This window comes from Nitrospira sp. CMX1, from assembly GCF_054902215.1.
In genome coordinates, this window is record NZ_JBUBKD010000045.1 from 1 (window position 1) to 56762 (window position 56762).

General features: G+C 55.9%; 56 protein-coding genes and 3 pseudogenes (1 of these 59 running past the window's edge). 47 read left to right on the plus strand and 12 right to left on the minus strand.

The annotated features are described in order from the left end of the window. The 10 genes from ACYX34_RS11395 to ACYX34_RS11440 form a co-directional block, all read left to right on the plus strand. Positions 1 to 137: helix-turn-helix domain-containing protein (locus ACYX34_RS11395; protein ID WP_462076902.1), on the plus strand; the 137-nt coding region annotated here is incomplete at its 5' end. Positions 138 to 205: 68 nt separating this feature from the next. Continuing rightward, complete coding sequence (locus ACYX34_RS11400) at positions 206 to 2512, plus strand: PAS domain-containing sensor histidine kinase (RefSeq protein WP_462076685.1); 2307 nt, start codon at positions 206 to 208, stop codon at positions 2510 to 2512. Between the two features lie 276 nt (positions 2513 to 2788). Further along, positions 2789 to 3178: a response regulator gene (locus tag ACYX34_RS11405; protein ID WP_462076686.1), complete on the plus strand. Its 390-nt coding sequence runs from the start codon at positions 2789 to 2791 to the stop codon at positions 3176 to 3178. 137 nt (positions 3179 to 3315) lie between these two features. Continuing rightward, positions 3316 to 4695 carry a sigma-54 interaction domain-containing protein gene (locus tag ACYX34_RS11410; RefSeq protein ID WP_462076687.1) on the plus strand — a complete coding sequence of 460 codons (1380 nt, stop codon included), beginning with the start codon at positions 3316 to 3318 and terminating at the stop codon, positions 4693 to 4695. A 790-nt stretch (positions 4696 to 5485) separates the two neighbouring features. Then, positions 5486 to 6028 (plus strand): hypothetical protein, encoded by a 543-nt coding sequence (locus ACYX34_RS11415; RefSeq protein ID WP_462076688.1) that lies wholly within the window; start codon positions 5486 to 5488, stop codon positions 6026 to 6028. Between the two features lie 51 nt (positions 6029 to 6079). Then, positions 6080 to 6901: a HalD/BesD family halogenase gene (locus tag ACYX34_RS11420; RefSeq protein ID WP_462076689.1), complete on the plus strand. Its 822-nt coding sequence runs from the start codon at positions 6080 to 6082 to the stop codon at positions 6899 to 6901. Further along, positions 6901 to 7410 (plus strand): hypothetical protein, encoded by a 510-nt coding sequence (locus ACYX34_RS11425; RefSeq protein WP_462076690.1) that lies wholly within the window; start codon positions 6901 to 6903, stop codon positions 7408 to 7410. Before ACYX34_RS11420 ends, ACYX34_RS11425 begins: the two co-directional genes overlap by 1 nt. Positions 7411 to 7524: 114 nt before the next feature. Further along, a complete protein-coding gene (locus tag ACYX34_RS11430; RefSeq protein WP_462076691.1) occupies positions 7525 to 8217 on the plus strand; it encodes a hypothetical protein in 693 nt (230 codons plus the stop codon). Positions 8218 to 8382: 165 nt separating this feature from the next. After that, entirely contained in the window at positions 8383 to 9423 is a 1041-nt protein-coding gene (locus ACYX34_RS11435; protein WP_462076692.1) for a Rieske 2Fe-2S domain-containing protein, read from the plus strand. A gap of 389 nt (positions 9424 to 9812) precedes the next feature. Next, the gene (locus ACYX34_RS11440) at positions 9813 to 9956 is read left to right on the plus strand and encodes a hypothetical protein (RefSeq protein WP_462076693.1); all 144 of its coding nucleotides are present in this window, start codon (positions 9813 to 9815) and stop codon (positions 9954 to 9956) included. A 76-nt stretch (positions 9957 to 10032) separates the two neighbouring features. Here ACYX34_RS11440 and ACYX34_RS11445 read toward each other — a convergent pair whose 3' ends face one another. Further along, a complete protein-coding gene (locus ACYX34_RS11445; RefSeq protein ID WP_462076694.1) occupies positions 10033 to 10206 on the minus strand; it encodes a hypothetical protein in 174 nt (57 codons plus the stop codon). A gap of 558 nt (positions 10207 to 10764) precedes the next feature. On the opposite strand from ACYX34_RS11445, the gene ACYX34_RS11450 reads away from it, so the two are divergent. Together ACYX34_RS11450 and ACYX34_RS11455 are read left to right on the plus strand one after the other, a co-directional pair. After that, positions 10765 to 11541 (plus strand): hypothetical protein, encoded by a 777-nt coding sequence (locus ACYX34_RS11450; RefSeq protein ID WP_462076695.1) that lies wholly within the window; start codon positions 10765 to 10767, stop codon positions 11539 to 11541. 199 nt (positions 11542 to 11740) lie between these two features. Continuing rightward, entirely contained in the window at positions 11741 to 12217 is a 477-nt protein-coding gene (locus ACYX34_RS11455; protein WP_462076696.1) for a DUF4149 domain-containing protein, read from the plus strand. A gap of 130 nt (positions 12218 to 12347) precedes the next feature. Here ACYX34_RS11455 and ACYX34_RS11460 read toward each other — a convergent pair whose 3' ends face one another. Then, the gene (locus ACYX34_RS11460) at positions 12348 to 13616 is read right to left on the minus strand and encodes a formylglycine-generating enzyme family protein (protein WP_462076697.1); all 1269 of its coding nucleotides are present in this window, start codon (positions 13614 to 13616) and stop codon (positions 12348 to 12350) included. A gap of 648 nt (positions 13617 to 14264) precedes the next feature. On the opposite strand from ACYX34_RS11460, the gene ACYX34_RS11465 reads away from it, so the two are divergent. The 11 genes and pseudogenes from ACYX34_RS11465 to ACYX34_RS11515 all read left to right on the plus strand — a co-directional run bounded on the left by ACYX34_RS11465 (position 14265) and on the right by ACYX34_RS11515 (position 27744). Next, the gene (locus tag ACYX34_RS11465; protein WP_462076698.1) at positions 14265 to 14714 is read left to right on the plus strand and encodes a hypothetical protein; all 450 of its coding nucleotides are present in this window, start codon (positions 14265 to 14267) and stop codon (positions 14712 to 14714) included. Positions 14715 to 14782: 68 nt separating this feature from the next. Beyond that, a pseudogene (locus ACYX34_RS11470) lies at positions 14783 to 15064 on the plus strand (hypothetical protein); the annotation flags it as partial. 21 nt (positions 15065 to 15085) lie between these two features. Beyond that, positions 15086 to 15274 (plus strand): YgaP family membrane protein, encoded by a 189-nt coding sequence (locus ACYX34_RS11475; protein WP_462076699.1) that lies wholly within the window; start codon positions 15086 to 15088, stop codon positions 15272 to 15274. 95 nt (positions 15275 to 15369) lie between these two features. Then, entirely contained in the window at positions 15370 to 16536 is a 1167-nt protein-coding gene (locus tag ACYX34_RS11480; RefSeq protein ID WP_462076700.1) for an efflux RND transporter periplasmic adaptor subunit, read from the plus strand. Next, entirely contained in the window at positions 16533 to 19871 is a 3339-nt protein-coding gene (locus ACYX34_RS11485; RefSeq protein ID WP_462076701.1) for an efflux RND transporter permease subunit, read from the plus strand. The genes ACYX34_RS11480 and ACYX34_RS11485 overlap by 4 nt, the downstream gene beginning before the upstream one ends. A 191-nt stretch (positions 19872 to 20062) precedes the next feature. Beyond that, the gene (locus tag ACYX34_RS11490) at positions 20063 to 21451 is read left to right on the plus strand and encodes a TolC family protein (RefSeq protein WP_462076702.1); all 1389 of its coding nucleotides are present in this window, start codon (positions 20063 to 20065) and stop codon (positions 21449 to 21451) included. A gap of 13 nt (positions 21452 to 21464) precedes the next feature. Next, positions 21465 to 22571 carry an HlyD family secretion protein gene (locus tag ACYX34_RS11495; RefSeq protein ID WP_462076703.1) on the plus strand — a complete coding sequence of 369 codons (1107 nt, stop codon included), beginning with the start codon at positions 21465 to 21467 and terminating at the stop codon, positions 22569 to 22571. Positions 22572 to 22626: 55 nt separating this feature from the next. Next, on the plus strand, positions 22627 to 24621 hold the full coding sequence (locus ACYX34_RS11500; RefSeq protein WP_462076704.1) for an ATP-binding cassette domain-containing protein: 1995 nt from the start codon (positions 22627 to 22629) through the stop codon (positions 24619 to 24621). Continuing rightward, entirely contained in the window at positions 24618 to 25772 is a 1155-nt protein-coding gene (locus ACYX34_RS11505; RefSeq protein ID WP_462076705.1) for an ABC transporter permease, read from the plus strand. The genes ACYX34_RS11500 and ACYX34_RS11505 overlap by 4 nt, the downstream gene beginning before the upstream one ends. Then, positions 25769 to 26926: an ABC transporter permease gene (locus ACYX34_RS11510; RefSeq protein WP_462076706.1), complete on the plus strand. Its 1158-nt coding sequence runs from the start codon at positions 25769 to 25771 to the stop codon at positions 26924 to 26926. The genes ACYX34_RS11505 and ACYX34_RS11510 overlap by 4 nt, the downstream gene beginning before the upstream one ends. Positions 26927 to 27117: 191 nt before the next feature. After that, positions 27118 to 27744, plus strand: a complete 627-nt coding sequence (locus tag ACYX34_RS11515; RefSeq protein ID WP_462076903.1) for a GyrI-like domain-containing protein — start codon at positions 27118 to 27120, stop codon at positions 27742 to 27744. Positions 27745 to 28014: 270 nt separating this feature from the next. Here ACYX34_RS11515 and ACYX34_RS11520 read toward each other — a convergent pair. Beyond that, a pseudogene (locus ACYX34_RS11520) lies at positions 28015 to 28188 on the minus strand (ABC transporter substrate-binding protein); the annotation flags it as partial. Positions 28189 to 28618: 430 nt separating this feature from the next. Continuing rightward, entirely contained in the window at positions 28619 to 28819 is a 201-nt protein-coding gene (locus ACYX34_RS11525; protein ID WP_462076707.1) for a dodecin family protein, read from the minus strand. Positions 28820 to 29641: 822 nt separating this feature from the next. On the opposite strand from ACYX34_RS11525, the gene fbp reads away from it, so the two are divergent. The 14 genes from fbp (at position 29642) to ACYX34_RS11595 (ending at position 39241) form a co-directional block, all read left to right on the plus strand. Then, positions 29642 to 30745 carry a fructose-1,6-bisphosphate aldolase/phosphatase gene (gene fbp, locus ACYX34_RS11530; RefSeq protein WP_462076708.1) on the plus strand — a complete coding sequence of 368 codons (1104 nt, stop codon included), beginning with the start codon at positions 29642 to 29644 and terminating at the stop codon, positions 30743 to 30745. A gap of 259 nt (positions 30746 to 31004) precedes the next feature. After that, positions 31005 to 31655, plus strand: a complete 651-nt coding sequence (locus tag ACYX34_RS11535) for a DUF2238 domain-containing protein (RefSeq protein ID WP_462076709.1) — start codon at positions 31005 to 31007, stop codon at positions 31653 to 31655. Further along, the gene (locus ACYX34_RS11540; RefSeq protein WP_462076710.1) at positions 31656 to 32312 is read left to right on the plus strand and encodes a DUF2238 domain-containing protein; all 657 of its coding nucleotides are present in this window, start codon (positions 31656 to 31658) and stop codon (positions 32310 to 32312) included. A 238-nt stretch (positions 32313 to 32550) separates the two neighbouring features. Next, positions 32551 to 33699, plus strand: a complete 1149-nt coding sequence (locus ACYX34_RS11545) for a saccharopine dehydrogenase family protein (protein ID WP_462076711.1) — start codon at positions 32551 to 32553, stop codon at positions 33697 to 33699. A 317-nt stretch (positions 33700 to 34016) separates the two neighbouring features. Next, positions 34017 to 34199, plus strand: a complete 183-nt coding sequence (locus ACYX34_RS11550; RefSeq protein WP_462076712.1) for a hypothetical protein — start codon at positions 34017 to 34019, stop codon at positions 34197 to 34199. A gap of 585 nt (positions 34200 to 34784) precedes the next feature. After that, positions 34785 to 35078: a hypothetical protein gene (locus ACYX34_RS11555; RefSeq protein WP_462076713.1), complete on the plus strand. Its 294-nt coding sequence runs from the start codon at positions 34785 to 34787 to the stop codon at positions 35076 to 35078. Between the two features lie 174 nt (positions 35079 to 35252). Further along, positions 35253 to 35387: a hypothetical protein gene (locus tag ACYX34_RS11560; RefSeq protein WP_462076714.1), complete on the plus strand. Its 135-nt coding sequence runs from the start codon at positions 35253 to 35255 to the stop codon at positions 35385 to 35387. Positions 35388 to 35419: 32 nt separating this feature from the next. Then, a complete protein-coding gene (locus tag ACYX34_RS11565; protein WP_462076715.1) occupies positions 35420 to 35668 on the plus strand; it encodes a DUF2934 domain-containing protein in 249 nt (82 codons plus the stop codon). A 31-nt stretch (positions 35669 to 35699) separates the two neighbouring features. Beyond that, complete coding sequence (locus ACYX34_RS11570; protein ID WP_462076716.1) at positions 35700 to 36206, plus strand: hypothetical protein; 507 nt, start codon at positions 35700 to 35702, stop codon at positions 36204 to 36206. A gap of 531 nt (positions 36207 to 36737) precedes the next feature. Beyond that, the gene (locus tag ACYX34_RS11575; protein WP_462076717.1) at positions 36738 to 37328 is read left to right on the plus strand and encodes a hypothetical protein; all 591 of its coding nucleotides are present in this window, start codon (positions 36738 to 36740) and stop codon (positions 37326 to 37328) included. Then, positions 37325 to 37909 (plus strand): hypothetical protein, encoded by a 585-nt coding sequence (locus ACYX34_RS11580; RefSeq protein WP_462076718.1) that lies wholly within the window; start codon positions 37325 to 37327, stop codon positions 37907 to 37909. The genes ACYX34_RS11575 and ACYX34_RS11580 overlap by 4 nt, the downstream gene beginning before the upstream one ends. A gap of 179 nt (positions 37910 to 38088) precedes the next feature. Continuing rightward, positions 38089 to 38604: a hypothetical protein gene (locus ACYX34_RS11585; protein ID WP_462076719.1), complete on the plus strand. Its 516-nt coding sequence runs from the start codon at positions 38089 to 38091 to the stop codon at positions 38602 to 38604. Positions 38605 to 38656: 52 nt separating this feature from the next. After that, the gene (locus tag ACYX34_RS11590; protein WP_462076720.1) at positions 38657 to 38881 is read left to right on the plus strand and encodes a hypothetical protein; all 225 of its coding nucleotides are present in this window, start codon (positions 38657 to 38659) and stop codon (positions 38879 to 38881) included. 33 nt (positions 38882 to 38914) lie between these two features. After that, positions 38915 to 39241 (plus strand): Tll0287-like domain-containing protein, encoded by a 327-nt coding sequence (locus tag ACYX34_RS11595; protein WP_462076721.1) that lies wholly within the window; start codon positions 38915 to 38917, stop codon positions 39239 to 39241. 706 nt (positions 39242 to 39947) lie between these two features. Here the strand turns inward: ACYX34_RS11595 and ACYX34_RS11600 are convergent. The 8 genes and pseudogenes from ACYX34_RS11600 to ACYX34_RS11635 form a co-directional block, all read right to left on the minus strand. Then, a complete protein-coding gene (locus tag ACYX34_RS11600; RefSeq protein WP_462076722.1) occupies positions 39948 to 40130 on the minus strand; it encodes a hypothetical protein in 183 nt (60 codons plus the stop codon). Between the two features lie 31 nt (positions 40131 to 40161). Then, positions 40162 to 40758, minus strand: a complete 597-nt coding sequence (nuoI, locus tag ACYX34_RS11605; RefSeq protein ID WP_462076723.1) for an NADH-quinone oxidoreductase subunit NuoI — start codon at positions 40756 to 40758, stop codon at positions 40162 to 40164. 2 nt (positions 40759 to 40760) lie between these two features. Then, positions 40761 to 40997 (minus strand): rhodanese-like domain-containing protein, encoded by a 237-nt coding sequence (locus tag ACYX34_RS11610; RefSeq protein WP_462076724.1) that lies wholly within the window; start codon positions 40995 to 40997, stop codon positions 40761 to 40763. Positions 40998 to 41024: 27 nt separating this feature from the next. Beyond that, complete coding sequence (gene erpA / locus ACYX34_RS11615) at positions 41025 to 41345, minus strand: iron-sulfur cluster insertion protein ErpA (RefSeq protein ID WP_462076725.1); 321 nt, start codon at positions 41343 to 41345, stop codon at positions 41025 to 41027. 42 nt (positions 41346 to 41387) lie between these two features. Further along, the gene (locus ACYX34_RS11620) at positions 41388 to 41792 is read right to left on the minus strand and encodes a hypothetical protein (RefSeq protein WP_462076726.1); all 405 of its coding nucleotides are present in this window, start codon (positions 41790 to 41792) and stop codon (positions 41388 to 41390) included. 23 nt (positions 41793 to 41815) lie between these two features. Next, the gene (locus tag ACYX34_RS11625; protein WP_462076727.1) at positions 41816 to 42163 is read right to left on the minus strand and encodes a 4Fe-4S dicluster domain-containing protein; all 348 of its coding nucleotides are present in this window, start codon (positions 42161 to 42163) and stop codon (positions 41816 to 41818) included. A 295-nt stretch (positions 42164 to 42458) separates the two neighbouring features. Further along, positions 42459 to 42882 (minus strand): annotated as a pseudogene (iscU, locus tag ACYX34_RS11630) (Fe-S cluster assembly scaffold IscU). Positions 42883 to 43325: 443 nt separating this feature from the next. Beyond that, on the minus strand, positions 43326 to 44750 hold the full coding sequence (locus ACYX34_RS11635; RefSeq protein WP_462076728.1) for a sigma-54 interaction domain-containing protein: 1425 nt from the start codon (positions 44748 to 44750) through the stop codon (positions 43326 to 43328). Between the two features lie 699 nt (positions 44751 to 45449). Here ACYX34_RS11635 and ACYX34_RS11640 point away from each other — a divergent pair. From ACYX34_RS11640 to ACYX34_RS11685, 10 genes are all read left to right on the plus strand, one after another. Then, positions 45450 to 45689, plus strand: coding sequence for a hypothetical protein (locus ACYX34_RS11640; RefSeq protein ID WP_462076729.1), 240 nt, complete (start codon positions 45450 to 45452; stop codon positions 45687 to 45689). A gap of 54 nt (positions 45690 to 45743) precedes the next feature. Beyond that, on the plus strand, positions 45744 to 45995 hold the full coding sequence (locus ACYX34_RS11645; RefSeq protein ID WP_462076730.1) for a DUF2934 domain-containing protein: 252 nt from the start codon (positions 45744 to 45746) through the stop codon (positions 45993 to 45995). A gap of 957 nt (positions 45996 to 46952) precedes the next feature. Then, entirely contained in the window at positions 46953 to 49760 is a 2808-nt protein-coding gene (locus ACYX34_RS11650; protein ID WP_462076731.1) for a PAS domain S-box protein, read from the plus strand. Further along, positions 49757 to 50419, plus strand: a complete 663-nt coding sequence (locus ACYX34_RS11655; protein WP_462076732.1) for a response regulator — start codon at positions 49757 to 49759, stop codon at positions 50417 to 50419. Before ACYX34_RS11650 ends, ACYX34_RS11655 begins: the two co-directional genes overlap by 4 nt. Positions 50420 to 50648: 229 nt before the next feature. After that, on the plus strand, positions 50649 to 50855 hold the full coding sequence (locus tag ACYX34_RS11660) for a hypothetical protein (RefSeq protein ID WP_462076733.1): 207 nt from the start codon (positions 50649 to 50651) through the stop codon (positions 50853 to 50855). A gap of 15 nt (positions 50856 to 50870) precedes the next feature. Further along, positions 50871 to 51248, plus strand: coding sequence for a hypothetical protein (locus ACYX34_RS11665; protein ID WP_462076734.1), 378 nt, complete (start codon positions 50871 to 50873; stop codon positions 51246 to 51248). A gap of 847 nt (positions 51249 to 52095) precedes the next feature. Next, complete coding sequence (locus ACYX34_RS11670; RefSeq protein ID WP_462076735.1) at positions 52096 to 52788, plus strand: LuxR C-terminal-related transcriptional regulator; 693 nt, start codon at positions 52096 to 52098, stop codon at positions 52786 to 52788. A 431-nt stretch (positions 52789 to 53219) separates the two neighbouring features. Beyond that, complete coding sequence (locus ACYX34_RS11675) at positions 53220 to 54479, plus strand: glycosyltransferase (protein ID WP_462076736.1); 1260 nt, start codon at positions 53220 to 53222, stop codon at positions 54477 to 54479. After that, positions 54476 to 56209 carry an alpha-glucan family phosphorylase gene (gene glgP, locus ACYX34_RS11680; protein ID WP_462076737.1) on the plus strand — a complete coding sequence of 578 codons (1734 nt, stop codon included), beginning with the start codon at positions 54476 to 54478 and terminating at the stop codon, positions 56207 to 56209. The genes ACYX34_RS11675 and glgP overlap by 4 nt, the downstream gene beginning before the upstream one ends. Positions 56210 to 56247: 38 nt before the next feature. Continuing rightward, a protein-coding gene (locus ACYX34_RS11685) for an acetate/propionate family kinase (protein WP_462076738.1) crosses the window boundary here: on the plus strand, positions 56248 to 56762 show its start. Its footprint extends 703 nt past the window's final position; only the first 515 of its 1218 coding nucleotides appear in the window; its start codon is at positions 56248 to 56250; its stop codon lies beyond the right edge, outside the window.

A 56762-nucleotide genomic window follows, 5' to 3' on the forward strand; every position in this document is an offset into this window, starting at 1 on the left:
AGAAAGAGTACATCAAGAAGGTCCTCGAAAAGACCGGCGGCAACAAGTATCAGGCTGCCCACGCCCTTGGAATCGACCGAAAGACCTTGTATCGTAAACTCGCCGAAATCGAAGGCAGGCCTCACCCAGAGGAATAACGACCGCTGTCGGATCATCGCAGTGGGACTGCGACCGGACAGTCCCGCTTCAGGCCGGGATCGATCACATGAAGGATGTCGACCGTCTTGCCATGGGGGTTGTGCATTGGGCGATCCCACTCCTCACGATTGGCATCTTTGTGGTCGACCTGCTGACCCCAGTGGGAATTGCCGTATCGATTCTCTACGTCGTTCCCCTGCTGCTCACGGTGTTCAGGTCGAAGGAGCAAGAACCTTTCTACTTTTGTGGCCTTGCCACCGGCCTCCTCTGGCTCGGGTTGTTTCTTAAACCTCAGGGTAGCGCTATTTTGTATGGCGTGCTCAATCGTATGTTGGGAACCTCTGTTCTGTGGATCTTAGCCCTGGGATTGATTCGCTTCAGGCGGCTGCAACATGAATCAGCACAGGTGGAACAAGAGCTGATGTCGGAACGTGCCGAGCGAGCCCATGCCGAGGGATTGATGATGGAGGCGCAAGAGGCACGCTCCTACGCAGATCGGGAGGCCGTACGTGCCGTCGTCGGTCGCAAAGAAGCGGAAGAGCAACTCCTGGTCAGTCAACTGAGGCTGGAAGGCATCATCGAGTCCGCGATGGATGCGATCGTCACCGTGGATGAAGATCAGAACGTCGTGCTGTTCAACCGAGCCGCCGAGCAGATGTTCGGCTGCTCTACTCAAGCGGCGATCGGGCAGCCGCTCGCTCGATTCTTGCCCGCCCGGTATCGCGAGGATCACCGCCACCATATGCGTGAGTTCGGCCAATCCGGCACGACGAGCCGCAAGATGGGAAAACTGGGGACCGTGATGGGGGTTCGCTCAAATGGAGATGAGTTTCCGATCGAAGCGGCCATCTCGTATATCGCCGTAGAGCATCAGAAATACTATACCGTCATTCTCCGAGACATCACCGACCGGAAGCGGAGCGAAGAAGCTCACCAGGAAAGCCAGCGTCAACTCTCCACTCTGATCGGCAATCTTCCAGGCTTTGTCTATCGTTGCCGAAATGACCGAGACTGGACATACGATTACCTCAGCGAAGGGGTCACAGACTTAACCGGGTACACCGCCCAGGAATATCTTGTCCGACGATCCATCTCGTATGGAGACAATACCCATCCGGGAGATCGTGAGCGAGTGTGGCAAGAGATTCAGGCAGCGGTGGCGCAACATCGCCCGTATGAAACGACGTACCGTATCGTCACCAGACTAGGGGAAGTCAGGTCGGTCTGGGAACGGGGTGAGGGGATCTATGCCACGGACGGTACCCTGAGCTACCTGGAAGGGTTCGTCACTGACATTACGGAACGGAAGCGAGCGGAGCATTTGTTGCGGCAAAGTGAAGAACGCTACCGGCGTCTCATCGCCATTTCGCCCTATGCCATTGTGGTGATTCGAGGCGAGCGCATCCTCTTCGCCAATGACCAGGCGATCAAACTGTTCGGTGCCGTGAAGGCCGATGAGATCTTGGGAAAATCGGTTATGGACCTGTTCCATCCTGATTATCATCCCGCGATTCGAGAACGGATCCATGAATTGGTGGAAGGTCGCGCACAAGTGCCCATGCTTGAGGAGAAAATCGTCACGCTGAGTGGAAAATCCGTGGATGCAGAAGTCAGCACGGCGCGATTCGTGGATGAGGAAGGTCCGGCGATCCTGGTCATGCTGCGGGATATCAGCGAGCGGAAGCGACTGCAAGATCAGTTACGAAAAACCGAGCGCATCGCCGAACTCGGCACGGTGGCCTCGGGCATGGCCCACGAAATCGGGACCCCGATGAACGTCATTCTTGGGCGAGCCGAATATCTGATGGATCGCGTCACGGACGAGCCGATCAAGAAAGGCCTCCAGACCATCATTACCCAGGTCGAGCGGATTACGAGGGTGATGAACCAGCTGCTCTCCTTCGCACGGCGCAAAACTCCGGAACGCGTTGCGCTCGACCTGAAGCAAGTGGTTGAAGACAGTCTCGAGATGTTTCACGAACGTCTTGCACGAAGTCGAATCCGGGTGGAGTTGCGGTTGGCCGATCCTTGTCCCATGGTCTTGGCCGATGCGGACCAGATGAGCCAAGTCTTGATCAACCTCGTCATGAATGCCGTGCATGCGATGCCGGATGGCGGGACTCTCCGTGTCGGCCTTGCTCCTGAACCACAGCTGGTGAAACTCACCATTGCCGATACGGGCCATGGGATTCCTCGAGAGGCGATCAAGAGGATCTTCGATCCCTTTTTCACGACGAAGGAATTCGGCAAAGGGACGGGGTTAGGGCTGACGGTCGTCAAGGGAATTATCGAAGAGCACCAGGGCTCTATCGCTGTTGAAAGTCAGGAAGGAACAGGAACGACGTTTACGATCCTCCTGCCGAAGAGTGAATAGCCAACCCCTAGAAGTGCTGGGTTCTGAGTGCGAAGTCTTGGGTTTTTGAAAGGCAGCACCCAGCGCGTTCACGCTCAGTACGACCGAGGGCTGTAGCATCCCGCAACAGTTGCCCGACTCTTGTTTGTGGTTTTTCTCACCAATCGAATCTCTCCATCCCATGCGCATGCCTGGATTTCTGGGAATTCAGGCTACTTCTTTTCCCATCCAGCGGCATGCGCTTTGCCCTTCATCCAACCAGACACCCTGTACAACAGCGAATGAGGGCCGGAGAGGATGGTGACCGTGACAAAGGGAACGGGTACTGTTCTGTTGATTGTCGAAGACGACCGGGAGATGCGTAGTTTGTTGTGTGATGAGTTTTGCGGAATGGGGTATCACCTTCGCGAAGCACGGGACGGCGATGAAGCGTTTCTGGCGGTCTTGCAATCCGTGCCGGATGCGATTCTCACCGACCTGCGGATGCCGGCGGGGGGGGATGATTACATTGGCCGACTGCGGACGGTGGCGCCGAGGTGCCCGATCATCGTGATGACCGCCTTCGGTGATGCGAGATTGAAGGCGCAGGTGCTTCAGGCGGGTGCGAACGCCTACTTTGACAAGCCGGTCCATATTGCGGACCTGAAGAGCTGTGTGCAACAATTACTCGACCACGAAGGGAGGTAAAAAGTCCCCTCGTGATGCGTGTCGGCGAACGGTTTCGAGTTTCAGGTTTCCCGTGTTTGGTTGCTGAGCAAAGGTGAAACCTTGAACGTGAAACTTGGAACCCAGATACGAATGAGTGGCCTAAGGACGCGATCGCCTTGTCTGACCCAGAAAGTCCCAACAAACCGGTATCGCTAGATCCCATCATTACCGCGCGAGTCGAAGCAATCAAGCAGCTGGCACGGGGTCTATCTGACCGTGTGGCGGTCATGGATCAGTCCTTCAACGTCGTGTATGCGAACGAAGCAGCGTGGTCGGTCCAGCAGAGCACGCACACTCCCAGGCCCCACGCCAAATGCTATGAAGCCTTTGCCCAGCGGACCGATCCCTGCGGGGCCTGCCCGGCGACCAAAGTGTTCGAGACGCCCGAGGTGCAGTGTGTGTCTTGTTCGGGGGGAGGTGACGGCACGGCCTGTGGGATGCAACAGGCCTTTCCATTAACGGATGCGAAGGGATCCGTCGTCTCAATGCTGGTGCTCTTCCAGCCAGCATCGAAGTCTGTTCCTGCCGCGACCGCTGGGGACAACGGTGCCGCACCGCTTGCAGACGGCCTCGGTGACTTGATCGGGCGAAGTCCGATCATGCAGCAGCTCTTCGACATGACGCGTCTTGTCGCGGAGAGCTCGGCGACCGTCCTCGTTCAAGGTGAGAGTGGCACGGGGAAAGAACTCCTGGCAAAAACGATCCACGCGCTCAGTCCCAGGAGGGATCGACCATTCGTCGTCGTTGACTGCGGCTCATTGCCCGAGACGCTGCTCGAAAGTGAGTTGTTCGGACATGTGAAGGGAGCCTTCACCGGGGCAGTGGCGAACAAGCGCGGCCTGTTCGACGAGGCCGACGGCGGCACGATCTTCCTTGATGAGATTGCCGACACGACGCCGACCTTTCAAGCTAAGTTACTCCGTGTTCTGCAAGAGGGCGAGATCAAGCCGGTGGGTGGGACGCGAACCGTGAAGATCCATGCGCGTGTCATCTCAGCCTCGAATAAAGATCTGACCGAACTCGTGAAAGCCAAGACATTTCGTCAGGATCTCTACTATCGATTAGCCGTTCTCCCTCTGTATTTGCCGGCGCTTCGGGAACGGCGAGAAGACATTCCGCTCTTAGTCCGGCATTTCGTTGCTGCGTCTTGTGCACGGCATCATCAGCCGGTGCGACAGGTGGATGAACGGACCTTGCGGCTCTTACGTGATGCCCCTTGGCCGGGAAATGTCCGACAGTTGCAGCACTATATCGAACGGGCTGTGGTGACGACGGTCGGCCCATCCCTGGTGTGTCAGGATCTTCTCGACCAGTCCCTTGGGGCGGAAGACGAGAGTTTACGATCCGCGTCGCGCGGGGCGGTGGCTCAAACGGAGCGCACTCGAATCGTGGATGCCCTGCAAAAGACGGCAGGAAACCGATTGAAAGCAGCCAAATTGCTTCGAATCAGTCGAGCGAGTCTCTATAACAAACTTCGCGCGTATAGCATCGAATAGGTGCCAGCTGTTCCCTTGCTCCCTTCCTTTCTTGGGTCGCATTTTCCACAGAGTGAGATCATCCCATCACAGACCAAGAACTGCCGTGTTCGATCGTTTCGCCATAGGCCTGATAAGGTCCGCTATTTGAGTATCGGGGGACCAAGCCCTCTGATCTTCTGAATCTTTGCATCGATCGTATACATTTCACCCACCATATTCTTCACCGACGTCATCGAAGCGATTGTACGCATCGTTCCGATCTATTCGAGCACCATGAATGTGGCGCACGACTCAGGCGACGGAAGAAATACGCCTGCCTTCAACCTGTGGTGTCCTCATCTTGCGAGCGGCAACATGCCGTGATGATTCGGATGCCCCTTTTCTCCCCTTCATTCCGGGAACGAACGTCCATTGGTGTGGACGGCATAAGCGAATGATATGTGAACGAATGAGGAGATTTAGGCCATCACTGTCCAAGAGCGTGGAGTCCTCTGTGCGGCAGGAGCAGGCATCACGGTCGATGAAAAACCTCCTTCTTCGCTTCTGACGTGTGAATCATTCATTGCGGAGTGACAACCAAGGGTGGCACGACAGTTGCTGAATAGTGAAAGCAACGCAGAAAGATCTAGCTCTTTCTGCGGGCTGGATGGTGAGTTGCCCTCTCGCTGTCCAGCAGAGTCCACCCCATTGTGAGCGGCAGTCCCGGCCGCCACGTGTCAGCGATGAGGGGGTCACAGGTGAGAGTGGCCCCCTCATTTTCTATCAGGGAGATTAGTGCCCGACGAACACGTAATGGGAGTGAAGCAACGTGCAACTCAGTGGCGATGAGGCGGTTGTGGACATCAAGATACATTTTCCTGTGTCTGAGGAGGTTTTCTTTCCATATGTCTGGGGCGTGGCTCGATTGGCGCCGCATTTCAGGGTCGATGACACAAGCAGCCGGGAAGCACTGGCGGTTGCGCACTTTCCGGACTGTTCCGACAGTGCGGACCATGTGGATCTGGCGTTGCATTTGATGGAGGAATCGACGCGCGTTCCAAGGGCTTGGGTCAGCATCAATGGGCGGAGCCTCTCAAGTCTTCGTGGAGTTCGAGAGAGACTACGATGTTACCGTGCGAGCCTGGGAGTGCCGAACCGTGAATTGTACTGTGACCTAAAGATGAAAGAGCAGGCAGCTCTGGTGGGGTGCCACGATTATGGATGCGCGAGATCCTGCCAATTTGTTTGCGACTCATGTGTCCGAACCGTGCCGGTGGTCGGGCGGCCATTGAAAGAGCCGGCGTTCGGGTTGCGAGCCGCAATGGCTGAAATCGATTGGTGTCCAGGTCTCAAGGCTATGGTGCGCCGATGATCCGGATCACCGGCCCGTTTTCATTCTGAGGATCCGATAGAGGCCCATAAAATGAGTAGTCTGGCGGTCGGTCTAGAAGAGGAGCTTGCAGAGACGGTCACACGATCGGATCAACGGAATATCCGGCATGCCTATTGGAGCCAGAATGAGTTCATCCACCTTGAGCACTTTCTTCCTCCAACCGTATGCGAACCGTTGCTCACGGAGGTTGAGCTGCTGGAGCCGGACATTCATCGCAACTATGTCCCAGGTCACAAACAGGGAGGCAGCGTCAGCTTCTACAGCATTCGAGAGCAGGCACCCGCGATCCTGGCTCTCTATCGGTCTTCAGCGCTCCTGACATTCCTCGACCGGCTCACTGACGCCGAGTTGAAGCTCTGTCCGGAAGATGACCCTCATGCCTGTGCCCTCTACTACTACACAAGGCCAGGCGATCACATCGGCTATCACTATGACACCTCGTACTACAAGGGTGCCCGCTACACGGTCCTCATCGGGCTCGTGGAGCGTTCGGAACACTGCCGATTAGTCGCACGTGTCGGGAAGGGTAACGTCGTCGAGAATCTCCCTGAAATCCGTATTCGGATGGATGCGGGCACGATGGTGGTCTTCAACGGAGACAAACTCTGGCATGCCGTCACCCCGTTGGGTGAAGGGGAACGGCGTGTGATCCTGACGTTGCAATATGTCACGGATCAACGAATGGGACCGGTGAAGAAATTATTCTCAAATATGAAGGACGCCTTCGCCTATTTCGGCCCTGCCGCGCTGATGCGCAGACCGAAGGCCAAGCAGGCGACCCACGCGCATGCAACCTCGCCGTCAGGCGCGATGATTGATCAGATCACAATGCTCTTCCCTAATAGGAGTTGATGGTGCATCTCTCAATCGCAATTCCTGAGGCACAGGTTGTTGACGCTCCGACGCTGTTACGGCTGATCCGGATGGCACCTGCCTGCGACGCGGAGGCGGATGAGCAGGGGGCCGAGTACGTGGCGTTCTTTGACGACTTTCCGACGTCGGTGGGAATCGTCGCGCGAATGATTGAGGAGGCCTGGGATCTGCACGATGTCCACATCACACTCGAAGGTAGACCCGTCGTGAGCCGGATCAACTTTTATGCCGCTCTCTGCTGCTATCAGGAGAGTCTGAGTGCTCCGGACGCGAAGGCCTATTGTCTTCAGCAGGCGGAAAAAGTCGGCGCTGACAGGGGATGTCTTGAGCGATCGTGCCTGATTCACTGCCGGTTTATTTGTTCACGGTGTGTGGGACTATCGCGCGATCAAGGCGCGCCTCCGATGTCGAGTCAGCTCTTGGAAGTGGCGCGCCGGGCGGAAGTGGACTGGTGTCCGAACCTGTGCATCACAGAGGTGGAAGTGTGAGTGGTCGGTCGAGAGTTGAGCAAGCCGGATGAGGTGCGTGTGATCGGATATTGTCAGTTGATTGCTCGAAGGAGGGCCGTGCTCCTCGATGCGTAACCAGGGAAGGAGAGTGTCATGCAGGTTTTGAGAAGTAAGGGGAACATCGGAGTGTGGGCTGTCACGGTATCGCTTGTGGCGGCGTCCGCCTTTTTTAGCGGTGGGCTAGTCTCCGCTGAAGACACCACGGCGACCGGGAACCGCGTGTTCTTTCGCGGCGGCTATGGCCAGCTGCTCAGCGATCGCGGTGGTGAGTTGATCACCGACGGCCATGGGGTGGCCGGGAAGAACGATGGGACCAGCGGCTATTACATCGGTGGGGGAACGGACCTCATGGTCACCAAGGATCTATGGGGTATGATGAACGGCGTGGCGCTCGTCGGCGAGATCGGATTGGAATTCAAGAGATGGGCCTCCGCCAACGTCGGGAACGGCGATACCACGGCTGTGACGGGAGTGAGTAACGGCGGTCTGAGCAAGGTGCAGATGACGATGTTGACGGTGAGTGTGGCACCTAAGCTGAAGTTCCGACAGGGAACCGACTTTCAACCCTGGATCATTCCCGCCGGGTTGGACTTCCACGTTATCAGTCCGACGTCGAGTCAGATCAATTATTTGGACATCGGGGTTCAGTTCGGGGGAGGCGCCGAGTTTCGCGTGTGGAAAGAGTTGTGGCTGGGTCTCGACAGCCGCTTCCACCTGGCCTCCAACCAAACCAATACGGTAAACAATTACTGGACCGCCGGTATTTATGGAGCAATCGGGTTCTAGAGGACCAATATCGTTCCGGTAAGGCGGAGCATGGTATCCGCTGACAACGGTGCAGGGAGCCATTTCATGGCTCCCTGCACTCGTCTTCATCCCACTCTTCACCTGCATCCGTCGAAGGCCCAAGGAAACGCTCGATACACTTTGCGGCTCATCCTACGGAACTGAATGCTCGAAGGATTCTGGTATATCGCCACAGAAAGCACGCACGTCCGCATCGGCCGGCCATGCGCCGCAGTCCTCTGCAACCAACCTCTTGTCCTTTTTCGGGATCGGCGTGGTCTGGTGCATGCGTTACAGGACCGCTGTCCCCATAAAGGCGTCCCACTCTCCTCAGGTCGGCAGGAGGGGGATTCCTTGCGTTGTCCGTTTCATGGATGGCGCTTCATCTCCACGGGTGAGTGCGTGGAGGTTCCGGCGACCGGCAACGCGCCGCATCCATCGTCGGCCTCAGCCTGCGTGCGGACATTCCCCGCAGAGGAACGGGACGGGTGGGTGTGGGTCTATATGGGACAGGACGGGTGCAAGGAGCCTTCGAGTCCTCCCCCTTCTTTGCCGACTCCTGCAGACGGCAGCCCGATGACCTCCGTGCGCGCGTCCGCCCAGGCAACAGTCCGGTGGGATTTCGCAGTGGATAGTCTCATGGATCCCGCTCATGTTCCGTTCGTGCACAACAACTATTTCCGTCGGCGTGAGGCCGCCAGGGAGAAAGAAAAAGTCTTCACGCGGCTGCCGCTTGGATTTCGAACGATCTCGCAGAATGTCCTGCTGCCGGATACCTTTATCTTTCGGGCGTTGTCTCCAAGGCTGGGATCGGCGACGACCACGGTTGATTTCGTCCTGCCCGGCATTCATTCCGAACGATGGGAAATCGGCAAACGGTTTGCATCCGTCATGTTGGTGGCCACCCCGCTCACGGATGAGCGAAGCCGATTCGACATCTGCGTTGGATGGAACTTTCTGCGCGGCGTTCCTGCTGGGTGGCTGGTCCGTCGGACTCTCAGGACGATTCTGAGTCAGGACCGGGAAGTGTTGGAATTGCAGGAACAGGGGTTTGGCTTAAAGGGAAGCATGCTCTTGACCTTAGAATCGGACACACTGGCCGTGTGGTACCGGCAGTTGAAGAAATATCATGGTGATATACTGGCCGGTGTGCAGGATCCTCAGCATCCGGTTCCTGAAAAGAGCCTGCTCAGATGGGTGACTTAAAGCGGAGCGACGTGCAAGTGGAGTGGCGCCAGCGCCTGCATATTCTGAGATTGAGCGATGAATCATGAGGACAAGGTACTTGCACTGAAGGGCGGTGACCGGCGCTCCGGCTGGCGTTCCAACCAGGTGATCGTGCTGGTACGGCGAACACCGACAGGGTTTCCCGCCCTCATAGACTGGATGGATTACGAGGATGAACTGTTGATACGCTGAGCAGGCTGCGGAAAAACTTGGGGCGAGTTGGCCAGACCCCCTATCTGCGGAGACACGCGCCGACGCCGTTCTATGCGGACGGAGCACGTTTCTCCGAGAGATGGGCGCTCAGTACAACGGATGTTAGTGCCAACAGCCTGACCATTTCGTTTGGTACTATTTTAGGGGAGGCGCTAATGAGTCTAGAGAAGTTTCTGGAATGGTACGATGGGGCGGTAAGTTGGATGTTGGTCGCCTGGGTCTTTTTTGCAGTGGCGTGGATGGTCGTGACTTCTATCATTTCTGTGCTTGGTTTGATACAGGCGGTGTTTTGGGCATGAGAGATACGGTCATGTCCAGGTGGGGGTAGAGGCAGCGGTAGGTGGGTTCAGATCCGAGGACCTCATGACACAACCGTTACAAGGCTTCGCATCCATACCAGGTTGTAGACTGTAGCAGCAAAGGTACACAGCCAGACGACTCGCGACGGAGCTTGACCTTGTAGCGAAAGCCGGCCGTCTTCAACCAACGGAAGACCTCTTCGACCCATTGGCGGTTCTGTTGGTTGATCGCGTTACTCGGGTGTCTCATGATTCGGCCATCAATCGAACCGGACCGCTTCGTTATACATTGGGCCGCATGTGGCGTAGCTTGCCGCCCCCGCAGATTCTGGGTGAACTAATGGGTGTCATCGTCCTTGTTACCCCCCAGAGTGATACGTCGGAAGGAGCCCGGACCTCGACCACGGCCAGCTCTGCAGGACATGTGCATGTAGAAGTGTCGGTCTGACCTGTGCAAGTGATGATCCCGGTGGGGGAGGTGAGATGTGTCCCTGATGAATGAGAGATGTAGGAGACAGATCGGTTGGGTTTCCCCGTCCTGTGTCCTCATCAACACGGTCTTGCGTCCGTCCGGGCCATACGGTACAACAACTCCATAACCCTCGGCGGTCTTTGCGTCCAGCGCTCAGCATGGATGTCGGGTGGCATCACCTGATGCCTCAGGGCGAACTGCCAAAACGGGTGCGATGCATAATTGTGCGGACAATCAGGCCATCGGTAGTGAAGTTGCCCTGCGACGGAGGCCGAGACAATCCCTGTGAGATTGCACGAACTGTATGGGACGGGCAGGATACGAAGGAAGGGTAGTGTGAAACGAGGTTTCAGAAACCGAGACCGTCTGGTTGGGTGGGTACTCATGACCTTGGTGATTTGTCTAGGGACTGAGGTCTGGGCGTATGAGTCGGAACCAGTGGTGGAGGGGGCCACAGTACGCGGTACCGTGACCTTCATTGGTACGGTTCCGGCGCCGAAAGAATTCGAGTTGCGTCGCTATCTCGACCATGAATACTGCAGTCAGCTGTCCGACGGCCACGGGTATCGACTCATGAGAGAACTCACGGTTAGGTCGGACGGCGGCCTCAAAGATGTGCTGGTGATGGTGGAGGGTGTGGAGCGTGGAAAGCCCTTTCCCTTCACTGATGCCCGAGTGGAAGCGAGCCTCTGTCAGTTTGTGCCGCTTGTCACCGTGGTCGGCGATAAGCGACTGATTACGATATTTAATCGGGATCCAGTTCCACACGACATCCAAGGGTATGCGTTCGATCAAACCGGAGGCGATATGGTTTTTTATCGCCCGTCTTTGGAGGCGGGTGGAACGACCGATGCCGTGCAGCTGGTCAAAGGACGAAAAGTGTTCAGCATGCAGTGCAGCATGCATCCGTACATGCAGAGTTGGGGCTATGCGATCGATCATCCGTATTTTTCGGTCACGGATGCAGCCGGCTCCTTTTCCATCCCGGATATCCCGCCGGGGAAATATCGCCTCAAGGTCTGGCATCCGATTCTCGGCCTGAGAGAACAGGCGCTGACCGTCGCAGCGAATGAAAGGGTTTCATTGGAGCTGTGGTTTGAGGCCAAGGACTGACCGGTAACGGCTCAGTATTGTGAGCCGCTGGTGAAGATTCCACTCTTGTTCGAAGTAAGTCTGGGAGATGTCTACGCGAAGCTGATGGTTGAGCAGAACACGCCGTGACCGACACGATCGTTGCGTCGCCCGAGGCTCTGAGCAGACCCGCAATCATCCGGAACGATATATCTCCTCAAATTGATTATGAGAGCCCAGTATGTATGCCACTCTGGTCATTTTGCACATCCTTGCCGCGGTAAGTTGGGTCGGCGGCATGATCTTTCTGTCGTTGGTCTTGGCACCCTTGGTGCGAAGCCGGAAAGCAGTACCGGAATTCATGGCGCTGTTTCGGTCTGCCGCGCTCCGCTTTCGGCCCATCGTCTGGGTGGCCATGGTGATACTCTTGCTGACTGGTCCGATATTGCTGTCTCTTCGCGGCGTCGCTGTCGTGAGCCCTTCCGCTTGGCCAGGAATCGTGATGGCGAAGCTGGCGCTGGTCGCCCTGTTGCTGTTCCTCACCTTGCTGCATGACCTCGTGCTTGGTCCTCGGGTCAGCCGGGTCAGTGCGATTCCAGAATCCCAGCGGACGGCAGGCGAGCAGGTTGTGTTCAAAACCGCGCGCTGGCTCCCTCGATTGTCCCTACTCATCGCCATGGCAGTCGTGATTGTGGCGGCGATGCTGGCACGGTCGTAGCGAGATTTGATGAGCCACTTGGTTGAACTGCACGGCGACATCGTCCGGCTTACCGCATCGAGTAAGGATGAAACCTTCCTGGCAACAAAGTGAGGACGGGGTCTTATCACTCAGATCAGGCTACTCAGGGTTACGGAGTCTTTGCGCAACGAAACCCATAGCCGAGGTGCCGGCGAGACGGCTCGGCATTGTAACGGAAGGACGATCCCAGAAACTCCTGAACATAGAGCCAGTTTCCGCCCCGCACGACTTTTGACTTACCCGTTGTCGGTCCTTGAGGATTCTTCGTTGGGCTCTTCTTGTAATAGTCATGGTCATACCAGTCGTTGACCCATTCCCAGGCATTGCCGGCCATGTCATAGATACCGTAGGGGCTCTTGCCCATTTCGAACATCCCCACCGGAACCAATGCCATATGGTTCGCCCATTCCTTCTTGCCGAAATTCGCGTGGAGCCTGGTGGGAGCCTCGTTGCCCCAGGGATAGAGGCGGCCATCCGTCCCCCGAGCCGCCTTTTCCCACTCCGCCTCGGTCGGCAGACGTTTCCCGGCCCATTTGCAGTACGTGGCTGCATCCGACCAGCTGACGTTGACGATTGGACGCTTCTGGTGGCGGAATTGGTTCATGATCTCCCACTCCGGCGGCGCCTCCGTGCCAGTTGCTTCCAGATACTTGGCATACTGCCCCACCGTCACGTGGTACTTGTCCATGAAGAACGCGTCGAGGTACACGCGATGCACGGGCTTTTCGTCGGCTTTCAGAGCACTTCCCATCGTGAATTCCCCGGCCGGCACCAGCGCCATTGGTATGTCGCGGAGATCGGTGGGAAACGCCTCTCCTGCTGACCCCTCTGGATTCAGACTATCCGGCGAGGTGGGCGAACGTCGCCCAGGGAATTTCGCTTGTAACTGTTGATAGACGGCCTGTTGCTCACTATTGAGGCCCAGCTCATTCGCGCCATCCAGGGCCTCTTCTGCTTGCTTCATCTTGTCGGACGGAGTTTGTCCGCCGGCAAGCAGACCCTTTGCTTCCTCCAACAACCGCCACGCGGTCACTTCCTCCAGTAACTGCCAGACCTTCATTTTGCTTAACCGTGGCTCCCTCGTCCCCGTGATTCTGGATTTTGCATCCAGATGTAACGCGGTCTCATAATGTTCTTCCGCGCAGTCCCAGGCTGCTAATCCTCGACAGGCTTCGGCCAGGTTGAAATGAGCCTGCACATTAGAAGAATTCTTCATGAGCCCTGCCTCCAACACTGCACGTGCTTCGGCATATTGGGTGTGCTTTAAAAGACTCTCTCCTTTGGCGAAGTCTTCGCCAGCGTCGGCTGCCAGTGCCATGGAGTTTGCGGTCATGTTCAAACATATGACAAAACTCAGTACCCCGAGCGTCTGTCTCATAAGCGCGTCCCTCCCACTTGTGACTGCTCAATGGCAGTGGGTCTCGCCTTCCAGTAAGAGCACCGGCCGCTGTCGTGAACGCAGCCTTCATGGCTGGAACCATAACATAACGTAGCTTAAGCATAAAGAAGCCTGAGCGAGCGGCCACATTTTGTGCGGTTGATGAATGGAGGTTTGCTACAGGTCTCCGGCAAAGAGCTTCTACCGGTTGGTCGGCAACTATACTTCTGTTCCTCATATCTGGTCGTCTCCCTACAAATTGGCTGAAGAAACAAACCTCTTTGCCGACTGAACGCTATGGAACGCTGTCGGGGCGATCAAACTAGGGAGGTTGCTATGTATCCATGAAAATAAAGTTAGCGGGGCGTTAAACTTAACGTAGACTGTCGCCTTTTGCGACAAAGGTTCGGTGTCTCCTGTAGCGAAGGGCGACTCTTGTCGATTGTTGGTCTTCTCGGTTCGCGGAACCAGTGAATTTCAAGGGCTGAATGTTAGGTTCTCTTGACCTGCCCTGCGGTTCCATCCTTGCAACCTTCGCGGACCGATTGGTCAAGAGATGATCCATGTCTGTTTTCTGTATCAAGATGAGGGTGTTGTTTCGACAATGAATCGAGAGGCATAGCAACAAAAATGAAATCACCATGGTGCATGGCAGGTATTGTCCTGTGGGTTCTTACGATCACGGTTCTGGGATGGTCCTTCATCAATGGATGGACCGCGAAAGGAAGCGACGGGCGCACAGACATCCTGGTGGATCCGGCTGAGCGTGATCAGATACTGGCGGAAATGCGGCAACTGCTGAAAGCAGTGGATGGTGTCATCAGAGAGTTGGGAGAGTCAGAACCTGATCGGAAACGAATGGAATCGGCAGCCAGAGGTGGCGGGATGCACATGGCCGAGGACGTGGAGCCGGCACTCATGGTCAAGCTGCCGCTGCCGTTTAAACAGATGGGCATGTCGATTCACAAGGACATGGATGCGCTAGCCGATGCGATCAAACAAAACGAGACTCCTCAACAGATCTTGAAACAGTTATCGAGCATGACAGCACGATGCACGGCTTGTCATGACATGTACAGATTCAAAGCGGGCGAGTAGCCGGCAGCGATTCGCGTCCAGCTATCGAAGTGCAGAAGAACCTCGGACCGTCTGCGAATCCTTTTCCGTGGAATGCGATCTGTCTCGCCGATATGGGGGATACGGGGGTGGCCTTTGCGGCACTGCCCCAGATGCCTCCGTGCAACGTCACCTGGGCGAAGAAGGGCAAGTGGGTTCATCCGGCCAAGATCGCCCTTGAGAAGTATGTTTTGATGAAAATGAAACGGGGCGTCAGCGAGCCCTTCTTTGAGAAGGCAATCCTTGATTGCCACGGAGATCGGCAAGCGCGAAGTCGTCGGATAACGGCCCTTTCTCGCCCGAATCTTTTTCTCGGCCCGTGCCTCACATAGGCAAGAGGAAAGGAGGGCCGCATGAAACTCAACGAACAGCTCCGATTCATCGCAGGTGTGTTTGTGCTGATCGCAGTGATCTTGGGTGCGACCGTCCATCCTTATTGGAACTACTTCGCTGCCTTTGTGGCGATCAACCTGATTCAATCGGCTTTTACCGGCTGGTGTCCCATGATGGCACTCTTGCGCAAGCTCGGGGTTCAAGAATAACCGGGTGCTTGTGAAAGGTGTTTGAGTGTCGGCATTTGGTGTGAGGACTATGCTCGAGCTGTAGTGGGCGAACCCTGAGTCCTGAGGAACACATCATGCCGATGAGATTCAAACCAATGAAACATATGCTCCTAGCGCTGCTGATCGTGACCGGGTGCGGGTCTAAGGAAGAACCGGCCGCGCCGGAGGTATCCGCCGTTCCACAGAAGACGATTCAGGCTGTAGTCGTAGAAGCCAAGTCGACACCGGTGCCGATTCGGGTTGAAGTGACCGGACAGGTTGCTCCAATTTACCAAGCCACGCTCTCCAGTCGTATCCAGGGAACCATCGACAAATTACTGGTTCGAGAAGGCACGAAGGTCTCCAAAAGACAGCTCTTGATCCAGCTAGATAGCCGAGACCTTCGGGCGGAGTTGGCGCGTGTGAACGCCGAGAGCGAGAATGCGAAAGCACATTTCGACCGGATGAGCCAACTGTATGCCCAAGATGCTGTCTCGAAACAGGAGATGGAGAATGCGACCAGGGCGTATCGCGTGGCGGAAGCAAGTCGCAACGCGGTGGAGGCTCAGCTCAGCTATACGAAGGTGAAAGCACCGTTCGATGGCATCATCACCGAGAAGAAGGTGGAAGCGGGAGAATTGGCTTCGCCAGGTCAGCCACTACTCAAAATGGAAGATTCCCTCCAACTTCGTCTGGAAGCCACGGTTGCAGAAGGAGATCTCAGGTCGGTTTCTCGAGGCGATAAAATCCCAGTCGTCATTGAGGCCTTAGGAGGACGAGAATTGATCGGCATAGTGAGCCAGATTCTGCCTGCCGGAGATCCTCACACCCATACCTTCATGGTCAAGGTCGATCTGCCAAGGATCGAAGGGCTGAGGACTGGAATGTTCGGCCGATTTCCTCTCCAGAAAGGTGTCACGCAAACCATTCTGGTTCCTGTGACCGCCCTGGTTGAGCGAGGCGAGCTCAGCAGCGTCTACGTGGTCGGATCGGATCAGGTCGCTCGCCTCCGATGGGTCAAAGTCGGGCGGAGGTTCGACAAGCAGGTTGAGATCCTGTCCGGCATTAGCGAGAGCGAACGGGTCTTGACGGACGGAAGTCGTGGGGTCGATGGAGCAGCCGTCCAAGTAAGAGTTGCGTGTTTCGAGTCTCGTGACGGAGGCGTTTCGAACTCCAAACTCGAAACAAGCAACGCTCAATCTAAGACCGGTCCGGTTTACGGAAGGGCGAGATACGAACGACGAAAGACGGTTGAGGCATGACGAACTATCGTCCAGGCTTGAGCGGTCGCATCGCCGCCCTCTTTATCGACAGCAAACTCACACCGCTCATCATGCTGGGCGTGCTGCTGCTGGGCCTGTTTGCGGTGGTCGGTACACCGCGGGAGGAAGAGCCACAGATCGTCGTACCGATGGCTGATGTCTGGCTGCCGTTTCCCGGCGCATCAGCCAAGGTCGTCGAAGAGCAACTCACCAAACCATTTGAACGGAAGCTCTCGGAGATCAAGGGGATCGAGTATGTCTATTCGATCTCACGACCAGGTGGTGCGCTGATCATCGTTCGCTTCTATGTCGGCCAACCAATGGAACAGAGTTTGGTTGATCTCTACGACAAGTTGATGGCGAACCAAGATCTCCTGCCGCCAGGCGCCGAACCGTTTCTGGTCAAACCGAAAGATGTCAACGATGTTCCCATCGTCACGCTGACGTTGTCGAGCGAACGCTATGGGGAGTTTGAGCTCCATCGGTTGGCCGAACAGGTCTTGGAAGAGGTCAAGAAAGTAGCCGGCACATCGGCTGGATTCATCGTGGGAGGGCGGCCGCGCGAGTTACGTATCCAGATCGATCCCACGAGATTGAAGGCCTACGGGCTGGCGCCGCTACAGGTCATGAACGTGGTGCGTGGCGAGAATCGCGCCTTGCCGACCGGTCGCTTCGACAGTCGCAATCAGAACTTTCTGGTCGAGACCGGCCGCTTCATCCGGTCACGTGAAGATCTAGAAGGGCTGGTTGTCGGCGTCAACGAGCAGCGACCGGTGTACTTGCGCCAGGTAGCGGAAGTGACGGACGGGCCGGCAGAGGCGACGAGTTATGTCTGGTTCGGCTTAGGCGCTGGAAGTGCCGGTGAAACGGTACAGGTGAAACGTGAAATGAAGGAGCCCATTTTTCATCTTTTCCCTTTCACTTCTCACGAGTCATCGGCCGTGACCGTTGCAGTTGCCAAACAAGCCGGTATGAATGCCGTGACCGTTGCCGCTGAAGTGATTCGAAAAGTCGATGAGATGAAAGGCATGGCTATTCCGTCGGACGTCCGTGTGACGGTGACGCGTGACTACGGAGAAACGGCCCAAGAGAAAGCCAACGAACTGCTCTGGCATCTCCTGATCGCCGTCGTTGCAGTGGTCGTCTTTCTCGGTGTGGCATTGGGGCCGAGGCCTGCCCTTGTCGTCTCGATTGCGATCCCTCTGACCCTTGCGCTCACACTCTTCACGTCGATGATGATCGGTTACACGATCAACCGGGTGACACTGTTTGCCCTCATTTTTTCCATCGGGATTCTCGTGGATGATGCCATCGTGATCGTTGAAAACACCTATCGTCATCTGACGATGCGACTCACGGCTCACCACGAAGCTTCCATCCGGGCGGTTGATGAGGTCGGGAATCCCACGATCTTGGCGACCTTCACGGTCATTGCCGCCCTTCTGCCGATGGCCTTCGTCTCCGGACTCATGGGTCCCTATATGAGGCCGATTCCCGTCAACGCTTCCATCGCGATGTTTTTCTCACTGCTGGTAGCGTTCATCGTGATCCCCTGGTTTTGCCAGACTTGTTATCGTCCCGGGGCCACCGTTTCGGGCGTCGACCATGAGGGCGATGAGCAAGGTCTGACGGCTCGGATCTACCGGCAGGTTCTTTCTCCGCTGCTGGCTCATCCGCTCCTTGCCTATGCGTTTCTGGCCGGAGTCGGGCTCTTGCTCATTGGATCAACCTTGTTGCTCTACACCCGCCATGTCGTGGTGAAAATGCTCCCCTTCGACAATAAGAGTGAGCTCCAGCTTGTCATTGACATGCCGGAAGGGACGACGCTCGAAGAGACTGCCCGAGTCACGCAGGCATTGGGACGCTATGTGAAGACAGTGCCCGAAGTGCGGGATTATCAGGCCTATGTCGGAACGGCCTCCCCCTTCAACTTTAGTGGACTCGTGCGTCACTACTATCTGCGGGAACAACCTCACGAGGCGGACATTCAGGTGAATCTCGTTGCGAAGCATGAGCGAACCGCTCAGAGCCATGAAATCGCCCAGCGGATTCGTCCACCGGTTCAAGAGATCGCTCGTGAATACGGAGCCAATGTAAAGATCGTCGAAGTGCCGCCGGGGCCGCCTGTGCAATCGGTGCTGGTGGCGGAAGTCTATGGGCCTGACTATAACAGGCAACTTGCCGTAGCACGGGAGATTCGAGGGTTCTTCAAATCCACCTCGGGAGTGGTCGATGTGGATGACTATATCGAGACGGATCAGGTGAAATATGTCTTCACCGTTGATCGTGCCAAGGCAGCCCTTGCCGGCATTTCTTCCGGCGAAATCGTCGACACGCTTCGCATGGCGCTCCAAGGAACAAAGGTCGGCCTCGTCCATATCCCGCGAGAGAAAAGTCCGGTCCAAATCGTGCTTCGCCTCCCGCTCGCTGAGCGGACGGGCCTTGAGCATCTCGGTGAGATCGGGTTGCGCACGAGTGCCGGAGGGATCGTGCAGCTGTCCGAACTGCTCACGGTCGAGCGAACGGTCCAAGACAAGGCGATCTATCACAAGAATCAAAAGCCGGTGGTGTACGTGGTTGCGGATGTCGGTGGTTCCGGGGCGGAGAAAGCCGAGAGTCCCGTATACGGAGTGCTGGGAGTCGGGAAAAAGCTGGAAGAGTTTCGCGTGGTAGAGGGGTATCAGATCGAGCAATACTATGCCTCGCAACCCTGGTCGGAAGAGAAGATCGCGATGAAGTGGGACGGTGAATGGCACATCACGTATGAAACATTTCGTGACATGGGGATCGCGTTTGCTGTGGCCATGTTGCTCATCTATCTCCTCATCGTCGGACAGTTCCAATCGTTCATCACGCCGGTGATCATCATGGCTCCTATTCCGCTCACGCTCATCGGTATTCTGCCAGGCCATTGGCTGACTGGGTCGTATTTCACGGCGACCTCAATGATCGGCTTTATCGCGCTCGCCGGCATCATTGTGAGGAATTCCATCCTCCTCGTCGATTTTATTCAGCTGCAAGAACGTGCGGGAGTGCCCTTATCGGAAGCCGTCGTCAAGGCAGGTGCCATTCGCACACGCCCCATTCTTCTCACTGCCGCTGCATTGATGGTCGGAGCCTTCGTCATCATTCTGGATCCCATCTTCCAGGGGTTAGCCGTCTCCTTGCTCTTTGGTGTCGGTGCCTCGACGCTGCTGACACTGGTCGTGATTCCTCTGCTCTACTACCATGTGACCAGAAAGTCGATTGCACCGCGCCTTCCCTCTGTTGGATCGATAGGCAAGGATCCTGCGCGGAGTTCCGAAGAAAGAAGTTCTCAACCGGTTCTTACCTAAGGCGGAAGCTGTCGCATTCTGCGCCAGTGGAAGATTTCCTTCTGTTGCAAGTCTCCCCTCTTTCAAGAACCTGCTCGGAGTTCTTGTCGTTCAACTCGCTAAGTTTTCTGTCAAAAGTCGGCAGAACGGAATTGAGTATCTCACCGGCTTCTTCCTTGCAATCCTAGCCAATCAGAAACAGGAATACAGTCATGCGGCTTTCCCATCGCATACGAGGAGGCTCCGTTGCCACAAGGCTGCTTGTGGTGCTCGTCTTTTTCCAGATTCTCTGCGGGATGTCTATTATATGGCCTGTCGAGGCAGAGGAGTTGAAGAGCAATTCTCATGAGCTGAAACTGAGTCTGCGCGAAGCGATTCAAGCGGCCGTCGACAACAACGTCAACGTACGATTGCTGAAAGAACGTATCGCGGCGGCGCAGGCTCAGGCCAACACGAGCTTGGGCGCCCTCTTGCCGAACGTGTCCGGTCACGTCAGCGGCCGGAATCAAACCGTGAATCTCGGTGCCTTCGGGCTTCCACCCGACCGCCTGTCAGGGCTGGGACTGAGGCGCAGCGTGACCGATCCCTTCGAAGTGTATGACGCGCGGGCAACCCTCGTGCAGAACATCTTCAGCCTCAGTCTGATCCAACGCTGGCGCGCGGCGAAGAGTGGCATCGACGTGGCGAATCTGGAGACGGAGGTTACCAAGCGCGACGTGATGGCGACCGTCGGCTTGTTGTACATCGAAGCGTTACGGGCCGACGAGGCAGTCAAGGCACGACAAGCGGACATCGAATTGGCTCAGCAACTCGTTAAACTGGCTAAAGACCGAAGGGCTGCCGGTGTTGCCACGGGGCTCGACGTGACGAGGGAAGAGGTTCAGCTGGAGAACGATCGGCAGCGTGTGCTCGTTGCTCAGAACGAACAAGAAAGTGCGAGGCTTAATCTGATCCGCACCCTCGGGATAGACTTCGATGTGCGATTGGTACTGACCGACGAACTACGATTCATCCCGCCTGAGCCGTTGCGTACAGAAGAGGCGCTGACGGTCGCGCGCCAACAGCGGTTGGAGTTACGGGCGCAAGAACAGCGGCAGCGATTGGCGGCTCTCAGCTTGAGCTCCGTCACCAGCGAACGGATTCCGTCCCTGTCGCTTGCCGGGGACTATGGGTGGATCGGCTTGAAACCGGAAGATGCGTTGGCCACTCGGTCGATCGGGCTGAACTTCTCCATCCCGATCTTTGACGGAGGTCAGCGGGAGAGCCGGATCTCAGAATCACGCAGCCGGGTTCGCCAGGAATCGATCCGCATGAAGGATGTCTCGGACCAAGTCACACTTGAAGTTCGGAACGCTCTGCTCACACTGGAGTCATCTACACAGCAGGTCGCCGTCGCGGAGAAAGGCTTGGAGCTGGCACTGAAGGAATTGACCTTTGCACGTGACCGGTTTACGGCCGGCCTGACGACCAACATCGAAGTGACGAATGCTCAAACGTCGGTCGCGCGGGCACGTGACAACCAGATCGAAGCCTTATTCCGCTTCAATGCTTCACGGATCAACCTGGCTCGGGCCAAGGGCGAAATCGAAAAGCTGTTCTAAGTGAGCATGATAGATGACGACCCCACGAAAACCGATCACCCTCGCTGCCCTGGCCGTCGTCCTCGCCGGAAGCGGCTACGTCGCGCTCGATCGGTGGGTCTTGAACCAAGGACTCCCTGACGGCCTGATTCAGGCGAATGGCCGTATCGAGGGTGATCATGTGACGGTGGCGAGTAAGTTCCCTGGTCGAATCACAGAACTGCTTGTGCGCGAGGGAGCGACGGTGACAGCGGGCCAGGTAGTGATCAGACTCGATGACGTTCAGACAAGAGCCAAAGTCGACCAAGCAAAGCACGCAGCCGAAGCGTTGGAAGCGCAGGTGCAGGGGGCCCATACGACCTTGGCCATCCTCAATCTGGATGTGCCGCTCGCGATTGAACGAGCTGATGCGCAGGTGGCTAAAGCGAAGGATGCAGTGGACAAGGCCCTTTCCGTGGAACGGGAGGCGCGCAGCGACGCCCAACGCTTCCGGGATCTCGCGGAGAAAGATGAGGCTTCAATCCAGCAACGGGATCAAGCCGCCCTACGATGGGAGGTCGCGCAGAAAGACATTGCCTCCTCGCGGTCTGCGCTCACGAAGGAGATGAAGGAACTTGCCCAGGCCGAATTAGGATGGAAGCGGATCCGCGCCAAAGAAGCCGAGGTCTCTGCGTTGGAGAGTCAACGCGACCAAGCCTATGCAGTCCTTGATGAAGTGGAAAGCGTGTTGAAGGATTTGACGATTACAGCCCCTACCAGTGGCACGGTCACCACTAGGATGGTTGATATGGGCGAAGTGGTTGCAGCAGGAGCACCGCTCCTCGAGTTGGTTGATCTCGACCACCTCTATCTCAAAGTTTATGTGCCGGAGGTGCAGATCGGGAAATTACGGCTGGATCTGTCGGCCCGTATCTTCACCGATGCCTTTCCCGAACAGCCCTTCGAGGCGATGGTGCGTTACATCGCATCAAAAGCCGAGTTCACGCCGAAGGAAGTTCAGACGCCGGATGAGCGAGTGAAACTGATCTATGCCGTGAAGCTTTACCTGAGAGAGAATCCAGACCATCGACTCACACCCGGCCTCCCGGCCGATGCGATCATTCGGTGGAAAGAGGATGTGGTTTGGGCGAAACCACGTTGACAGGACTGAGCAACGTGGACTGATGACTGAGATGCAACAGCATTACGGGCCTTCTATGCATTCATCTTCAACTCAGTCCTCAGTTCTCAGTCCCCAGCCTTCGGACACCATCGTCAAGGTGTCCGGATTTGTGAAGTACTACAAGAAACATGTGGCGGTTGGCGGGGTCGATCTTGAGATCAGGAAGGGTGAAATGTACGGTCTGATCGGGCCGGACGGCGCGGGCAAGAGCAGCCTCATGAAGGCGATTGCCGGCGTGTTGACCTATGATGAAGGCACGGTCGAAGTCTTCGGGACGAAGGTCGACTCGGAACGTGCTGCGGAGCGCGTGAAACAACGAATCGGATTTCTGCCGCAAGGGTTGGGGCTGAATTTATACCCTGACCTCTCCGTCGAGGAGAACATCGACTTTTTTGCGCGGCTCAGACTGGTGCCGGAGCCCGATCTTAGTAAGCGAAAGATCAGGTTGCTTGCCATGACCCGCCTCGACAAGTTCCGCGATCGAGCGATGAAGAATTTGTCTGGAGGCATGAAGCAAAAGCTGGGACTGATCTGCACCCTCATCCACGAGCCGGAGCTGGCGATTGTGGATGAACCGACGACCGGTGTCGATCCAGTCTCGCGTCGAGATTTCTGGGCCATCTTGGCGGAGTTGCTGCAAGAGAAAGGGATGACTGCACTGGTCTCCACAGCCTACATGGACGAAGCCGCTCGGTTTCACCGACTCTCGTTTCTCTCGAATGGAAAGGTACTGGTCTCCGGGACTCCCACGGAAGTGCAAGCGCTGGTTCCGGGGTCGCTGGTGACCTTTGAAGCGACTCCGCAGCTGCATGCGCTCGCTCGTCTCAAGCAAACGTACCAACAGGTCGAGGCGCTAGGTCCCAGACTCCATGTGCTTACGAAAGACCTCGATCACACTCAGGCCGTGAAGCACATCGAGGCAAGCCTTGGTGATATCAAGCCCAATCAGGTGCAGGTGGACGATCCTGAATTGGAAGATGTCTTCGTCTCTCTTCTCCTGAGACAGGCTGAGAACCAGCAAATAGCTGAAATTCCCCCTGCAGCTAAGCGGATGGAAAATCACGGGCTCGCGATCGAGGCTCGCAAGCTTGTGCGTGACTTCGGTGCGTTCCGGGCCGTGGATCATGTGAACTTTCAGGTTAAGCAAGGTGAGATCTTCGGATTGTTGGGTGCCAACGGGGCAGGCAAGACAACCGTGATCAAAATGTTGAACGGCATCCTGCCGCCGACCGGAGGAGAAGGTTGGGTGGCAGGGGCGGATATGAAGACTGCGGGCAGTGCCATCAAGGAACGAATCGGCTATATGTCGCAAGCCTTCTCCCTCTATCTCGATCTGACCGTCGTGGAAAACATTCGTCTGTTTGCCGGGATCTATGGACTGGACGGCAAGGCGACAGACCAGCGGCTTGAATGGATTGAGTCGATGGCCGGCTTGAAAGGATATGAGTCGAGCTTGACCGGCCGATTGCCGATGGGAGTCCGGCAGCGATTGGCGCTCGGATGCGCACTGGTGCATCAACCCCTCGTGTTGTTCCTCGATGAACCGACATCCGGCGTCGATCCGGTCGGCCGTCGGCACTTCTGGGACATCCTGTCGAAGCTGGCGCGGGAAGATGGAGTCGCGATCCTCGTGACCACCCATTATATGAGCGAAGCGGAACATTGCGACCACCTCGCGCTGATGTATGCGGGCCGGATCGTGGCGGAAGGCTCTCCGGCGGACATGAAGGGGCAAGTTGAGAAGGAGGCGGGACAGATTCTCGAGGTCTCGACGGATCAACCGGGGACGGCCTTGCGGCGAGTGACGCGAGAAGGGTTTTCCGGGGCTGCGCTCTTTGGAAACAAGATCCATCTGCTCTCGCCTGACCCTCCCCGGGATGCAGCGCGGATTCGTGCGGCGTTGTCATCAGACGGCGTTCATGTCGAGCGCGTTGCGTCGCGTCCCCTTAGTCTTGAAGACGTGTTCGTGCATCGTGTCATGGAGTTGGAGCGCCGGGAGGGAGCGGAGGTGAAAGGAGAGACGGCGTGAATCTCCGGCGCATGCTGGCCGTGTCGTCCAAAGAGTGGCGTGAAGTGACCCGCGATCGGATGTTTCTGCTCCTGGCTTTTTGCATGCCGGCCGTGTGGATGTTTGTGTTCGGCTATGGCCTTGTCCTGGACGTGGAAGACATCTCCTTCGTGGTAGTGGATCATGATCACAGTTCACTGAGCCGGGACTACCTGTACCGCTTTTACCAATCGCGGTATTTCAGCTTTCAAGGAGAACTCGCGGGTGAAGGGGAAGCCGATGCCTGGTTGCAAAGCGGAAAAGCACGGGCTGTGGTTATTTTGCCGGAGAAGTTCCAAGAGCGCCTCCTGTCGGGACGGTCGGCCGACGTCCAGACCCTCATCGACGGCACGTTCCCTCTTCGTGCGGATATTACCAAGGGCTACGTCATCGCGATCAACAATGCGTTCAATATGGAGCTGCTGGCGGATCATCTGGGGCGAACCGAAGGTCTGTCGCGCGACGAGGCGATTCGGCGCACGCGGCCGCTTGGGCTCGAAGTGCGGTATCTCTACAATGAAGAGGTCCGCAGCACGTGGTCGACCGTGCCCGCGCTCATCATGTTTTCACTCATGGTCTCGTCTCCTCTGTTAACCGCGCTCGGTTTGGTTCGGGAGAAAGAAACCGGCTCGATCTACAACATCTACAGCGCCACGGTCAGCCGGATGGAGTTTCTGGTCGGCAAACTGGTCCCATACGTCATGATCTCCGCCGTCAATGTCGTGCTCCTGTGGCTGATGGCCGTTTTCCTGTTTGCCGTGCCGTTTAAGGGCAGCCTCTTGTTATTCATGACGACGTCCGTTCTGTTCGTACTGACGAGTACCGGAATCGGCCTTGTCGTGTCTTTACTGGTGAGCACGCAGCAGGCTGCACTGATCATCACGGTGGTGGTGAGTACGGTCCCCACGATCCTCTATTCCGGGCTGATCGTGCCGGTGTCGTCGCTCGGCTCTGCTTCGCAAGTACAGGCCCATCTGTTTCCCGGCATGTATTACACCAACATCGTCAGAGGAACGTTCCTGAAGAATGTCGGTCCCGCGGTCTTATGGACGGATGTCCTCGCCCTCGCCGTCTACGCGGCGGTGCTTGGAACCATCGGTTATCGGTTGTTCACCAAGAGGCCGAACGTATGAGAGCGTCCGATCGCCTCATTGTCTGGTGTCGACGGCTCGCCGTGATGACTCACAAAGAGCTGCTACAGTTGTTCCGCGACATCCCGCTCATGGGATTTCTCGTCTATTCGTTCACGCTCTCCGTGTACGTCACCGGAAACGGCATTCAGACGCAACTGAAGAATGCCGGGCTGCTGGTATCCGATGCCGATCAAAGCGCTTCATCGCGTGAGTTGATCTCTCGGTTTCACCCCCCGTATTTCCGTTTCGACGGCGAGCTATCCCATCCGAACGACGGACTGTTACGACTGGACCGTGGACGGTCCATGATGGTGTTGGATATTCCCGTCCGCTTCCATGAGGCGTTGATCGCAGGGGAGCCGACCGCAGTGCAATTGCTCGTCGACACGACAAACTCGCCGCAAGGGCTTTCGGCCGCCGGCTACGCTGCTCGTATCGTGGGGCAGTTCAGTCAAGAACTGATCATGACGCGAAATGGCCGGACGAGCTCGTCATCGGCAACTGTGCCGATGATCCTGAGCGACCATCGCGTCTGGTTCAATCAAGACCAGAACGAAACATGGTTTGAGTCCATCTCGCACCTCTTGCGGATGATCACGATTTTTGCGGTGTTGTTGCCGGCAGCGGCGTTGGTGCGGGAGAAAGAGCGGGGCACGGTGGAGCAACTTCTGGTGTCGCCGCTGACCCCGGTGCAAATTATGTTACCCAAAGTCGTGGCAATGACGTTGGTCATTCTGGGCGCGACGGCGGTGGCCTTGTTCGGAGTCATGCTCCCGATATTCGGCGTGCCGGTCAGAGGAAGCATGGCATTGCTGTTCTTCTTGACGGCTCTCTTCATCGTGGCCACAGCGGGGATAGGGGTGTTTGCATCGACCGTCACGAAAAATCAGGCGCAGGTGGGGATGATGACGTTACTCGTGGTTGCGCCGATGCTCTTGCTGTCCGGGATCTTCACGCCGCTGGAAACGATGCCTGTCTGGGTGCGCTATCTGATGGCACTGTCTCCGCTCCGATATTTCATAGAAATCGCGACCGGCATCCTGTTGAAAGGCGTCGGGCTCGAGATGCTCTGGAGTCAGACCTTGGCGATGGTGGCGCTAGGAAGCTCGCTGTTCGGCTTCGGCCTGTGGCGGTTCCGGAAACAGTTTCAGTGAGTAGAGTGAATAGTCGTGGGGATAAGGTGGAAAGACGGGGTGATGTTTTCCATACGGCTGGCCGGAGCCGGGGCGTTGGCCTTTGTTATCCGTGATTGCTTTACCCATGCTGGTCGTCCCGGGTTCGGGTTAGCCATTAGTATGTCGCGTGCTTGAATCGCTCAACTCAGGAACGTGCAATGGAGGTGATGATGGATAAGATCAACCATAAGCAGAAACTGAAGCACCTCTACCAACCCTCGGCTAAAGAAGTCGCTGAGGTCGACGTGCCATCAATGAATTTCCTCATGATCGACGGTCAGGGTGATCCCAATACCTCCAAGGCCTATGCGGATGCGGTGGAAGCGCTGTTCGCCGTTGCGTATGCCGTGAAGTTCATGATCAAGAAAGGTCCTTCGGCCATAGACTATGGTGTCATGCCGCTGGAGGGGCTGTGGTGGACCGACGACATGGCCAAGTTCTCCACGGCAGACAAGGCGAAATGGAAATGGACAGCAATGATCATGCAACCGCCACCCGTCACCAAAGGGTTCATAGAAAAAGCCATCGTCGATGTGGGCAAGAAGAAGAAACTCAGCGCGCTGCCGGATCTACGATTCGAAGAATTGGCAGAAGGCAAGTGCGCGCAGATTCTCCATGTCGGCCCGTTTTCCGAAGAAGGCCCGACGATCGAGCGCGTCCATCAGTTCATTCAATCACGGGGAGGCAAGCTAATTGGAAAGCACCACGAAATCTATCTGAGTGATATTCGAAAGGCCGACGCGAAGAAGTGGAAAACTGTGGTTCGACAACCCTTCGCGCTTGCGAAGTCGATATAGCGTTTAGGAATATGGTGGTCTTGGAAGCGGTTTATAGAGGCGAGCGAATTGCTGTATGAATGCGGATCGATTGAGCATTCACCTGTATCTCGTCAATGCGGCCTATTGGCGGCATCCAGGTGCTTGTTGTATTAACTTCTTGCTACGCTCTGAAAGAACTGCGGCCACTGGAACCCGCTCGTTGTGAGGGCATGACGATGTTGAAGCAGATCGGCTATGGGATCGTCTTGTAGGTCATCATTCCCTTGTGTGACATAGACGAGGCATCGGTCAAACATTGGTGGCCGAAGAAGGGCAATGGAGAACTCTGGGATTTGACGAAGGATCGATCAAGCTCACACCATCCACGATGATATCGTAGGCATGCCACCGGCCTTCCTTGATGAGGAGGCGATAGTCCATGGGAATGATCGTCTTGTCCGGACGGAGCTCCGTTCGGACAGGTACACTACTTGCTGTCCGCTCTAACCTTCAATCTTTTCGGCGTATCGGTCGGAGAGGAACCGTTTGAAGAGCTCGACAAACTTTACACACCGGACCTTGATGAGCGGAACACACTCAGTGGCCAGGCCCGTTTCGACATCTCAGCATAATCACATCTGCCAGCGATCACCTCTTCCAACATGCGGCGGCGAGGTATGAACTTGGCCGGATCTTTCAGTGCCGGATCTTCGAGAATACTGATAATCCGAGTGACTGTTCCGCAGACTGCTTCGGTCAGGGACTCTGAGCCTTATGGTACGGCGTCGAGGGAGACGAGCCAGATCAGCACGACACCTACGGTATCGTAAAGAACCGGTCGTCGATCCACGACGGCCAGCATACTCACCCTCCCAACCCTCCTGTCACGGCTGCCGCTTCTTCGCTCGAGTCATCAATACAGCACAAACGTCACTTTCAGATCCACGCGATACGAAGTGACCTGGTTGTTTTCCACTACGACATGTTGCTCTGCCACCCAAGCCGACTTGATCCCGTGGACGGTCTTGGATGCTTTGGCGATTCCTTGAACGATGGCATCCTCGAAACTCGTGGGCGATTCGGAGCTGATCTCGATGATCTTGGCAACGGACATAAAAATCCCCCCTTCCCCTCATACGCATGTGTGCGGTTGACCACCATTCATCTCTGATACGAATCCATGATCATGCATTCAGCAAGGACGGCGCCACAACCTGCCGCTTCGGCAACAGTGCATTTGAGCAATATCTCAGAGAGTTAGACGGGATGAGGAAAATGCGCGCTGCGCGGATTGGGGAACTCTGCTACAAGGGAAACCGATCACCTGTGGCGATAGCGGCACATAATGCCTCGCTCGCTTCCCACATCACGTACCCGCGACGATGCGGATGGGGCTTCTTCAGACTTGCCCCGGACTTGTTTGTGAGATAGGGCCGGCTATGTGTCAGCGGTGTGTGACGGGTCGAAGTGACGGGGCCAGAGGAGCATGGTTCCCTTGGTCCCGCCATTCGAGACACCGTGCCCCCTGCATCTGATGTCCTGAACGAACAGTCGGCAGAAGACCTGGCCACATTACGGCAAGGCGTTTCATGATTTTTTTGAACTCACCGGCGAAGAGGGTAGTTGTTGCGCAGGTGATCAGCGACCGGAGCCCTGGCGAAGTTCATGGTGGCGCAGCACCCCATTGGGAGAGCTGGGCTATGGAGAATTGCTGCGGCATCTCACCTTGTTCGCTGTCGCATCTTGCCTCATGAAGTCCCACGTTCCTGTAGATGTGTACCCCACGGGATGGTCCGGTCCGATGTTCCAGCTTGTCCTCTCCTAACCATGCCTGAGAATTCGTGAACAATCTGTCTATGGACAGTGTGGCACCGAGATTGCTCATGTTAAATAAGGCAGGAACTGTTCGCATTGTTTTCGAAAGAGGAGTATTGCCATGAAAGTCACCCTCAGCATCATCAAAGCCGATATCGGTTCGATCGGGGGCCATATCTGTCCCTCCCGGCAACTGTTGGAAACTGTTCAGCGCTATGTGGCCCAGCATAGCTCGATGTTGATTGACCACTATGTCAGCAGTACGGGTGACGATATCGCGATCTTAATGAGTCATCGACATGGGGTGGGGTACGAGCCCGTTCATAAGCTGGCGTGGGACGCGTTCCTTGCGGGAACCGAAGTGGCCAAGCAGCAGGGGCTGTACGGGGCCGGTCAGGATTTGTTGAAAGACGCTTTTTCCGGCAATGTGCACGGAATGGGACCGGCCGTGGCGGAGATGGAATTCAACGAGCGCCCGAATGAGCCTTTTCTATTCTTCGCCGCCGACAAGACCGATCCCGGTGCCTTTAATCTCCCGTTGTACCTGGCCTTTGCCGACCCCATGAACACCCCGGGGTTGATGTTGGCGCCCAACATGGCGCAAGGCTTCCGGTTCGTCATCATGGATGTGAATCATACTGAAGGAGATCGGATCATCGAGCTCAGTGCTCCGAAAGAATTGTACGAGATCGCCGCACTGCTGCGGGACACCGAACGGTACGTCGTCGAATCGGTGTGGTCCGCCTCCAGCGGCGAGCAAGCCGTGGTGGCCTCCACTTCACGGTTGCATAACATTGCCGGGAAGTACACCGGCAAGGACGATCCCGTGATGCTGGTCCGGGTACAGAAGGATTTTCCAGCGACGGGCGAAGTCCTCGCGCCCTATGCGATCGGTTCCTATGTGGCCGGCGGCATGCGGGGCTCCCATCAGATGCCCTTGATGCCGGTCCCGCTGCAGTCGGGCATCAGCTACTTCGATGGTCCTCCGGTGATCACCTGTGCCGCGTTCGCCATGCACGACGGACAGTTCACGGAACCGGTGGATGCTTTCGCTCATCCCTTCTGGAACCGAGTACGTGACACAGTCTCCGACAAAGCCATCGCGATGCGACGCCAAGGTTTTTTTGGTGCGGCCATGCTGCCCATGGCGGAACTAGAGTATACGGGCATCATGGAAAATTTGAAGGCGCTGGAGCCGCGTTTCCACGTGCGGACCGATATGTGATCAACACGAGGGATGCCCTGTGCCAGGTTTGACCTTATAGTAGGTGAGATGAAGAACGGGTTGGGGTGGTGTTCTATTTGCGAGCAGCCGTCTCTTGCAACGTGACTCCGGGAGACGGTATCTGCTCACACACACGAACCTAAAGGCATGAGGTGCACCTCATGCGATCAGCTTGCAGGGTCACCATCCGTTCGGTAGAGTAATAAGAGCATACGCTTCTAGCTTGACTCTCCATTGATCCACTTCAGAAGGAGACCCGATGTGGGCGCGTGACAAGGCTCTGTTGATCGGTTTGTTGCTTTGGTATCTGGCCCTCTCAGTCTGGGCGGCTCAGTCGCCGACCGATCTCCAGTTTTGGCTGATCTCGAGTCTGTTGCCGGCGGCGTTCGTTGTGGGGTTGATCGCGACGCATCGCCGGTTTCCGTTGTCCCATGCATCCTACACTCTCATCACTCTCTTTCTGACTCTCCATGCGATTGGAGCTCATTACACCTATGCCCAAGTCCCGGTCGGTCAGTGGGTGGATCAGGTGTTCCATCTTGGTCGGAATCATTTCGACCGAATCGTCCACTTCAGCTTCGGCTTTTTACTCGCCTACCCGATGGAAGAACTGTTCCGTTTGAGTGCAGAGGTGCGAGGCTGGCTGTTGTATTATTTACCGGTCATGACGGTTTTAGGATTGAGCGGACTCTGGGAAATCATCGAATCATGGGTGGCAAGTACCCTCCATCCGGAGCTGGGGATCACCTATCTGGGATCACAAGGAGATATCTGGGATGCTCAGAAGGACATTGCCGCCGCGCTCTACGGATCGTTGCTGTGTGTGACAATCCTTGCAGCCGTCCGCGTGATTCGAGGCACACGTCTGCCATCCCAGCCTCAGCCGGCTATCCTTGACTCATCCACGTAAATGAAGGGTGGTCTCCCAAGCCCCGGTCGGGCAGAGTCGAGAAGCATTTCTCTGCGCTCGGGACTTCTTCTCTGGTACGGACTGCTCTGGACCTGGTTGGCCATCGCCCCCGTCAATCGGAGAGATTGGCTCCTTGAGAATCTGCTCACGTTCGCTTTAGTGACACTGCTGACCCTGACTTACCGGCGGTTTCAGTTTTCAACTGTATCTTATTGTCTGATCACCGTCTTCATGACGCTCCACGCAGTGGCTGCACACTATACGTATGCCGAGGTGCCCTTGGGGTTTTGGCTCCAAGATCTGTTGTCGTTGAGCCGAAACCCCTTCGATCGAATCGTCCACTTCGCCTATGGCGCGCTCTTGGCCTATCCGGTGCGGGAGATCCTCATGCGTTCGGCCGGAGTGCGGGGCCTCTGGTCTTACTCTCTATCGGTCAGCGTGATTCTCGCCCAAAGCGGCCTGTTCGAAATCATCGAATCCGTCGTGGCAACTCTTGTAAGCCCCGAACTTGGTAATGCCTATCTCGGCACTCAAGGCGATGAGTGGGATGCGCAGAAGGACATGGCAGCTGCCGTTGGCGGTGGCGCGCTGGCCATGGGCTTGACCTTTGCCACATCGAAAGGCAGTGGGAAGTCGGCAATTCCCTCCACTCCGTAGTCATCCGCGTTTCAGAGCTGCTTCGTAATCCAGCGGCCATCCTCACCCCTGATCTGAGCAGGTTGTCCCTTCATGCCGCAGTGGTTGTCCTACTCTGCAGCAATCTCCACCAGCCTTTCTCATCGGACGTGAGCGTCCAGTTCCTCCTTCAACTTGTCCCGAAGACACACGCGCGCGCAGCGCACTCTTTCCGAGCATCCACGATGCGGGAAGGAAGTTATGGTACAGTGGCGACCCCATGAAGGTCTTTGTTCTCGGAGTTGGAGCGACCGGTTCCCTCCTGGTGAAGTTACTTGCTCGTCAGGGGCATCACGTCTCGTGTGGCGACCGAGATCCCGTCCGTGCGCGCGAGTTTCTCGGTGCGAAATCCCCGATTGCGGTTCAGCAGGTCAATGCGAGGAATCTCCGCAGTATCGTCAAGGCTGCCGGAGGATGCCACCTGCTCATCAATGCTTGTCCTGCCGTCTTCAACAACATCGTCATGCGCGCCGCTCTGAGCTTGGGAGCACACTACCTCGACACGGCCTCACACTTGCGAGCCGACCCCTTTCGACCGGAGCAGTTCCGCTTTGATCAACAGTTTCGGAAGAACAAGCAATGGGCGCTGATTCACGCAGGTGCTGCACCTGGCCTGACGAATCTCTTTGCGGTGCAGGCTGCTGCTCAGCTTGATCGAGTGGACAAGGTGGAGGTGCGGATCTTTGAAGAAACGGCGAGCGACGCTCCGGTGTCACAGTGGTCGGCGGAGTCCTCATTTGATGAAGCGGTCTCACGTCCCCGTATCTATCGCGAGGGTCGATTTCGCTACGGCCCTCGATTTGGAGAACGTGAACTCTTCCGGTTTCCCGGACCGATCGGTCGGGTCGGGGTCGTGCTGGCTGCACAAGATGAGGTCGTGACGATTCCGCGAACCCTTGGCCTGAAACAGATGGATGCGAAAATCGGAGGGATGGACATCGATCGTCTTCGGCGGTGGTATCGCCAGGGGAAATTGCGCCAGTCTCGAAGGCTCAGCCCGGTACGATTTCCTGCGACACCGACCCCAGCCGCGATGACGACATTGGTTCAGGAAGGAATCCTGCACAATGAGCGTTTTGCCCTGGCGGTCTTGGTATATGGGGACAAGCAGGGACGGTCGTGCCTTATCCGTTGGGATGCCCAGTTCCCCTCGATGTTCGAGCTGCGCCGACGAAGAATTTCATCGTCACCGATTGCCTGGGGCACTGCCCATCTAACGACCTTATTCGTGAAATGCATGCCGCATGAACTGACAGGAGTCTATGTTCCCGAGGCGTTACCCGCTACCGCTCGCAGGAATATTTTGCAGGCCGTTCGAAGGAGCGGGATCCGACTCACGCGAAAAGTCACCTCCCTGACTCGTGAATAACCTCGAGCCCTCACAAGAATGCACGAGTTGCTCCGGAGGGACAGGGGCGCGGTTGTGCTCCTCGGTGCCTGCCCTAATGGCGCAGCGCCTTAGGGCACCAATCAACATTGAAGCAGTTGTCAGGCAACGTTCGGCTGATGGCCCGGGTGAATGGCTAGGTCACCTTGTGAGGTTATCGAAGTAAGCTGACTGAAGATGATCACCAGAGGAAAGGGAGTGCGTATGGCGGCGGACGTCATCATGTGAAAAGGTACGAGTGTCGACCGCATCGCAACAGCAGAAGACACCCTAATCCGGTGAAAGGTCTCGGGGCTCTCGTGGACTTAACCCGCAATCAAATCTCTTTGGTGATCGACTTCCTCGACATGGAACAAGCTATTGAGCGCTTGGAAAAAGACATGGCAGAGCTTGCCCTGAGACAAAACAGCTTACGTCAGGAAGAGATCACCGAAGAGATCGAAGTCATCATGCTGAGTGCGGAAGTGTTAAAACAGCCGTGAGGATTGATTCGAAGGTTGTGCGCACATTAGCTTCATCCAGATCGACCACGCTCGCCATCGCTGTCCTGCGTTGAGTTATGCATCCGGTTGACCCGGTTCTGCTCCGCAGTTCCTTCTCATCCTGACATGGTCCGTGATCGGCCGTTCATCGAATCATGCCATGGCCTCTCCTCTTCAAGAGAGAATGGAAGGCACTCTCCACAGGGCACCAATCAACATTGAAGCAGTTGTCAGGCAACGTTCGGCTGATGGCCCGGGTGAACGGCTAGGTCACCTTGTGAGGTCACCGAAGTAAGCTGACTGAAGATGATTATCAGAGGAAAGGGGAGTGTGTATGGCGGTGGACGTCATCATTTGAAGACGGGCCAGGTTCGCTGTCTCGGATGTTCGCGATCGTTGACGACCTCTTATGAGGGACGCACAAAGAGATGGGGTTGAGCCGCGAGGTTCCTGGTGCTCGGCAGTGTGAGACCAGGATACCAGCCTACACCTCGATCATCTGAGATTCTGAACAGGGGGTCGTGCTCCCACGGTATTAGGCTCAGCTTGAGGACCCATTGATCGATAAATTCGTAAGGAGGACGTATGAACTGGCTCAAACTGGTCATGGCTGCAAGCTTGGTATGGACGGTACTGGCAGGCGGTGTCATGAGTTGGGCCGTCGCGGCCGAAGACGGGCACGTCAAGGCGGTCATCAAACACGCGAAGGAGGGGATTACCCACGAAAAGGAAACCATCAAACATTTGGAGGAGGCCTTCAAAGGCAGTGAAAATCCACACGCCATGGAGGCGCTCGAACATGCCAAGGAATCGCTGAGGCATGCGGAGATGGCTCTGGGTCATGCGGAAGAGGCCGAGCACCCCGCGAAAAAGCAGTAAAGCGTCGCACGCTGCACTCTCTCGGTCGAGACCCGACAGGTGAAGTGGGGGCGGGGTCACCAAGTGGTTCAATCCGATAAGGCGAAACATGCAGTCCCCGAACCAACCTGTGAGTGAGGCGTCCGAGTACGTCTGGCACAACCGAGTGGTGTGAGTCGCAGAAAGGAGTCAGTCATGAATAAGGTCTGGTTGTATCTGGTGGGGATGATCGTGGTCGCAGCCGTGTTGATTTTTGTCGCCATCACGGGGGTCAAGAGCACACATCCTACAGCCAGTGATCTGAGAACAGCATACGAGGAGACGAAGTGAAGGCCATAGGAACCAAGGAAAGGAGAGCTCTGATGAAGACTGGAACTACGAAACAGGTGACGGAGAAGAAATCGTTCATGATTCTTGGTCGAGGGGACAACGACCCATTGATCGTGACAAAGCCTGTCACGCGGAACAACCAGCCGTTCGATGATGTGAATGCTCGTATCTCGGCACGTGCTTACGAGCTGTACATGGAACGAGGGTGTCGGGAGGGATGGGCCGAGCAAGATTGGTTGGATGCCGAGCGGGAGGTACTGAGTCTCACCGTGCCGAGTTAGCACACGCATGAGTCCAGAAAGGAGGGGCACTATGCGTCCCATTTTTGTCAGTATCATTGTGGCGATGAGTCTTATGTGGGGTGGAGGGTTATTGTGTGTGAGTACGGCGAGTCAAGCTGAGGTTTCCCCACACCAACAGCTCACGACCACGGTCGAAAAGATCCAATCCGGTCTCATGTATTTCACGCCGACGGAACGCCTAGGGCATCGCGCGGTGAGCCTCCACAAAGCTGAGCGTATGGGGCTCGCCCAGGCCAAGGCGGGTGATGAGGTTATCCTGGTCATCGATGAGAGCAACCTTTTGATCGACGTGCACAGGAAAGACATTCCACCGGCAGGACATCACAACATCGATGGGAAACTCACCTATGCGGACCGGCTCTGGGAAGTCGTCGAGATCACGACTGCGGAAGGGAAGCAGACGTTCGCGGTAGATGACGCGACTGGCAGCAGGTTGGCTGTTCTGAAGGAAGGCCAACGTGTGCAGGTGGAGTTGAACGAGGACAATATGGTCGTTGATATCCACCCAATCCGCTGATTGTCTAGGCATGTCTGCAGATATGCCGATTGGCGTCGGAGTTCTCTCAAGATTAGGAGTTGCATCCTGTCACCGAGAGTATTCCGAACCAAGGAGGAGAGAGGAATGGTAGGCGCTTTAATGCAGCGGGCCACAAGGGCTTGCTGAGCGACAAGCGGCGGGACGGATGTCGGCGCATAGATAAGGAGGCTGAGGAGTGAGACGACTCAAAGGGGTGAGCGAAGGAGGGGATCATGCTGGTTCCATGAAGTACGTTCAATCGGTCTCGTAACGGCCAAGAAGATCAATTCCAAAACTGATGCGGCCGTGATGTAGTTCGACGCCCTCCTGTTGCTTCCCTTGCTGTGTTACTCAATTCAGACTCTGAAACAACTCCTTTCCGTTGGTGTAGACGGTGATCATCGTGAGCCATACTTATTACTGAACCGCACCGGGGCCGCTTTGTCACGGCCAGTTTAGATCCGCAAACTGCGGTAGAACGAATGGGACGAACAGATCGTGAAGATCATCTGTCGCAAGAAGGGATGAGCTATGGGCTACTTCCACGTCATAGGTGGAGTCGTCGTCGCGCTCGCCGTTGCTGCGACCGCGAGTGCCGGGTCCTTTGAAGAAAAAGCGCAAGTGACGGTTGGTGGGGCCGAATACATGCTGAGTGGGTATATTGTCAGGATCGAAAAAGAAGCCTACTGGATCAGGAAGTATTCCGGTGATGTCGTGCGAGTCGGGGTAACGGAAGGGACTCACCTGATCTGCCCGGTTTGTCCCGGCAACAAAGAAACAACAATCGCAGCGAAGCCCGGGAGCGGTTTTCGGATCGGGGACTGTCCGTTTATCCCAGGGGACACCGTGAGAGCCGAGATCTCGGATCTGGGATGGGCTAGCCTCATTCGGCATGCCTCGCCTCCGGTCTCACGTACTGCACAACTGGGGCTGCCTCAAGCGTGGGAGGGTGATATTCCGCACGGAATGTTGGCGTTCAAGTCAGGGCCGGCCTATCCGGTCGAGACGAAAGACGGGAACCCTGTGGGTCATTTCGCAGGGACGCTCACCGACACTCTGTTGGGGACGTCGTACGGCCTCCTCGTCGATGCGGACAACAACGCCATACTTCTTGCCCCATGACTCAGTTCAAAGAGGAATGGCCGCAACCCAACAAACCAAAAATGATGCTGCTTGTCACGAAGGAGCGGTTCGAACAGCTGCACCCACCCACCTACTCCGCCGCCAACATGATTTCGGTCCAGGAAGTACGTGAGTTCTGGGCCAAAGTGAAACCTCCGGAGTCGGTGGCATCGAAGGAAGTCGACGTCGAAATCAGGATCGATGGGAAGGCCTTCGAGATCACGAAAGGAGGCAGGAGCGGAGGCTTCGATCTGGTGGCGGGGATGCCGGCCATGATCCGGCTCCGGAACAGGGACAATGTGGCCCACGAGTTCGTTTCTACGATGTTCCGGGACATCCCGTTCCACATCTCGGGCAATGCCACAATGGTGAGGGCAGGGAGAGCCTCCGGTGTTCGGCTGGATCCAGGACAGGATGTGACCCTTGAGTTCACGGTTCCGATCCCTGAGTCGGATGCCTACGGCGCCAGAGAGAGTGCCTACGATATCTTCTACTGTAACGTTCACGGCAAGGAGCATGGGGACAAAATGCGCGGTGAAATGCTGGTCATCGAAACAAAAGGAGAAATCGGCGGCGGCTGATGGTCATTCGGGTCACGCGGGTCGTCCGAAAAATTTTGGACGACCCGGTCCTTTTCTACTGCCGCTCCGCTCTCCAGATGTTTCGGGGGCAGGCCTCATCCCATAAGCATGTGACAAGACGTGTGATAGGCAACGAAGGCCTCTCTTTCTGAAATAGAATGATTCCGGTGGGACCATCTATGCAGGAAAAAGAAGACGTGGGAAGAAGGCTATCGCGATTGCCGTTATCTCCCGCGGTGGTCACGCTCATGAGCCTGGCGGTAGTGCTGGGCTGGGGATTCCCCAAGGCCACCTTGGCACAGGGACTTGAGGAGGCGCCCGATGTGGTGCTTGTCATGAAAGATAAGTTCTTCCACATCCTCAAAGGGGCTGAACAAAACAAGAGCCAACCGACATTTTCGCTGACCCCCCAAAGCGATGTCGTAATTCTGTTGCGCAATGAAGACGACGTAGCGCATGAGTTTGTCTCACCGTTGCTCCATAAAGTAGATCTTCAGATTTCGGGCAAGGCGACCATGGTCTACACCTTGACGGCTGCCGGAGTTCGAGTCGATCCGCACGAACGCGTGGCTCTTCGCTTCGATGTCCCGGACGCCGGCTATGATCAGTTCCATTTCTGGTGCAATGTTCACGGGAAGTTCCTTGACGATTCGATGCGCGGTGAAATCTTTATTGTGGAGGCATCATCCAAATAGCAGCGATGCCGATAAGACGTGGTCGTGGGTGGCTATGGTCCGGAGGTGTACCATGCGTGAAAAAGGTAAAGGGACTCTAGAGTTCATCGGGCTCTGTGTCCTCGTGGTTGCGGTCACCAAATGGATGCCCGCACAGGCTGCGGAACCGCCGGGCATTCCTCCGGAGATCGTGGCGGAATATCTCCATGCGATCATTCAAGCCGAACGCACCCTTTATTCAACCCACGTGGTCGAACGCTTGCAGGATCTGGAGATCACCGAAGCCTCCGAAGAATGAAGGGCAAGAGGGACGGTACCTCTTCCGGCGCAGATGCTCCAAATGACGGGTCAGGAGGTTCAAGGGTACGATCTGGGACTACGCCTCAGGCTGGCGAGTTTGTGGCCTATCTATGACAAAAACAGACCCGCCGATCAGTTTGAACGCGCAGGTCTAGAGGCGGTTGCGAACGATCCAAAGAAACCCTATACCGGCATGATTGTCCAAGGCGACAAAAGATATTTCAAAGCGATCTACGCGGACCGGGCTGTCACGAAAGCTTGCGTCCAGTGTCACAACAACCATCCTACGAGCCCGAAGCGGGACTATCAGCTCTATGATGTGATAGGAGGAATCATCATCTTATTTCCGGTTCCGTAGCGCCGAGACTTGCCTCAGGGTCAGGTCAGGACTCGCTGGGACCGACCGGTATGGAGCCAGAAAACGTTGCCAGGATTGACCCCGCCGCCGAAACTCCACAATGGGGCGCTACAAACTTGGGATGATACCGCACGCTAAGGAAAGGCCCCGCTGAAAGTGTCAGGAACTTGTATTACACACACCAGGTTGTCATGGAGGATAATATTATTGATGCCTCTCGTGGGCTGAGCGAATTCAGTTCGTTAATACTGTTAAATATACGTAAATATCACGTTTCGTGAGGTACGTCGTCTTCCAACGTACGGGGACCGCAGATCAGCTTTGTGCCGACGATCACGTTCACCTGAGGGAGATTTGAGAGACTGCAGCCGTTCCGTGGGCCGAAGATTTTCTTCGTCGTCGATAGGACAATCAATCACAACCGCCCGGTGGTGCTGTAGTGCCTGTTCCAGGATCGGACGCAGATCCGAAGGCTCTTTGACGCGGTATCCCTCGCCACGAAGCTTTCGGCATAGCGCACAAAATCTGGATTGCCAAAGTCTACGGCTGACGTCAAGCTTCGCCAAGTCCGTAGCCCTTCACTATCTTGGCAAGGATTACGGAGGGGCGCCACGATGCTCGACAGCAGCTTTGTAAGCGGCATACATTTTCCGCAGGTCGTGGCTGCTGCGCAACAGTTTGTGAATTTGCTCATCTGAATAGGACGCTACCATTGAAACAGCCGTGGATCGGAGCCGAAGAAATATTGACGGGCAAACGCGCCTCCTTCCACGGTGTACTTTTGATACCAGCCGCCGACGACCTCATCCATTCGGCGTACCAGCAGACCTTCGTGATCATGCGCCAGCAGCTGGTCCCACTCGCTGCCCCAGATCACCTTTCTGTTCATAGGTGGATTGCCTGCAAATATGTCCAATGCTCTAGAACTCTTTCGGACGGTTGTCCTGAAACGCAACATTGAAGAAAGCTACATTAGGATGCTGGAACTCCAACCGTCTTTCTCGAACTGAGAAATTACGGTCGCCGATGGCGAGGAGCTGCTGTTTGTTAAGAAAGAGGTCCCGCTTGTCATAGGTCGACCATTCAAATTCCTGCGTCATGGCCAACGCATCGACGGGGCAGGCTTGGACGCACATGCCGCAGAAGAGACAGCGGGTCATGTCCATAGAATACTCTTTGGCATAGCGCTTAATCGGTTCTCCGGGCACCTCCGCACTGATGACCGAGATCACGCGGCTGGGGCAGGCGGCTTCACAGAGGTCGCAGCCTATGCATTTCTCAGTCCCATCGTCGTATCGGAGTAACCCCAACATGCCTCGGTAGTTGTCCGGTAAGGTGCGCTTCTCGTGGGGATATTGAATTGTGATGGGATGATAACGAAGGAGGTGCATCAGTGTGGTCTTCATCCCAACTGCGATCTCGTAAAGCGTGATGGTCTTCAGCCATTGGACAAGTTTCGAAGTTGACTTGGCTCTACGAGGTGCTTTGGGAATTGCTACGGGTGTTGGCGTGGACATGTTCAGACCGTTATTGGTGCTAGAGTTGTATCGGATATGCTGCGGTGGCAATACCTCACAATCTCTGTGTTTCGATCCACCCTCGCGGCGGACTGCGGGAGCGTGCCGAGTGGGATGAGATGTGAACTATCAAGCTTGACGAGGGCGTATTCCCACGGCTCTTTCATATCGAGAAGTACCGGCTTGTCTCCCTTGTCGAGCCGGTCCTTCAGTTCACGGAGGGTGATGGTCGGAATCATCACGCACTCCCTTCTTTTAAAGACTTCTTAGGCACTAAAGGAACTTCCGCATCCACAGGTCGTCTTGGTCTGCGGGTTCTTGATCGAGAACCTGGAGCCTTGGACGTTGTCCAGATATTTCACTTCGGATCCTTTCAGGAGCGGAGTGCTTTGCGAATCCAACATGATCTTGAGGTCTCCTCTTTCGATCACTGTGTCGTCCTCGGCGATCTTGGCCTCAAACGCCATGCCATATTGGTATCCGTGACAGCCCCCACCGCGGACATAGATGCGTAATCCGATCGCCTCGGGTTCTTGCTGGATGAACTCACGAAGTTTGCATTCCGCATCTGATGAGATAGTCAGCATCGTCAGCTCCTTTCGTAATCGTGCATCACGAGGCAAAGACGATCACAGCACCGCAGCGCTTTGTTCGGCGTGGCAAGATCGGAGCAGCAGAAATAGACCGACAAATAGGGCCATGATGCTGGGCCAGATCATCGAGAGTGCACCAAGAACAAGGACGAAGGTTAGCGCCGTCCATGTCAGCTGGAGGAACTGGCCCTTGGCTGTGATCATTCGGTCCTCGCTAGTTCGCTCTTGATTGATCGCATATGTGATTGATGGAACGAGTTGTGCCAGTTCTCCCATAATGAGTAAGATCAAATAACTAGTAACAGCACGAGAACGCTGTTCAAATAGGCCGTCGGTCTTACTCCAGCTCCTCCAGACACACTTCTCAGCAAACACGGTTACGGCACGTCCGCTGCCAGGGGGAACTTCGCTCATGCCGGCAACCCTCACGTCCTCAGCCATGGCTCATCCCTGCTCAAACATATTCATCCACGAACTCCGGTCCAGACCTTATTGGGGTGGATCTTTTTGTCTGGATTGAGGCGTGTGGCTCGTTCAAGTAGAACCGCTTTCGATTCAGGGTAAGCCGGGTCTGAAATACAACAGTTGTCAACCGGGCATACTGCCGCGCATTGCGGCTCGTCGAAATGGCCGACACACTCCGTGCAGCGCTCGTGAGTGATCACATAGATATTATCGCCGACACCTTGCCCATCGCCGACGTGATTACCCTTGGCTTCGGCACCGCTACGTGTCTCAAAAATGGCTTCGTTGGGGCACTCCGGTAAACAGGCTCCGCAAGAAATACAGTCATCCGTGATGAGTAGTGCCATGCAACACGTTCCTTGTCTTTGCGACCGGCGAATCCCTCGGCTCGTTCAATGAACCTTGAAGAGATTGTGAACGACGCAGGGAAGTCTGGCTCGGTCCACCATCGGTTGTGGAGTGGATCTCCGATGTTTCAGAATTACTGGGCCCAGGACCTTGCCGCAGATCAAACAGCGCCAGGCAACCAGTCGGCATTGACCTATCAAGTCCTCGATATCGAGGTATTCGTCTTCTATCATCCACCCATTGCAACGCGGACAGTTCATGGTGTTCTCTCGCGGATCGCGATGATGGGTATGGTTAGGGTTGCACCACCATTATCTGCTGCACCACTGCCGTCAGACCGGCATGCTGCTTCTGTTGGAAATCCGTTAAGGCGGCCTTGATGGCATCTTCTGCTAGAACAGAGCAGTGAATCTTGACCGGTGGCAGATTCAGCTCTTGCACAATGTCCGTGTTCCTGATCTTGGCTCGCGTCTGCGAGCGTTTTCCCTTTCAGCCATTCCGTAGCCAAACTTGAACTCGCGATGGCGGATCCACAGCCGAACGTCTTGAACTTTGCGTCGACGATCGTATCGTCCTGGACCTTAATCTGAAGCTTCATCACGTCGCCGCACTCCGGCGCTCCGACCATGCCGGTGCCGACCTGGGGATCCTCTTTCGGAAAACTCCCCATATTGCGGGGATGAGTGAAATGATCCACGACCTTGTCGCTGTATGCCATGGTGCCGTCCTCCTTTGGATACTCTAAGAGACGTGTGCGCGACATTGCTGAATGCGACAGGAATTCGACCTTCCACGTGGGCAACCTGTTCCACCAGTTTCAGGCCTAGCCGAATGAGCCCGTCTTCATCGACGAGATGAACCAATCGATTAAAGACGATCGTCTTGTCATTCACTTCCGCATCAGATCCTTTCCGCAGGTCGAGAAGGGCTGGCAAGAGCGAATCCTCTGTGGACAGACGTACGCCCTTCTTTGTTGAGAATGATGAAGACCCATAAACTGCCTGATACCACTTTCTTGTGCAGATCGAGTGCCAACGACACTCAATCAAATAGGATGCCGAACCCGTTGATTTGCGAGGGTTTTATTTCTGGAAGGAGAGATGGAACGGATGGGACAGTTTCAATATGAAGCTGGCAGGCAAGGCGAATAAGTATAATCAATCAGTTACGAGTGTCAATTTGGAATGCATCGGATCGTTTTGAATCAGGCGTGCGAAGTAGTTTGTAGTGTTTGATTCGCCTGAGCAGGGTTGACCGACTCAATCCAAGGATCTTGCAGGTTTTCTTGTAGTCCCAGTTCGTTTGCTTGAGCGCATGCACGATCGCGTCTTGTTCAAGGGCGGCAAGCGTGATCCCGCTCGCTGTCTGGGGCTCTCTGGAAGAATGCTCCTGCTGAGATCGGTCAGAGCATAAGTATTCTGGGAGATGCTCTGATCGGATGGTGTGGTCTGGGCATCGAATGAAGGCATGTTCGAGGATATTTTCTAACTCACGGACGTTGCCAGGGTATTGGTGGACCTCCAACAGTTTCAGAGCAGGGCTGTCAATGTGCCTGACATTCTTGCCCATCGTCAGATTGAGTCGTGCCATCGAATGTTCGATGAGTGGCAGCAGATCCTCTTGACGATCCCGGAGGGGGGGGATTCGAATCGGGAATACCTGTAATCGATAATAGAGGTCATCCCGGAAATGCCCTCCTTCAACCGCTGCTGCCAAACTCTTGTTCGTCGCGGCGATCACCCGCACATCGACTTTCACGGTCTTGTTCCCGCCGACTTTTTCAAATTCCGATTCTTGCAGCACCCTCAAAAGTTTGACCTGGGCCAGAGGACTGATGTCGGCAATTTCGTCCAGGAAGATAGTTCCCCTGTGAGCCATCTCGAATCTTCCCAAACGGTCGGCGATCGCTCCGGTGAAGGCGCCCTTCACGTGGCCAAACAGTTCACTTTCCAACACACCCTCTGCCAACGCCGCACAAGTCACTGCGACGAACGGCTGATCCCGCCGAGGACTTAACCGATGAATTTCTCTGGCAATCAATTCTTTTCCCGTACCGCTCTCTCCTTCGATCAGTACGGTCGCTTTTGCGTTGGCAACCTGTGGCAGCAGATCTAGAATCCCTTGCAGTGTTTTACTTCGCGCCACAAGTGGGCCGCTTGTCCTGCTGCCTGTGTGCTGTTTGAGCTTTGTCTTGAGCTCATTGATCTGACTCAGATCGCGATAGGTCTCAACGATCCCTACCAAATTGCCGCACTCGTCGCGGAGGAGATCCGTGTTCAGACTCACCGGAATCTTCCGACCGTCCTTGTTTTGGATCACTGTTTCATAATTTCTGACTTTTTCTCGGTTACGAATGGCACGTTCCAAGATGCAGTCCTGAGTCAAGCAGATAGAGCCCTGAACTAGGAAATGACAGCTAGGCGGGTGTTCTACAGGCTGACTCTCCTCGTATCCCAGCAGTTCCCGCATCGCCCGGTTCATATAGTGAATCTTCATATCGAGGTCGATCGTGACTACCCCATCGCCGATGCAATCGAGAAGCGCGGCTTCTTCGCAGCGTATTTTTTGAAGAAGAAGTTGTGTCATGTCGTCGTTCCTAGCAAGGTCATTCTAATCCCTAGCCTTATTGAGTAGTCAAGCAGTACGCGTAAGAGAAGCTCTGTTAAGCATCAGGGGCGAAAGGGTTTCATGCTGAGTGCGGAAAAGAATGAGAACGTCGTGGTACGCAAAGCTATGATCCGCCGCATTCTGGAAACGCTCGCTCTCGACAATATTTATGCCTGCCTTCCTATGGCATTCCACACGAAGTCGACTACTGCTCCATGTGGAAGCGCGACGTAAGCAGGATGGCGTTTGTACACCTATCGCTCAGCAGCTCCCTCATCACCCCGTAACTCACCGTATGCATTTTCCGATGTGCCGATTACCACGAGCGAACGAGGGGGAAGCAGATGATTGAGATTTCGCACGTGCCACTGGTGCAATATCGCCCGCTCACGATGTGGTTCGGCTCCCAAACATTGTTTCAAAGGCTGTCTTCTGAAGGCATCAGCGATTTCCCACCGCTCGAGCGTCGTATGGTCTCGGGTCGCGTTATCGGTGGTGTAACGTTGTCTCAATTCTCACATTCGAACAGATATAGAGAGGATGAACCATACGCTCTTCTCTGCATGGACGACCGGCTCATGGGTCTATGGTACTGAAACTTCTCAGTATGGCGGGATGGCACATATCCTGCACAATTCCGATTCGAGACGGTGTCGTTTTTCAACGGAAGGAGGAATTATGCCACCATATTCCACAGCAGATCATCCCGTGCTCGAGATTATCATCCGTTCGCCGGGCACTGCGTTCGATGAAGTGGTGTTGCAGTGCCCAGACCTCACCTGGAACCAAGTCTTTACGGCCATTGATCGGTTGAACCGAGAGGGAGCTGTCACGCTGACACCCAAAAGGGGCGGACACTATTCAGTCCACATGGCCGACCAGGTTTCCCTGATCCCACCATCAGCGAAGATTATGTAGTGTCGTGGGGGCCCTGCGCAGCCACGGCAAATGCTCCATAAGTTAAGGAGAGCGATGATGAAATCCCAGCCAACGAAGCAGGGAGCCAAGAAGGAACCGGTTATTCAACAAGTGAGTCGAATTCAGGCGTCATCGCCGACAGAGAGGGCCATTCCAAAGAAGGATTCGGTGTTCGACGACGTGCATGTACGAATTACCGCGAGAGCCTATCAGCTGTACGTTGAACGAGGTTGCCGTGAAGGCTATGCCGAGCAGGATTGGCTGGATGCGGAAAGCGAGATTCTGAACCGGACTTTCCAGGCTTAGTGGCTAGGTAACGACAAGGTGCCTCTGTCTGACAGGGGCCAATCAGTTTCTTTGCATCTGCGCCAGGGGAAACAGCGCTCTGAGAGTACCTAATGCGGGCTCGGTGTTTGTCTGATTGAAGAGTGGGTTCGACTTGCTTGATCCTCTCCAAAGGACAGAGGCACCTCATTTGATTCGAGGCTCTGTGAGATATTCGTGCTGCTGTGCAACGACGTCGCCACGAGTCACACTCACACTCCAGCCCGGCATTTCCGAACACGTCATCGCTTACAAGCACAGTCTTTTCTTCAGGCATCAGGGGTGTTGTGTAGCCAGCCAGGTGATCCCCCTTTCCGAGATGAACAATGGCGGGGTACATCGAGTACGTGATCTCTAGTCGCCGTGGACTGAGCAGCTCCGAATAGGTCTCGACCATCATGCCGCTGTATCGTCGACAGTCATATCCCCGGATCCTCATGTAGTTTCCTCCTGTGCCGAATTCCTATGTGTAAGCCATTCCCTGGTAAGCCGTTCTCCTCATGTATGCGGACCTGCTTCTGAGCGATGGGAATGCCGGGCCGGTATCAATAGATGGAAAGGGCAAAAGTCGAAGGAAGAACATGAGGGTATCGGTGCCTGTCGACAGAACACGGGCGGAGGAGATTGTCCTCGGCGGTTCCTGGCAAGTTGGCACAAGAGGCGACATGTGACTAGGATCAAGAGCATATCATCGCGAGCACCTAGGCAGTTGCCCTGGTTAGGTCACAAAATGAGCTAGGTTTAACGCTTTCTCGAGTTGGTTCTTCTGTGCACTTGCTAGGCCTAGAGGTCCAAGCCTAGAATCAAATGCCTCTACGACTGTGTAGAGGCTTTGGGCATGTCCACGAGACAAGACTGGCTCTGCGACCTTAGCAAAGCCAAACAGGCATTCACCGTGGTGTTGGTAATGGAATCATCTTTCGATGAGGGGATGAGGCTGTGACCATACCATCAGGCGGCTGGATCATTGCAGCAGTCGTATTTGGTATCGATCTCTTGCTGCCGATGGGCTATGCGGTGCCGATGCTCTATGTGTTGCCGATCCTGCTCTCAGGGTCGTTACCAGGCCGGCACAGTACTATCCTTCTTGCCGGCAGCGCCCTCCTCCTCACCTGGATCGGAGCGGCATTCTCGCCCGGCGAGTTGACGCTGGAGGTCGTCACCAATCGAGCCATGGCCTCGGCGCTGCTCCTCATCATCGGCTGGCTCCTGCTTCTCCAAAAACAATCGACCCAGCAGATCATTGCATCGAAGCAGGAGAGGAATGGGAGCGAAGAGCGACTGCGGTTGGCGATGTCGGCTGGCAATTTCGGGACGTTTGATTGGGATATTCCCGCGCAAAGAGTCATCTGGTCGCCGGAGACTGAGCGGATCTGGGGCCTTCCGGTCGGTGGATTTGAAGGGACCTATGAGCATTGGCGACGGCTGGTGCATCCGGACGATGTGGAGGAGGCAGAACGAATCGCGCGACTTTCGTTGGAATATCCCGACATCTCCTATGCGTTCGATCACCGTATTGTCCGCCCCGATGGAACGATTCGCTGGATCCATGCGAAGGCGACGACGCTGCGAGATGCAGCCGGGCGGGCGATTCGTATGGTCGGGGTGAATCAGGACATTACCGAGCGTAAGCAGGCTGAGGAAACGCTATGCCAGCTCAATAAAACACTCGAGCAGCGTGTCGCTGAACGTACGGCGGCGCTGAACGACAGCGAACAACAGTTGAAGGCCGATCTCAAGGTCATGACGGTGCTCAATGAGCTGGGCCAGCTCTCCTTGAGCGAGGATACGAAGCCGCCGGTGCTGGAACAGATCGTGGATGCGGCCATCGTCGTTGCGAGGTCTGACTTTGGGAACATCCAGCTGTTGGATCCGGAGTCCGGCCACTTGAAGATTGTTGCGGAGCGGGGATTTCCGGACTGGTGGGTCAAGTTTTGGAATGAGGTGCCTAAGGGGCAGGGGGCGTGCGGCACGGCGCTGCAGCGCGCACAGCGCGTCATCATCGACGATGTGAGGCAAAGTCCGATTTATACCGACGAGGCTGCGAGGGATACGCTGCTGCAAGTCGGCGTGTGCTCAGTCGTCTCTACGCCGTTGACGGACAGGTCGGGCAAACTGATCGGCATGTTCTCGACGCACTATAAGACGCCGATCCAGATCGACAAGCATGCTCTGGCGCGTTTGGACCTGCTTGCTCGTCAGGTTGGAGATTTCATCGAACGTGCACGGACTCAGACGGCTTTGCGAGAGAGCGAGGAGCGGTTCCGCAAGCTCTTCGAGCATGCGGCGGAAGGCATTGCGATCACCGATGAGAGGGGGAATCTGCTCCAGTGTAACGCGGCATTTTGCGATATTACCGGCTACTCCGCCCAAGAGCTGGTTACGCGGCAGTTCTCCTCCCTGATCCATCCCGAGGATCGCGCACAGAACGTGGAACTGGTGCAACAACTACTGGAAAGGAAACGAGGCTGGTTTCGCGTCGAGAATCGGTACCTTACCAAATCGGGCAGCCCCGTCTGGGTCCAGATGCATGTCTCCATTCTCTTCAGCGACCGGGGCAGGCCTCTGTACTTTGTGGCGCTGGTGACGGACATCACTCAGCGCAAGCGGGATGAGCGGTTGCTCCAGTCGAAGGAGGCCTTTACCCGAGAGGTGTTGGACTCGCTCTCGGCCCATGTCTGTGTATTGGATCGGGATGGGGTCATCATCCGGACGAATCAACCGTGGAAAGAGTTTGCTCAGGTGAATTCCGATACGCTCCGGACCATCGGGGCGGCGGGGGACAACTATCTTGAGGTATGCCGCCGGGCCATTGCCGACGGCGATACCAGGGTACTCCCGATCCTCTCCGGTATCGAAGCGGTGCTGGCGGGGAGGCAGGAAGTGTTTAGCGCGGAGTACCCCTGTCATTCGCCCGATGAAAAGCGCTGGTTCCTCCTCCGTGTGTCGCCGTTGGTGGAATCCCAGGGTGTCGTACTCTCCCATCTGGATATCTCCGACCGCAAGCGCGTGGAGGAAACTCTTTACGTGAAGCAGCGAGAGTTGGAAAGGTCTCAGGCGAAGTTGGAAGAGCTGACCGCGAAGCTGCTCATGGCTCAGGAGACAGAACGACGGCGACTTGCCTGTGAACTACACGACGATATCACGCAACGGGTTGCCACGGTGGCGATTGATCTGCAGGGCATCCGCTCAGTGACGCCTGGATCGGAGGCGTCCTTGCTCGCGCATGTTCACCAAGCCGGAAAAATGGCGGAGCAGATCACGACGGACCTCCAACGACTGGCCCATCAGCTGCACCCGTCACTTCTGGAACATGTCGGTTTGGAAGCGGCAGTCCAAGAGTATGTGGAAGAGTTTGAGGCGAGGACGGGGCTGAAAACAAAAGTCCAGGTGCGCAACCTGCCGACCGCCTTCTCTCTCGACCGCGCGACGTGCCTCTATCGGGTCCTGCAGGAAAGCCTTCAGAACGTGCGCAAGCATGCCAGCGCGACTTATGTCGTGATCAGGCTCTTGGGCTCGATACGCGGCGTCGGTCTCTGTGTCCATGATGACGGACGCGGGTTTGACCAGAACCACCAGACGTCCAATGGACGAAAAGGGCTCGGTCTCATCAGCATGGAAGAACGGGTGGGGGCGCTGCAGGGCACGTTCCGCCTCAAGACTAAACCAGATGACGGGACAGAGGTTCATGCGTGGGTTCCTCTCGGCCAGTGCGAGGTTTCATCGAATGGAGGAGCACCGGCATGAATCAAGCGAGTAAGCCTCGTGTGTTGATGGCCGACGACCATTCTATCTTCCTGGCCGGGGTGCGCAAGCTGATCGAGGATCAGTGTGAGGTCGTGGGGACCGTGGAGGACGGCCGGGCCTTGCTCGAGGCGGCTGATCGACTTAAACCGGATCTCATCCTTCTCGATATCTCCATGCCGCTCTTGAACGGCTTGGAGGCTGCTCGGCATCTCAAGAAAACGCTGCCCGAGACAAAGCTTCTCTTTCTGACGATGCATGCGAGCCCTCGCTACGCGACGGAAGCGTTTAAGGTCGGCGCACACGGATTTCTGCTGAAACAGTCGGCCGCGTCCGAGTTGCCTCAGGCGATCACCGCGCTGATGCAAGGGAAACATTATCTGACTCCCTCGATCGCCAAGCCAGTGATCGACCAAGCGCTGAGGTCGGAAGAGACACCGACCATCAAAGGCGGGCTGGACGAATTGACCGCTCGACAGCGTGAAATATTGCAACTCATCGGGGAAGGGAAAGGCACCAAGGAGATTGCTACTCTGTTGAGCGTATCCGTGAAGACCGTCCAATTCCATAAGACCTGTCTGATGCAGGAACTGAACATCCATACCACGGCAGAGTTGATGCGGTATGCCATCACGCAGGGCCTCGCCGGCGACCAACCGTAATCCTCCCGCAGTCTACCATGAGCGGTCGCCTTCCCAGAGTCACCGCAACGGATGAGCAGTTTGCCGGCCATCCGTTGATCCACCTACGACAGCCATGAAGAGAACTCGAACAATGAGGCTGTATGTCAGGTAACTTTCACCCCGACAACCAGGGCGAACGCCTAGTTTTTACGGATACATCGTTGCGCTAGAGTCGCACGCGACATTCAAAAGGAGTCGGCTTACGGTCGTGTCGATCACCATCGATCAGACCCACATTGATCGGGTCCTGACCGCGCTTCAGCAACGGGGGACGCGTTGTCCTCTTGAATCGGTTGAGGGGCTCTGTCCTGACCTGACGACGGACCAAGTTTTTCTGGCGATCGACTACCTCACCCGAATCGGTCAGGTGTGCCTGACGCTGGACACCGACAGGAATTACTGGGTGCAGGCCTAACAGCAGAAGGAGTGAATGGTCGTACGTGTGGTCAATGCCCATGCTGTTCGTCCTGAGGCGCTCGAAGTCTGTGGTGAGTTCATCGAACCGGATGAACGAAGGGTATATTTAGGATGGTGCGCCTGGAACATAGATACCCTGGCCGGAGGATCTATAGAAAAAGACAATCATGTTGCAGAGACAGATGCGGTGACCGCACACCTGACGGAGGACATCATGGAACTCGTAACGGAATCCGTGACGGTTCAACCAGCCAGCAGAACGACCGCGACAAATCCTTGTACCCACAGCCGGGCGATTGATGATGTGCTGACGAGGGGTAAGAAACGAAGCGGCAAGGTGCGCTGCCTTGAATGCCAAGCGATCTTTGACGATCCGTATCAGGGGCGGTAAGCGCTGGAGCAGGTTGTGCGAGAAGCCAGGATGTGCTGAGAGACGCACGGGTGCAGGATCGCATTCCTATCTTTAGCGGAGAGCTGTGCCGTTGCACGAAAGCCGAGTGATTGATGCGAAGTGCTTCACGCCTTGGAAGGTGGCGAAGTTGCCGGAAGACTCTGTCGGTGCTCCTCCAATTGGACGGAGCCAGTGCAACACTATGGAAACCTTTATGCTCGAGACGACGATGCTGCGATCGGCTTGAGCCGTTTATCGCATTTTCCCACCAGGGTTGCCGCATATGTCCCCATGTTCTCAGTGTCAGAGCCTGGAGGCTCTTCAGTTTCGTTTTTCCTTTCATCACGTCGGATACCTGCACGCATAGGTGGAGTAGGCTTAGCCGATGCCCAATTTGAGTAGTGCGCCATCCGCGCGATGCTCATGGTAGATGTGAATGAACTCCCAGGTGGAGACCCTGCTGGTAGTCGAGTCTGTGGACCAGGGAGCAATCCGATCGAGCACGGTGTCGCGTATAACTATTAGGGTGGATCGAAAAAGATACAGGCTGTATCTGATTGAATCTCTCCGATGCTGATGGAGATCATCAGTATTCACTCCTACAAATCCAGCTTGAGCCAAGCCTCTGATAACTCAGTCATTTCCTGAACAAATCACAACGTGTGTCCACAGGAGGGCGTAGGTATGAGTTATGCGTAAATGAATGGACAGTTGTTCCGAGGCCATGGTGACCCTAAACACCGTTCGAGCAAAGAAAAAGCGGTTTCTAACGAGGTGATGAAGCACGTGCTCGATCGATTTTGTGAAGAGACTCTACTTACATGCGACGTCAGTGAAAGGAGCAGCCATGATCGGCACCAATATAGCGACTTCACCCCTCAGGATCGCGATCGTTAGTCGTCAACCTCTCGTGTGTTTGGGTTTGCAGAAACTGTTCGAGCATGAAGAAATGCTCCGGATTGTTGTGCAGCCGCACCAGCGGATGACGCCTGACCTGCTCCAAGCCGCACACCGACCAGACCTGTTCATCCTTGATCTTGAGACCGAACACGACGCCGTTGGTACTATCAAAGAAATTCGGAAGTTGGCTCCGAACAGTAAGGTCGTGTTGTTGAGCGGGATTGAAGACCGGCAACGGCTGTACGAAGCTTTTGCATGCGGTGTCGACGGGATCATTCTCAAGATTCAGCCTCCTGCAGTCATGCTGGCCATGGTTGAGGCGCTCTATGCCCCTGTGAAGAACTGCGGCCAGGCTGTACAGCATGTGGGGGAGGAGCTGCAGGCAATGCCCAAGCAGAAGGTCGAATACGAAGGACCGTTGCCTGTTTGGCCTGATGTCGTGACCCAGCGCGAACGAGAGGTGATTAGTTTAGTCCGCCAGGGGCTCTCGAATAAAGAGATTGCTCATCGGTTGTGTATTACTGACAGTACGGTCCGGCATCATCTGACCAATATTTTCGATAAAGTCGGTGTGTCCAATAGGCAGAAGCTTCTAGTACACACACATCAATTCTGTTCCGTGCCGGTCTCACTACCATGAGGATGCTCTCATCTCGATTAGGATCTCGATTCAGAACTTGCCATCATACGCCAGTCCTACTCTCGCGAGGCCGTTGTTGCCTTCTGCGACAGAGACGAAATGCCTCCTGTAGCGGGATACCCCTGGAGCCATCGGTTCGCTGCACTCACCATCTTAACTCTTGAGCGTTTTCAGCCTGAAGGCAGCCGTTGGGTCTCTCTTCGTCCACCGGCGTTCTCCTTGCACTCCATCCACTGCGGTGAGTGCGGAAGCGGAGTGTGTGATCTGCCGGAGACTTCTCCCCCGAGTTCTTTTGCTTGAGACGCGACTGGGTTGGAGTCAAAATCTTGCAGGTTCGACTTGTGGCTGAGTTGGCAGGATTAGTGACGGCACAGAACTGTTTTTTCATGAACCGGAGTGAGGAGGAGATCCGAATGTCAGAAGGAAAGTCGATGCTACCAAAAGTAGGAATCGGACGACGTTGCGGCGCGATCCAAGCCAACGTCAATCGTTACCGTGCACTGATGAACGATGAGGTGTATGAAGAACTCATCGCACTTGGAAAAGAGTTGGCAGGGATTAAGATCTGCCACCTGAACTCAACGGCGGCGGGTGGTGGGGTGGCGGAGTTATTAGCCCGGTACGTGCCCATGTTGCAAGCGCTCGGGGTTCAAGCCGACTGGCGGCTCATTCACGGTGAGCCGGAATTCTTTGCCATCACCAAGGCGTTTCACAATGCCTTGCAAGGTGGGCACTACGATCTGCGGAAGCCAGAGCAGGAGCTCTATCTCCGTGTGAACCAGCGCAGCGCCAAGGCGCTGGGGAACGATTATGATGTCTATATCGTACATGACCCACAGCCGGCGGCCATCCGGCACTTCACCGGCCCACGTAATGCGAAGTGGATCTGGCGTTGTCACATCGACAGTTCCACACCGGACAAGGATGTCAGCCTCTTCTTGCGACCGTATCTCGAAGAGTACGATGCGGTCGTCTTTACGATGGCGGACTTTCTCTTGCCCGGTTTGGCGGCCAAGCACATGGCCATCATCGCACCGGCGATCGATCCTCTGGCCACGAAGAATATGGAATTACCGGAAGACTTATGCCGTCGTGCGATCGCGGATTCCGGTGTTGATCCGACGAGGCCGTTGCTGGTGCAAGTGTCTCGATTTGATCCATGGAAGGATCCCTTGGGGGTGATGCGCGCGTACCGTCTGATCAAAGAAGAAGTCCCGACGGTTCAATTGGTGCTGATCGGCGCGATGGCGGGCGATGATCCGGAAGGGTGGGAAATTCTGGATCGTGTGGAGGAGCAAGCCGCAAACGACCCGGATCTCTTTGTCTTCACAAATCTGGCCGGTGTCGGCAGTATGGAGGTCAACGTATTCCAACGCGGAGCCGATGTCGTGATTCAAAAATCACTCCGAGAGGGATTTGGGTTGGTCGTGTCCGAGGCCTTCTGGAAAGAAAAGGCGGTTGTGGCCGGAAAGGCCGGGGGGATTCCCATGCAGTTTCCGGAGGCCTATCAGAAGAACCTTGTGAACAGCGTGGAAGGCTGTGCGGAGCAGGTCCTCGATCTGCTGAAGCGACCGGGCGAACGGGGAGCGTTCGGCCGAGCGGGCCGCGAACATGTGCGCCAACATTTTCTCCTGCCGCGGCTGGTTCGTGACGAACTGCGACTCATCAAACAGGTGGTGCAGACAACATGACAGACCGGTCCGACGACCCACTCGTCGCCTATTTTTCCATGGAAATCGGGCTGGACCCCAACATGCCGACCTATGCGGGAGGGTTAGGCGTACTGGCAGGGGATACGATTCGGTCGGCTGCCGATCTCGACATTCCCATGGTTGCCGTCACGCTCTTGCATCGACGCGGGTATTTCTATCAGCGGCTGGATGAACAGGGGTGGCAGCGTGAAGAACCGGTGGCCTGGCCGATCAATGATTACTGCAAACCAGTGAACCAGCGGGTCACGGTCGGGATCGAAGGGCGTACCGTGCATGTGGGAGCCTGGCAGTTTCTCGTGAGAGGTGAGTCGGGCGGTGAAGTGCCGGTCTATCTTCTCGACACGGATCTCCCTGAGAACCAGCCCTGGGACCGGACTTTGACGGATACGCTTTACGGCGGCGACGATTACTATCGTCTATGCCAAGAAATGGTGCTGGGTCTCGGAGGCTTCCGTTTGTTGCGGACGCTCGGATATAGTCAGATTCGACGGTTCCATATGAATGAAGGGCACGCGGCCCTGCTCGTGCTTGCTCTGCTCGAAGAGAAACTGGCTTCGCGTACTCATGAGGAAACGGTTCCCGCCGATCTCATCGATGCTGTACGGGAACAGTGTGTGTTCACGACGCATACGCCGGTGCCAGCCGGTCACGATCAATTTCCTCTGGACCTCGCCCATCGCGTGCTCGGCGACCGACGCTGTGCACGGCTCAAAGCTTGCGGTCATGATCAGAGTTTGAACATGACACAGCTCGCGTTGCGTGGATCGCGGTTCGTCAATGGCGTGGCGATGAAGCACGGTGAGGTGTCCAACAGCCTCTTCCCTGGTTATCCGATTCACTCGATCACCAATGGGGTTCATGCGGTGACATGGGCTGCTCCCTCATTTCAAATGCTCTATGATCGGCATCTTCCGGACTGGCGGCATGATCAGCTCTCGCTGCGATACGCGATCAGCATTCCGGCGCAGGAAATTTGGGATGCGCACATGGTCGCGAAGCAGGCGCTCGTCGACTATGTGAATCGTGAGACGAATGTCGGGTTTGATCGGGATGCCCTGACGGTTGGATTCGCCAGACGAGCCGCCGCGTACAAACGGGGAAGCTTGATCTTTCATGACATCGAACGGTTAGCCATGATTGCCCGACAGGTCGGACCGCTGCAAATCGTCTTTGGCGGTAAGGCACACCCGCACGACCAGGATGGGAAGAACCTGATTCACCAGATTCACGAGCTTCGTGACGCCCTGCAGGGCAAGGTCGCGGTCGTCTACCTCACGAATCACGACATGACGCTCGCCAAGCTCCTGTGTGCGGGAGTGGATGTGTGGCTCAATACGCCGCTCCCTCCGATGGAGGCCTCAGGAACCAGCGGGATGAAGGCGGCGGTCAATGGCGTGCCGAGTCTGAGCGTGCTTGATGGATGGTGGGTCGAAGGCCATGTGGAAAACGTCACAGGCTGGTCGATCGGTGATCGGATCGACACCTGCCTCGAGCCGAGCGGGGGGATGGATGCCTGCCATGCCGCGGCGCTGTATGACAAGTTGGAACAGAGCGTCGGGCCCTGTTTCTACAAGGACCGTGAACGCTTTCTCGATATTATGCGACAGTCGATTGCATTGAACGGAGGGTTCTTCAATACTCAGAGGATGATGGCGCAGTATCTCCACAACGCCTATCGCTTGGTCGGAGAGTATGTCCGCCGCGGCTAACGGCAGGATCACCCGACTGACGAGCACCTGGAACCGGCATGACTGAAACTATTCCGACCCCACGTGCCTCCTCGATCTTGGTCATCAACGCCGGGTCCTCGAGCATCAAGTTTGCGCTGTTTCGAGAGGCAGATCCTCCCGTACCGGTCACGCGGGGCCTGATCGATCGGATTGGACTTCCGGACAGCGTGATGGTGGTGAGCGATGTCCCGACGAACCGATCCAAACGCCACGCGGTCGAGGTCCAAGACCATCGAGCTTCCGTCGAGTGCTTGATGGAGTGGATTGCACAGGATGTCGGTATGCAGAACCTCCGTGCTGTGGGTCATCGTATTGTTCATGGTGGAGCGATGTTCAGCAGATCCGACCGTGTGACGCGCGATATGTTGGCGGAACTTCGGCGCCTCAGTCCGTACGATCCTGAACATTTGCCCTCGGAGATCAATCTCATTGACGCATTGGCACAGCGTCATCCGTCCCTCCTCCAGATCGCTTGTTTCGATACGGCCTTTCATCGAGGGATGCCGCAGGTGGCCAGACTCCTACCGATTCC

What these genes read in the sequence shown, in the direction of transcription:
- ACYX34_RS11420 (WP_462076689.1), top strand. Translation starts at nt 6,080, where the DNA reads ATGAGTAGTCTGGCGGTCGGTCTAGAAGAGGAGCTTGCAGAGACGGTC.
- fbp (WP_462076708.1), top strand. Translation starts at nt 29,642, where the DNA reads ATGAAAGTCACCCTCAGCATCATCAAAGCCGATATCGGTTCGATCGGG.
- ACYX34_RS11545 (WP_462076711.1), top strand. Translation starts at nt 32,551, where the DNA reads ATGAAGGTCTTTGTTCTCGGAGTTGGAGCGACCGGTTCCCTCCTGGTG.
- ACYX34_RS11610 (WP_462076724.1), bottom strand. Translation starts at nt 40,997, where the DNA reads ATGATTCCGACCATCACCCTCCGTGAACTGAAGGACCGGCTCGACAAG.
- ACYX34_RS11425 (WP_462076690.1), top strand. Translation starts at nt 6,901, where the DNA reads ATGGTGCATCTCTCAATCGCAATTCCTGAGGCACAGGTTGTTGACGCT.
- ACYX34_RS11485 (WP_462076701.1), top strand. Translation starts at nt 16,533, where the DNA reads ATGACGAACTATCGTCCAGGCTTGAGCGGTCGCATCGCCGCCCTCTTT.
- ACYX34_RS11535 (WP_462076709.1), top strand. Translation starts at nt 31,005, where the DNA reads ATGTGGGCGCGTGACAAGGCTCTGTTGATCGGTTTGTTGCTTTGGTAT.
- ACYX34_RS11595 (WP_462076721.1), top strand. Translation starts at nt 38,915, where the DNA reads ATGCTCCAAATGACGGGTCAGGAGGTTCAAGGGTACGATCTGGGACTA.
- ACYX34_RS11560 (WP_462076714.1), top strand. Translation starts at nt 35,253, where the DNA reads ATGAATAAGGTCTGGTTGTATCTGGTGGGGATGATCGTGGTCGCAGCC.
- ACYX34_RS11480 (WP_462076700.1), top strand. Translation starts at nt 15,370, where the DNA reads ATGCCGATGAGATTCAAACCAATGAAACATATGCTCCTAGCGCTGCTG.
- ACYX34_RS11655 (WP_462076732.1), top strand. Translation starts at nt 49,757, where the DNA reads ATGAATCAAGCGAGTAAGCCTCGTGTGTTGATGGCCGACGACCATTCT.
- ACYX34_RS11600 (WP_462076722.1), bottom strand. Translation starts at nt 40,130, where the DNA reads ATGAACAGAAAGGTGATCTGGGGCAGCGAGTGGGACCAGCTGCTGGCG.
- ACYX34_RS11405 (WP_462076686.1), top strand. Translation starts at nt 2,789, where the DNA reads ATGGTGACCGTGACAAAGGGAACGGGTACTGTTCTGTTGATTGTCGAA.
- ACYX34_RS11675 (WP_462076736.1), top strand. Translation starts at nt 53,220, where the DNA reads ATGCTACCAAAAGTAGGAATCGGACGACGTTGCGGCGCGATCCAAGCC.
- ACYX34_RS11475 (WP_462076699.1), top strand. Translation starts at nt 15,086, where the DNA reads ATGAAACTCAACGAACAGCTCCGATTCATCGCAGGTGTGTTTGTGCTG.
- ACYX34_RS11575 (WP_462076717.1), top strand. Translation starts at nt 36,738, where the DNA reads ATGGGCTACTTCCACGTCATAGGTGGAGTCGTCGTCGCGCTCGCCGTT.
- ACYX34_RS11590 (WP_462076720.1), top strand. Translation starts at nt 38,657, where the DNA reads ATGCGTGAAAAAGGTAAAGGGACTCTAGAGTTCATCGGGCTCTGTGTC.
- ACYX34_RS11445 (WP_462076694.1), bottom strand. Translation starts at nt 10,206, where the DNA reads ATGAGACACCCGAGTAACGCGATCAACCAACAGAACCGCCAATGGGTC.
- ACYX34_RS11540 (WP_462076710.1), top strand. Translation starts at nt 31,656, where the DNA reads ATGAAGGGTGGTCTCCCAAGCCCCGGTCGGGCAGAGTCGAGAAGCATT.
- nuoI (WP_462076723.1), bottom strand. Translation starts at nt 40,758, where the DNA reads ATGTCCACGCCAACACCCGTAGCAATTCCCAAAGCACCTCGTAGAGCC.
- ACYX34_RS11665 (WP_462076734.1), top strand. Translation starts at nt 50,871, where the DNA reads ATGGTCGTACGTGTGGTCAATGCCCATGCTGTTCGTCCTGAGGCGCTC.
- ACYX34_RS11565 (WP_462076715.1), top strand. Translation starts at nt 35,420, where the DNA reads ATGAAGACTGGAACTACGAAACAGGTGACGGAGAAGAAATCGTTCATG.
- ACYX34_RS11495 (WP_462076703.1), top strand. Translation starts at nt 21,465, where the DNA reads ATGACGACCCCACGAAAACCGATCACCCTCGCTGCCCTGGCCGTCGTC.
- ACYX34_RS11670 (WP_462076735.1), top strand. Translation starts at nt 52,096, where the DNA reads ATGATCGGCACCAATATAGCGACTTCACCCCTCAGGATCGCGATCGTT.
- ACYX34_RS11455 (WP_462076696.1), top strand. Translation starts at nt 11,741, where the DNA reads ATGTATGCCACTCTGGTCATTTTGCACATCCTTGCCGCGGTAAGTTGG.
- ACYX34_RS11640 (WP_462076729.1), top strand. Translation starts at nt 45,450, where the DNA reads ATGCCACCATATTCCACAGCAGATCATCCCGTGCTCGAGATTATCATC.
- ACYX34_RS11635 (WP_462076728.1), bottom strand. Translation starts at nt 44,750, where the DNA reads ATGACACAACTTCTTCTTCAAAAAATACGCTGCGAAGAAGCCGCGCTT.
- ACYX34_RS11500 (WP_462076704.1), top strand. Translation starts at nt 22,627, where the DNA reads ATGCATTCATCTTCAACTCAGTCCTCAGTTCTCAGTCCCCAGCCTTCG.
- ACYX34_RS11515 (WP_462076903.1), top strand. Translation starts at nt 27,118, where the DNA reads ATGGATAAGATCAACCATAAGCAGAAACTGAAGCACCTCTACCAACCC.
- ACYX34_RS11570 (WP_462076716.1), top strand. Translation starts at nt 35,700, where the DNA reads ATGCGTCCCATTTTTGTCAGTATCATTGTGGCGATGAGTCTTATGTGG.
- ACYX34_RS11525 (WP_462076707.1), bottom strand. Translation starts at nt 28,819, where the DNA reads ATGTCCGTTGCCAAGATCATCGAGATCAGCTCCGAATCGCCCACGAGT.
- ACYX34_RS11460 (WP_462076697.1), bottom strand. Translation starts at nt 13,616, where the DNA reads ATGAGACAGACGCTCGGGGTACTGAGTTTTGTCATATGTTTGAACATG.
- glgP (WP_462076737.1), top strand. Translation starts at nt 54,476, where the DNA reads ATGACAGACCGGTCCGACGACCCACTCGTCGCCTATTTTTCCATGGAA.
- ACYX34_RS11555 (WP_462076713.1), top strand. Translation starts at nt 34,785, where the DNA reads ATGAACTGGCTCAAACTGGTCATGGCTGCAAGCTTGGTATGGACGGTA.
- ACYX34_RS11440 (WP_462076693.1), top strand. Translation starts at nt 9,813, where the DNA reads ATGAGTCTAGAGAAGTTTCTGGAATGGTACGATGGGGCGGTAAGTTGG.
- ACYX34_RS11430 (WP_462076691.1), top strand. Translation starts at nt 7,525, where the DNA reads ATGCAGGTTTTGAGAAGTAAGGGGAACATCGGAGTGTGGGCTGTCACG.
- ACYX34_RS11585 (WP_462076719.1), top strand. Translation starts at nt 38,089, where the DNA reads ATGCAGGAAAAAGAAGACGTGGGAAGAAGGCTATCGCGATTGCCGTTA.
- ACYX34_RS11510 (WP_462076706.1), top strand. Translation starts at nt 25,769, where the DNA reads ATGAGAGCGTCCGATCGCCTCATTGTCTGGTGTCGACGGCTCGCCGTG.
- ACYX34_RS11580 (WP_462076718.1), top strand. Translation starts at nt 37,325, where the DNA reads ATGACTCAGTTCAAAGAGGAATGGCCGCAACCCAACAAACCAAAAATG.
- ACYX34_RS11645 (WP_462076730.1), top strand. Translation starts at nt 45,744, where the DNA reads ATGATGAAATCCCAGCCAACGAAGCAGGGAGCCAAGAAGGAACCGGTT.
- ACYX34_RS11490 (WP_462076702.1), top strand. Translation starts at nt 20,063, where the DNA reads ATGCGGCTTTCCCATCGCATACGAGGAGGCTCCGTTGCCACAAGGCTG.
- ACYX34_RS11435 (WP_462076692.1), top strand. Translation starts at nt 8,383, where the DNA reads ATGCTCGAAGGATTCTGGTATATCGCCACAGAAAGCACGCACGTCCGC.
- ACYX34_RS11465 (WP_462076698.1), top strand. Translation starts at nt 14,265, where the DNA reads ATGGCAGGTATTGTCCTGTGGGTTCTTACGATCACGGTTCTGGGATGG.
- ACYX34_RS11620 (WP_462076726.1), bottom strand. Translation starts at nt 41,792, where the DNA reads ATGGCTGAGGACGTGAGGGTTGCCGGCATGAGCGAAGTTCCCCCTGGC.
- erpA (WP_462076725.1), bottom strand. Translation starts at nt 41,345, where the DNA reads ATGCTGACTATCTCATCAGATGCGGAATGCAAACTTCGTGAGTTCATC.
- ACYX34_RS11400 (WP_462076685.1), top strand. Translation starts at nt 206, where the DNA reads ATGAAGGATGTCGACCGTCTTGCCATGGGGGTTGTGCATTGGGCGATC.
- ACYX34_RS11625 (WP_462076727.1), bottom strand. Translation starts at nt 42,163, where the DNA reads ATGGCACTACTCATCACGGATGACTGTATTTCTTGCGGAGCCTGTTTA.